Annotated in this window: 57 protein-coding genes, 1 tRNA gene and 1 pseudogene (2 of these 59 only partly in view); 32 read left to right on the top strand and 27 right to left on the bottom strand. The window is 59.1% G+C overall.

The annotated features are described in order from the left end of the window. The 3 genes in view from BLT54_RS14115 to BLT54_RS14105 are tightly spaced (at most 26 nt apart) and all read left to right on the top strand, a layout consistent with a single transcriptional unit that may run on beyond the window. Positions 1-62, top strand: the 3' end of a protein-coding gene (locus tag BLT54_RS14115; protein ID WP_074645947.1) for an ArsR/SmtB family transcription factor. It extends 229 nt beyond the left edge of the window; 62 of the gene's 291 nt are visible here — the last part of the coding sequence; the start codon falls outside the window, past its left edge; its stop codon occupies positions 60-62. Continuing rightward, positions 59-1,120 (top strand): permease, encoded by a 1,062-nt coding sequence (locus BLT54_RS14110; RefSeq protein ID WP_074645946.1) that lies wholly within the window; start codon positions 59-61, stop codon positions 1,118-1,120. The genes BLT54_RS14115 and BLT54_RS14110 overlap by 4 nt, the downstream gene beginning before the upstream one ends. A 26-nt stretch (positions 1,121-1,146) precedes the next feature. Continuing rightward, positions 1,147-1,383 carry a thioredoxin family protein gene (locus BLT54_RS14105; RefSeq protein WP_074645945.1) on the top strand — a complete coding sequence of 79 codons (237 nt, stop codon included), beginning with the start codon at positions 1,147-1,149 and terminating at the stop codon, positions 1,381-1,383. Between the two features lie 39 nt (positions 1,384-1,422). On the opposite strand, the gene BLT54_RS14100 is transcribed toward BLT54_RS14105, so the two are convergent. Continuing rightward, positions 1,423-2,070: a response regulator transcription factor gene (locus BLT54_RS14100; protein WP_074645944.1), complete on the bottom strand. Its 648-nt coding sequence runs from the start codon at positions 2,068-2,070 to the stop codon at positions 1,423-1,425. After that, positions 2,067-3,491 carry a cache domain-containing protein gene (locus BLT54_RS14095; RefSeq protein ID WP_074645943.1) on the bottom strand — a complete coding sequence of 475 codons (1,425 nt, stop codon included), beginning with the start codon at positions 3,489-3,491 and terminating at the stop codon, positions 2,067-2,069. Before BLT54_RS14095 ends, BLT54_RS14100 begins: the two co-directional genes overlap by 4 nt. A gap of 357 nt (positions 3,492-3,848) precedes the next feature. Between BLT54_RS14095 and BLT54_RS14090 the strand changes: the two genes are divergently transcribed. The 4 genes from BLT54_RS14090 (at position 3,849) to BLT54_RS14070 (ending at position 9,170) form a co-directional block, all read left to right on the top strand. After that, on the top strand, positions 3,849-4,943 hold the full coding sequence (locus BLT54_RS14090) for a TRAP transporter substrate-binding protein (protein ID WP_074645942.1): 1,095 nt from the start codon (positions 3,849-3,851) through the stop codon (positions 4,941-4,943). Positions 4,944-5,101: 158 nt separating this feature from the next. Continuing rightward, positions 5,102-6,031, top strand: coding sequence for a TRAP transporter small permease subunit (locus tag BLT54_RS14085; protein ID WP_074645941.1), 930 nt, complete (start codon positions 5,102-5,104; stop codon positions 6,029-6,031). A gap of 204 nt (positions 6,032-6,235) precedes the next feature. Next, positions 6,236-8,590 (top strand): TRAP transporter large permease, encoded by a 2,355-nt coding sequence (locus BLT54_RS14075; protein ID WP_074645939.1) that lies wholly within the window; start codon positions 6,236-6,238, stop codon positions 8,588-8,590. 133 nt (positions 8,591-8,723) lie between these two features. Beyond that, on the top strand, positions 8,724-9,170 hold the full coding sequence (locus BLT54_RS14070) for a hypothetical protein (protein WP_074645938.1): 447 nt from the start codon (positions 8,724-8,726) through the stop codon (positions 9,168-9,170). A gap of 58 nt (positions 9,171-9,228) precedes the next feature. Here the strand turns inward: BLT54_RS14070 and BLT54_RS14065 are convergent, their stop codons facing one another. From BLT54_RS14065 to BLT54_RS14055, 3 genes are all read right to left on the bottom strand, one after another. Beyond that, on the bottom strand, positions 9,229-10,089 hold the full coding sequence (locus BLT54_RS14065; protein ID WP_074645937.1) for an arginyltransferase: 861 nt from the start codon (positions 10,087-10,089) through the stop codon (positions 9,229-9,231). Between the two features lie 192 nt (positions 10,090-10,281). Then, positions 10,282-10,740 carry an RDD family protein gene (locus BLT54_RS14060; RefSeq protein WP_074645936.1) on the bottom strand — a complete coding sequence of 153 codons (459 nt, stop codon included), beginning with the start codon at positions 10,738-10,740 and terminating at the stop codon, positions 10,282-10,284. A 102-nt stretch (positions 10,741-10,842) separates the two neighbouring features. Continuing rightward, complete coding sequence (locus BLT54_RS14055; RefSeq protein WP_074645935.1) at positions 10,843-11,352, bottom strand: DUF2852 domain-containing protein; 510 nt, start codon at positions 11,350-11,352, stop codon at positions 10,843-10,845. A gap of 272 nt (positions 11,353-11,624) precedes the next feature. Here BLT54_RS14055 and BLT54_RS14050 point away from each other — a divergent pair, with 272 nt between their 5' ends. From BLT54_RS14050 to BLT54_RS14040, 3 genes are all read left to right on the top strand, one after another. Then, the gene (locus BLT54_RS14050; protein WP_074645934.1) at positions 11,625-12,071 is read left to right on the top strand and encodes a GFA family protein; all 447 of its coding nucleotides are present in this window, start codon (positions 11,625-11,627) and stop codon (positions 12,069-12,071) included. A 229-nt stretch (positions 12,072-12,300) separates the two neighbouring features. Continuing rightward, positions 12,301-15,093, top strand: a complete 2,793-nt coding sequence (locus BLT54_RS14045) for a [protein-PII] uridylyltransferase family protein (RefSeq protein WP_074645933.1) — start codon at positions 12,301-12,303, stop codon at positions 15,091-15,093. 41 nt (positions 15,094-15,134) lie between these two features. Next, entirely contained in the window at positions 15,135-15,443 is a 309-nt protein-coding gene (locus BLT54_RS14040; protein ID WP_074645932.1) for a hypothetical protein, read from the top strand. 58 nt (positions 15,444-15,501) lie between these two features. Here BLT54_RS14040 and eda read toward each other — a convergent pair whose 3' ends face one another. After that, on the bottom strand, positions 15,502-16,143 hold the full coding sequence (gene eda / locus BLT54_RS14035) for a bifunctional 4-hydroxy-2-oxoglutarate aldolase/2-dehydro-3-deoxy-phosphogluconate aldolase (protein WP_074645931.1): 642 nt from the start codon (positions 16,141-16,143) through the stop codon (positions 15,502-15,504). Positions 16,144-16,358: 215 nt separating this feature from the next. Here eda and BLT54_RS14030 point away from each other — a divergent pair, with 215 nt between their 5' ends. Continuing rightward, complete coding sequence (locus BLT54_RS14030) at positions 16,359-17,483, top strand: NADH:flavin oxidoreductase (protein ID WP_074645930.1); 1,125 nt, start codon at positions 16,359-16,361, stop codon at positions 17,481-17,483. Between the two features lie 90 nt (positions 17,484-17,573). On the opposite strand, the gene edd is transcribed toward BLT54_RS14030, so the two are convergent. Next, positions 17,574-19,379 (bottom strand): phosphogluconate dehydratase, encoded by a 1,806-nt coding sequence (edd, locus tag BLT54_RS14025; RefSeq protein WP_074645929.1) that lies wholly within the window; start codon positions 19,377-19,379, stop codon positions 17,574-17,576. A gap of 359 nt (positions 19,380-19,738) precedes the next feature. Here edd and BLT54_RS14020 point away from each other — a divergent pair, with 359 nt between their 5' ends. The 4 genes from BLT54_RS14020 (at position 19,739) to BLT54_RS14005 (ending at position 22,513) form a co-directional block, all read left to right on the top strand. Beyond that, positions 19,739-19,918: an RSP_7527 family protein gene (locus BLT54_RS14020; RefSeq protein ID WP_074645928.1), complete on the top strand. Its 180-nt coding sequence runs from the start codon at positions 19,739-19,741 to the stop codon at positions 19,916-19,918. Between the two features lie 153 nt (positions 19,919-20,071). Continuing rightward, positions 20,072-20,689 (top strand): DUF6778 family protein, encoded by a 618-nt coding sequence (locus BLT54_RS14015; RefSeq protein ID WP_074645927.1) that lies wholly within the window; start codon positions 20,072-20,074, stop codon positions 20,687-20,689. A gap of 56 nt (positions 20,690-20,745) precedes the next feature. Further along, entirely contained in the window at positions 20,746-21,951 is a 1,206-nt protein-coding gene (locus BLT54_RS14010) for an RSP_2647 family RNA methyltransferase (RefSeq protein ID WP_074645926.1), read from the top strand. Positions 21,952-21,973: 22 nt separating this feature from the next. After that, positions 21,974-22,513, top strand: a complete 540-nt coding sequence (locus BLT54_RS14005; RefSeq protein ID WP_074645925.1) for an RSP_2648 family PIN domain-containing protein — start codon at positions 21,974-21,976, stop codon at positions 22,511-22,513. Between the two features lie 29 nt (positions 22,514-22,542). On the opposite strand, the gene BLT54_RS14000 is transcribed toward BLT54_RS14005, so the two are convergent. The 5 genes from BLT54_RS14000 to BLT54_RS13980 all read right to left on the bottom strand — a co-directional run bounded on the left by BLT54_RS14000 (position 22,543) and on the right by BLT54_RS13980 (position 26,724). Then, positions 22,543-23,226 carry a M48 family metallopeptidase gene (locus BLT54_RS14000; RefSeq protein WP_074645924.1) on the bottom strand — a complete coding sequence of 228 codons (684 nt, stop codon included), beginning with the start codon at positions 23,224-23,226 and terminating at the stop codon, positions 22,543-22,545. Between the two features lie 38 nt (positions 23,227-23,264). Beyond that, positions 23,265-24,449, bottom strand: a complete 1,185-nt coding sequence (locus tag BLT54_RS13995) for a vWA domain-containing protein (RefSeq protein ID WP_074645923.1) — start codon at positions 24,447-24,449, stop codon at positions 23,265-23,267. Positions 24,450-24,462: 13 nt separating this feature from the next. Continuing rightward, positions 24,463-24,627, bottom strand: coding sequence for an apolipoprotein acyltransferase (locus tag BLT54_RS13990; RefSeq protein ID WP_074646043.1), 165 nt, complete (start codon positions 24,625-24,627; stop codon positions 24,463-24,465). A gap of 79 nt (positions 24,628-24,706) precedes the next feature. Then, a complete protein-coding gene (locus BLT54_RS13985) occupies positions 24,707-26,122 on the bottom strand; it encodes a DUF2927 domain-containing protein (protein ID WP_083351822.1) in 1,416 nt (471 codons plus the stop codon). 158 nt (positions 26,123-26,280) lie between these two features. Continuing rightward, positions 26,281-26,724, bottom strand: a complete 444-nt coding sequence (locus BLT54_RS13980) for a GNAT family N-acetyltransferase (protein WP_074645922.1) — start codon at positions 26,722-26,724, stop codon at positions 26,281-26,283. Positions 26,725-26,965: 241 nt separating this feature from the next. Between BLT54_RS13980 and BLT54_RS13975 the strand changes: the two genes are divergently transcribed. After that, positions 26,966-27,277, top strand: a complete 312-nt coding sequence (locus BLT54_RS13975) for a DUF2934 domain-containing protein (RefSeq protein ID WP_074645921.1) — start codon at positions 26,966-26,968, stop codon at positions 27,275-27,277. 29 nt (positions 27,278-27,306) lie between these two features. Here the strand turns inward: BLT54_RS13975 and BLT54_RS13970 are convergent, their stop codons facing one another. Then, complete coding sequence (locus BLT54_RS13970) at positions 27,307-28,152, bottom strand: AAA family ATPase (RefSeq protein ID WP_074645920.1); 846 nt, start codon at positions 28,150-28,152, stop codon at positions 27,307-27,309. 195 nt (positions 28,153-28,347) lie between these two features. Here BLT54_RS13970 and dksA point away from each other — a divergent pair, with 195 nt between their 5' ends. After that, positions 28,348-28,770 (top strand): RNA polymerase-binding protein DksA, encoded by a 423-nt coding sequence (gene dksA, locus BLT54_RS13965; RefSeq protein WP_009571650.1) that lies wholly within the window; start codon positions 28,348-28,350, stop codon positions 28,768-28,770. Positions 28,771-28,952: 182 nt separating this feature from the next. After that, a complete protein-coding gene (locus BLT54_RS13960) occupies positions 28,953-30,128 on the top strand; it encodes an FAD-dependent oxidoreductase (RefSeq protein WP_074645919.1) in 1,176 nt (391 codons plus the stop codon). Positions 30,129-30,173: 45 nt separating this feature from the next. On the opposite strand, the gene tpiA is transcribed toward BLT54_RS13960, so the two are convergent. Then, positions 30,174-30,920 carry a triose-phosphate isomerase gene (gene tpiA, locus BLT54_RS13955; RefSeq protein WP_074645918.1) on the bottom strand — a complete coding sequence of 249 codons (747 nt, stop codon included), beginning with the start codon at positions 30,918-30,920 and terminating at the stop codon, positions 30,174-30,176. Between the two features lie 275 nt (positions 30,921-31,195). Between tpiA and rpiB the strand changes: the two genes are divergently transcribed. Then, a complete protein-coding gene (gene rpiB / locus BLT54_RS13950) occupies positions 31,196-31,645 on the top strand; it encodes a ribose 5-phosphate isomerase B (RefSeq protein ID WP_074646041.1) in 450 nt (149 codons plus the stop codon). A gap of 21 nt (positions 31,646-31,666) precedes the next feature. On the opposite strand, the gene BLT54_RS13945 is transcribed toward rpiB, so the two are convergent. From BLT54_RS13945 to BLT54_RS13920, 6 genes are read right to left on the bottom strand one after another with little or no spacing between them, the layout of a single operon-like run. Beyond that, positions 31,667-31,978 carry a TfoX/Sxy family protein gene (locus tag BLT54_RS13945; RefSeq protein ID WP_074645917.1) on the bottom strand — a complete coding sequence of 104 codons (312 nt, stop codon included), beginning with the start codon at positions 31,976-31,978 and terminating at the stop codon, positions 31,667-31,669. After that, entirely contained in the window at positions 31,975-32,361 is a 387-nt protein-coding gene (locus BLT54_RS13940; protein ID WP_074645916.1) for a TfoX/Sxy family protein, read from the bottom strand. The genes BLT54_RS13945 and BLT54_RS13940 overlap by 4 nt, the downstream gene beginning before the upstream one ends. Then, a complete protein-coding gene (locus BLT54_RS13935; RefSeq protein WP_074645915.1) occupies positions 32,361-32,726 on the bottom strand; it encodes a HesB/IscA family protein in 366 nt (121 codons plus the stop codon). The genes BLT54_RS13940 and BLT54_RS13935 overlap by 1 nt, the downstream gene beginning before the upstream one ends. A gap of 24 nt (positions 32,727-32,750) precedes the next feature. Further along, positions 32,751-33,467 carry a DUF3307 domain-containing protein gene (locus tag BLT54_RS13930; RefSeq protein ID WP_074645914.1) on the bottom strand — a complete coding sequence of 239 codons (717 nt, stop codon included), beginning with the start codon at positions 33,465-33,467 and terminating at the stop codon, positions 32,751-32,753. After that, a complete protein-coding gene (locus BLT54_RS13925) occupies positions 33,460-34,134 on the bottom strand; it encodes a MarR family transcriptional regulator (RefSeq protein WP_143026822.1) in 675 nt (224 codons plus the stop codon). Before BLT54_RS13925 ends, BLT54_RS13930 begins: the two co-directional genes overlap by 8 nt. A gap of 11 nt (positions 34,135-34,145) precedes the next feature. Then, positions 34,146-35,000, bottom strand: a complete 855-nt coding sequence (locus BLT54_RS13920) for a LysR family transcriptional regulator (RefSeq protein WP_074645912.1) — start codon at positions 34,998-35,000, stop codon at positions 34,146-34,148. A gap of 97 nt (positions 35,001-35,097) precedes the next feature. Here BLT54_RS13920 and BLT54_RS13915 point away from each other — a divergent pair, with 97 nt between their 5' ends. Beyond that, entirely contained in the window at positions 35,098-35,286 is a 189-nt protein-coding gene (locus tag BLT54_RS13915; protein WP_143026821.1) for a hypothetical protein, read from the top strand. A gap of 63 nt (positions 35,287-35,349) precedes the next feature. Here the strand turns inward: BLT54_RS13915 and BLT54_RS13910 are convergent, their stop codons facing one another. From BLT54_RS13910 to rimK, 3 genes are all read right to left on the bottom strand, one after another. Then, positions 35,350-35,712, bottom strand: a complete 363-nt coding sequence (locus BLT54_RS13910; protein WP_074645910.1) for an SUF system Fe-S cluster assembly protein — start codon at positions 35,710-35,712, stop codon at positions 35,350-35,352. Between the two features lie 65 nt (positions 35,713-35,777). Next, on the bottom strand, positions 35,778-37,298 hold the full coding sequence (locus BLT54_RS13905) for a pyruvate kinase (RefSeq protein WP_074645909.1): 1,521 nt from the start codon (positions 37,296-37,298) through the stop codon (positions 35,778-35,780). Positions 37,299-37,470: 172 nt separating this feature from the next. Then, complete coding sequence (gene rimK, locus BLT54_RS13900) at positions 37,471-38,865, bottom strand: 30S ribosomal protein S6--L-glutamate ligase (RefSeq protein ID WP_074646040.1); 1,395 nt, start codon at positions 38,863-38,865, stop codon at positions 37,471-37,473. A gap of 468 nt (positions 38,866-39,333) precedes the next feature. Here rimK and BLT54_RS13890 point away from each other — a divergent pair, with 468 nt between their 5' ends. From BLT54_RS13890 to lon, 3 genes are all read left to right on the top strand, one after another. Next, positions 39,334-40,695, top strand: coding sequence for a uracil-xanthine permease family protein (locus BLT54_RS13890; RefSeq protein WP_074645907.1), 1,362 nt, complete (start codon positions 39,334-39,336; stop codon positions 40,693-40,695). A 176-nt stretch (positions 40,696-40,871) separates the two neighbouring features. Next, a complete protein-coding gene (gene tgt, locus BLT54_RS13885; protein WP_074645906.1) occupies positions 40,872-42,017 on the top strand; it encodes a tRNA guanosine(34) transglycosylase Tgt in 1,146 nt (381 codons plus the stop codon). Positions 42,018-42,345: 328 nt separating this feature from the next. Then, complete coding sequence (gene lon, locus BLT54_RS13880; protein WP_074645905.1) at positions 42,346-44,751, top strand: endopeptidase La; 2,406 nt, start codon at positions 42,346-42,348, stop codon at positions 44,749-44,751. 221 nt (positions 44,752-44,972) lie between these two features. On the opposite strand, the gene BLT54_RS22805 is transcribed toward lon, so the two are convergent. Continuing rightward, positions 44,973-45,152, bottom strand: coding sequence for a hypothetical protein (locus BLT54_RS22805; protein ID WP_074645904.1), 180 nt, complete (start codon positions 45,150-45,152; stop codon positions 44,973-44,975). Here BLT54_RS22805 and BLT54_RS22800 point away from each other — a divergent pair. From BLT54_RS22800 to BLT54_RS13845, 5 genes are all read left to right on the top strand, one after another. Then, complete coding sequence (locus BLT54_RS22800; RefSeq protein WP_281241892.1) at positions 45,103-45,489, top strand: HU family DNA-binding protein; 387 nt, start codon at positions 45,103-45,105, stop codon at positions 45,487-45,489. The two genes, BLT54_RS22805 and BLT54_RS22800, sit on opposite strands and share 50 nt — an antisense overlap. A gap of 74 nt (positions 45,490-45,563) precedes the next feature. Continuing rightward, positions 45,564-45,638, top strand: a tRNA-Val gene (locus tag BLT54_RS13865). Positions 45,639-45,945: 307 nt separating this feature from the next. Then, positions 45,946-46,608, top strand: coding sequence for a histidine phosphatase family protein (locus tag BLT54_RS13855; RefSeq protein WP_074645901.1), 663 nt, complete (start codon positions 45,946-45,948; stop codon positions 46,606-46,608). 42 nt (positions 46,609-46,650) lie between these two features. Beyond that, positions 46,651-46,875: an RND transporter gene (locus BLT54_RS13850; protein WP_074645900.1), complete on the top strand. Its 225-nt coding sequence runs from the start codon at positions 46,651-46,653 to the stop codon at positions 46,873-46,875. A gap of 139 nt (positions 46,876-47,014) precedes the next feature. Then, the gene (locus tag BLT54_RS13845; RefSeq protein WP_074645899.1) at positions 47,015-48,550 is read left to right on the top strand and encodes an alkaline phosphatase D family protein; all 1,536 of its coding nucleotides are present in this window, start codon (positions 47,015-47,017) and stop codon (positions 48,548-48,550) included. Between the two features lie 96 nt (positions 48,551-48,646). Here BLT54_RS13845 and BLT54_RS13840 read toward each other — a convergent pair whose 3' ends face one another. After that, positions 48,647-50,032, bottom strand: a complete 1,386-nt coding sequence (locus tag BLT54_RS13840; protein WP_074645898.1) for a dipeptidase — start codon at positions 50,030-50,032, stop codon at positions 48,647-48,649. Between the two features lie 263 nt (positions 50,033-50,295). On the opposite strand from BLT54_RS13840, the gene hemA reads away from it, so the two are divergent. The 4 genes and pseudogenes from hemA (at position 50,296) to ispG (ending at position 54,088) form a co-directional block, all read left to right on the top strand. Continuing rightward, a complete protein-coding gene (gene hemA / locus BLT54_RS13835) occupies positions 50,296-51,525 on the top strand; it encodes a 5-aminolevulinate synthase (RefSeq protein WP_074645897.1) in 1,230 nt (409 codons plus the stop codon). 106 nt (positions 51,526-51,631) lie between these two features. Next, positions 51,632-51,883 (top strand): annotated as a pseudogene (locus BLT54_RS23095) (helix-turn-helix domain-containing protein); the annotation flags it as partial. A 63-nt stretch (positions 51,884-51,946) separates the two neighbouring features. Next, positions 51,947-52,843, top strand: coding sequence for a DUF4115 domain-containing protein (locus tag BLT54_RS13830; protein WP_425429336.1), 897 nt, complete (start codon positions 51,947-51,949; stop codon positions 52,841-52,843). A gap of 117 nt (positions 52,844-52,960) precedes the next feature. Continuing rightward, positions 52,961-54,088 carry a flavodoxin-dependent (E)-4-hydroxy-3-methylbut-2-enyl-diphosphate synthase gene (gene ispG / locus BLT54_RS13825; protein WP_074645895.1) on the top strand — a complete coding sequence of 376 codons (1,128 nt, stop codon included), beginning with the start codon at positions 52,961-52,963 and terminating at the stop codon, positions 54,086-54,088. Between the two features lie 116 nt (positions 54,089-54,204). Here the strand turns inward: ispG and BLT54_RS13820 are convergent, their stop codons facing one another. Together BLT54_RS13820 and BLT54_RS13815 are read right to left on the bottom strand one after the other, a co-directional pair. After that, on the bottom strand, positions 54,205-54,966 hold the full coding sequence (locus tag BLT54_RS13820; protein ID WP_074645894.1) for a DsbA family protein: 762 nt from the start codon (positions 54,964-54,966) through the stop codon (positions 54,205-54,207). A gap of 4 nt (positions 54,967-54,970) precedes the next feature. Further along, positions 54,971-54,990: the 3' portion of a M48 family metalloprotease gene (locus BLT54_RS13815; protein ID WP_074645893.1), read on the bottom strand. Its footprint extends 1,327 nt past the window's final position; 20 of the gene's 1,347 nt are visible here — the last part of the coding sequence; its start codon lies beyond the right edge, outside the window — the gene reads right to left on this strand; the stop codon is at positions 54,971-54,973.

Below are 54,990 nucleotides of genomic sequence, written 5' to 3'. Positions count from 1 at the left end.
TCAGGGCGGTTCTGGATGCGGTGTGCCATGCCGCGCAGAGCGCGCAAAGGAGCGTCGCATGAGCACAGATTTCACACACCCGTCGCACCCGTCACGCCCGGATTGGCTGTGGCATTTGGGTGTTGTCGCCGCGCTCGCGCTGTGGTGGATGCTCTATCATCAACTCGCGCCCCTGGCCGAGTGGATCACCGGCCTGTTGCCGGTGGAACGCCACAGCCACACCGGCGAAGCCATCGCGTTTTTCCTTTATGATGTGCCGAAAGTGATGATGCTTTTGACGCTCATCGTCTTTGTCATGGGGGTGGTGCGCAGCTTTTTCTCGCCAGAGAAAACCCGCGCGCTGCTGTCCGGCAAACGCGAGGGCGTGGGCAATATCTTTTCGGCGGGCCTTGGCATTTTGACGCCGTTTTGCTCCTGCTCTGCCGTGCCACTGTTCATCGGCTTTGTGTCCGCAGGCGTGCCCTTGGGCGTCACCTTTTCCTTTTTGATCGCCGCGCCGATGGTCAATGAGGTGGCGCTTGTGCTGCTGTTTGGCTTGGTCGGTTGGCAAGTGGCGGCGACCTATCTGGCCTTTGGGCTGCTCATCGCCATCATCGCCGGGTTTGTCATCGGAAAATTGCACCTCGAAGGCTGGTTGCAGGACTGGGTGCGCGACATTCATTCCGGCGCGTCCGCCCCGACCCAGATCGAGGGCGACGGCATGACGATGATCGAACGCTACCGGGCGGGGATAGAAGCCGTGCGGGAAATTTTTGGCAAGGTCTGGCTGTGGATTCTGTTGGGCATCGCGATGGGCGCGCTGATCCATGGCTATGTGCCCGAGGATTTCATGGTGAAAATCATGGGCGCCGAGGCGTGGTGGTCTGTGCCTGCCGCCGTGCTGATGGGCATTCCGATGTATACGAATGCCGCCGGGGTGATCCCGATCGTCGAGGCTTTGTTGGGCAAAGGTGCAGCCCTTGGCACCGTGCTGGCCTTTATGATGAGCGTCATCGCGCTCTCATTGCCTGAAATGATCATTCTCAAACAGGTGCTGACCTATCGCCTCATCGCCGTCTTTATTGGCATCGTCGGCAGCGGCATTTTGGCCGTGGGGTTCCTGTTCAATCTGATCTTCTGAGCTGATCTTTTGAAAGGAGACATCTGATGACATCCGTAAAAGTCTATGGTCCCGGCTGCAAACGCTGTGAAACCACTGTTGATGTGGTCCGCGATGCGGCGGCCAAACTGGGTCTTGAGGTCGAGGTCGAGAAAGTCACCGACCCGAAATCCATCGCCATGGCCGGGGTCATGTCGACGCCGGGGATCGCGATTGACGGCACGCTGGTCCATGCGGGCGGATTGCCGGATAAGACCAAACTTGAGGGCTGGCTGTCGGCCTGAGGTTCGGCCGCGCTCTAAACCAGCCTCTAAAACCGGCCTCTAAAACCGACCTGTGCCCTGCAACACACCATGCTCCATCGCGTAGCGTGTCAGCCCCGCGGTGGAGGAAATGCCCAGTTTGCGTTTGATGTTCTTGCGGTGGGTTTCGACCGTGCGCACGGAAATGTCGAGGGCTATGGCCACGTCTTTGTTGGATTTTCCCTGGGCCAGTTCCAACAGGATGGTTTGTTCGCGGTCGGTCAACGGTTCGCGCCCGTCGCGGATTTTGGTGGGTTTGATGGCCGCCTGCGCCCCGGTGCAAAGGTATTTCTCACCATTCATCACCGTATCAATCGCCTCTTTGACGTCTTCCGTCGGCACGTCTTTTAGAACATATCCCATCGCGCCATGTGACAGCGCCGCGCCGATATATTCGGGGCCATCATGCATGGTGAGGATCAGGATGCGGGTCTCTGGACGACGTTCCAACAACAGTTCGGTCGCCGTCAGCCCCCCCATGCAGGGCATGTTGAGATCAAGCAAAATCACATCGGGAGCCAAGTTCATCACCTGATCCACCGCCTCCTGGCCATTGCACAGGGTGCCCACAACATCGAGATCGTCAAAGGTCTCCAAAAGGGCGCGGATGCCTTCGGCCACCATTGGATGGTCGTCGACAATCAAGACGCGGGTCGGTGTTTCACTCATCGGGCACTTCCTACTGGGGCTGGGGGACGACTTGATCCTGCGGGCGTCAGGATATGCTTGAGCGGCACGGTGGCGTCAATGGCGGTGCCGGGCGAGAGGCTGTAGATGGTCAGCGTGCCGCCAAGCTGTTCCATCCGCTCGGCCATATTGCGCAGGCCCAGCCCGCGTCCGGCTTTGGCCCGCTCCGCCATGTCAAAGCCGCGCCCGTCATCGGAGATCAACAAGGTCGCCCCGGTGCGATGCCCGGCCAGTTTGATCGTGACCTCGGTGGCCTCGGCATGGCGTTCGATATTGGTCAGCGCCTCTTGGGCAATGCGGAACAGGGCGATGCGGGCCTCTTCGTCCAGGCGGTTGCGAAACACCACGGTTTCCAATTCGGTTTTGATGCCGGTGCGGGTTTGGAACTCTTCTGTCAGGGCCTTGAGCGCCGGCCCAAGCCCCAGATCATCCAACACGCCGGGGCGCAGATCGCGCGAGATGCGGCGCACTTCGGTGATCGCTCCGCCCAGCATCTCGACGCCGCGATCCAAACTGACGGGGGCGTTCGGGTCGTCCTTGGCCAATTGCCGTCGCGCCAATTCCAACGCATAGCGCACGCCAACCAAAATCTGGCTGATCCCGTCATGCAATTCGCGCGCCACGCGGCCGCGCTCTTCTTCTTGCGTGTCGAAAATGCGCTGGGTCAGTTCTTTGAGTTTGGCATCGGCCAAACGGCGTTCGCGGATGGTGATCGTGACGCCGGACATAAACACCAAAAGCGTGGCGGCCATGGTGATTGCGCCGATATAGACAAAGGTGCGGCGGATGCGCGCCTCGACCTGGGCGCGCGCGGCGGCGACCGACGTCAGCACATCGTCGATGAACACGCCGGTGCCAATCGCCCATTGCCAGTCCTGTAGCCCGACCACGTAGCTGATCATCTGTGCCTCTTTTCCGGTCGAAGGTTTTTGCCAAAGATAGCTGTGATACCCACCGCCTTGTCGCGCCAGGGTGATGAGCTCATCGACCACGGGCGTGCCGATGCTGTCGGCCAATCCGCTCCAGTTTTGGGTGATCAACCGCGTGTCGCGCGGAGCAACAAGATTGGTGCCATCATAGTCATAGACAAAGAAATAGCCGTCGATGCCATAGGTCATGGCCGACAGAATTTGCGTGACTTTGAGCTTGGCCTCTTCGTCATCGGGCGGTGCGGGATTGTATTCTGCGGTGATGGCCGCGCGGGCCAATTGCAGGTAGTTTTGCAATTCCTGCCGCTTGGCCGAAATCAGTTGCGCCTCCAGTTCGGAAATCTCGTGATCCGCCATGTTGCGCGATTGATCCGCCACCAAAACGGCAATCGCCGACACCGCCATCAACAACGGCAGGGTCGCCAGCAAAAACAATTTGCGCGCATAGGTGAGTTCGGGGATCAGGCGGGGCATTGAGAAGGGGGTCCTAAAAGGGGCTAAGAGGGCCAAGGGGCGGTCATGCAACGAATCAAAGGATAGCGGGGCGAGGGGGCAGGTCAATCATCTGGCTGTCTTCTGGTTTGGTCGCACGAAAATTGCGCTGAACTGGTGATGACGCGTCATAAAAAGACCTTAGCTGCGTAGAGTTGGGTATTCAAACGCATGAGTGACGGCGTTAACGTCGCCCAACAAGCTCGGTTCGGTTTCGGCCGGATCTGGGGCGCGAGGGGGGTAAACGGGGGAGTTTCGCGGTCAGCCGCGAATGCCGATCCTGATGCTGTCTGAAGGCCCTTACCATTCGCCATAGACTATTTTGGGAGGAAACCATCTATGGATCGTCGTTCTTTTTTGAAAACTTCTGCTCTTGGGGGCGCATCCGCCGCCGCAGCCACAACACTGGCCGCGCCGATGTACGCGCAGGGCAAACGCACGCTGACCATGGTCACCACATGGCCGCGCGGTCTTGCCGGTGTGTGGGACACTGTGGAGCGCATTGCGGCCTCTGTCACGGCGCTGACCGATGGCGCGGTGACGATCGAACCGAAAGCCGCGGGCGAGCTCGTGGGCGGTCTCGAAGTGTTTGACGCCGTGACCGCAGGTCAGGCCGATATGTACCACGGTGCCGATTACTATTTCACCGGCCAACACCCGGCCTGGGCCTATTTCACCACCGTGCCCTTCGGCATGACCGCACCGGAAATGATGGTGTGGTATTACGGCATGGGCGGTATGGATTTGCACAGCAAGCTGGGCGAAATCTTTGGTCTTAAACCCTTTATCGCCGGTCAAACCGGTGCGCAGGGTGGCGGTTGGTTCCGCAAGGAAATCAAATCCGCCTCTGATTTTCAGGGTTTGAAATTCCGTATGCCGGGCCTTGGTGGTCAGGCTCTGTCCGAACTTGGTGCCTCTGTTCAGGTGCTTCCGGGCGGCGAGATTTACCAAGCACTGTCCTCTGGTGCGCTGGACGGCACCGAGTGGATCGGCCCGTGGTCGGATGAGAAACTCGGCTTGCAAGAGGTCTGTGATTTCTACTACCCCGCTGGTTTCCACGAGCCGGGTGCGGCGCTGTCCGTTGTCACCAACCTCGAAGTGTTCGAGAGCCTGACCCCGTCGCAGCAAAAAGCCATCGAAATCGCCTGTGGTGAAGGCCATCAGCACAACTACGCGCTGTTCATGGCCAACAATGGCCCGGCGCTTCAACGTCTGATTTCTGCGGGCGTTCAGGTCAAAGAATTCTCCGACGATGTCTGGGATGCCTATGGGGCCGCCTCCAAAACCGTTCTCGATGGCTATATGAGTGATGAGCTTTTTGCCGAAGTCCGCACCTCCGCTGAGGCCGCAATGGCCTCCACGTCTGGCTGGTCCGGTCGCTCTGACAGCGCCTACACCGCCCAGCGTGACCGCGTTTTGGCAAACCTCAAGTAAGTCATCGCACTGTGAAAAAAACGAAAATGCGCGCGGTATTCGCGCGCATTTTGCGGCTTGAGACATTGCCGCTGAGGCGTGGCAGGTATAAGGCACCGCCCAGACGCATTTAGAAAAGAGCGGATCGCATCAGCCGGTCCGAAGAGGGGACAGCAACCATGGAAGAGCAGGCCAGCACATCTTTCTTTGGCGCGGTGTTCGACGGGCTTTTGGCCCTTGTCGTCAATCTCGGCCTTGGATTTTGGCACATCATTCAGGCCGTGACCCATCCGGGCGCATGGCTGGATTGGTCGAATAAAGAAAGCCTGTTGCGCTTTGTTTATTTTGGTGGGTCCAAAGAATTTCTGTTTGTTTTCTTGGACATTATCATCGTTATCAGCCTTATCGGTTTTTTCTACCGTCCGTTTATGTGGGGGCTGGTGCGCGGGCTTGAGAAAATCACCAACACCGTTGGCCGCGTCGCCGCATGGGCTGGTCTTTTGATGGTGCTGCAACAGATCATGGTGGTTTTCCTTCAGTCGATCTTTAGGCTGGGCGAAATCACCATCGCGCCTTTTGGTGCGGGCTTCACCCAATCGGTCGGCTGGTTTTCCGAAAGCCTGAAATTTGAAAACGCCCTCGTCGTCGCGCTTTGCGTGTCCTACGCTTTTGTACAGGGCAGCCATGTGCGCGTCGATCTGGTCTATGCCGGGGTGTCGCATCGGGCGAAACGGGTGATCGACATGTTCGGCTCGCTGTTTTTCATGCTGCCGGTGGCGTTTTTGACATGGATGTACGCATGGTTCTTTCTCTGGCGGCACCTGATCACCCCGAAAGTGTCGGCCTCTGACAAGCTTGAGTTGATGCTGCGCAAAGCGCGGATCGTGAAATGGAATGTCGAAACCGTGTCGTTTTCGGCCAACGGGTTTAACGGCTATTTCCTGTTTAAAATCCTGATGCTGTGCTTCATCGGCCTCGTGATCCTTCAGGCGCTGGCGTTTTTCTACCGTTCCTATCTCGAATTTCTTGAGGGCGAAGAGTCGGCTGGCAAATATCTTGACCGGGACACGCTTGGCGCGGGCGAAGAAGCCTTTGAGGGCACGCACTAATATGGAGCATTTTCAGGACAAGTGGGCACCGGTTTTCCGGTTCGAAAATGTGACCAGCACAATGGAGCATTTTCAGGACAAGTGGGCACCGGTTTTCCGGTTCGAAAATGTGACCAGCACAATGGAGCATTTTCAGGACAAGTGGGCACCGGTTTTCCGGTTCGAAAATGTGACCAGCACAAAAGACTAAGAGGGATCAAAGACATGTTTTTCGGACTTGATGGCGTAGAAATTGGCCTCATCATCGTGTTCCTCTGTCTGTTCAGTGGAATTCTCACAGGCTTCCCGGTGGCCTTTGCCATTGGCGGCGCGGGGTTGTTGTCCTTTGGCATCATTGCCGCGTTGGACAGTGCCGGGATCTTGGTGCACCAGGCGCTTGATACCAATGCGCAGGCCTATCGTGATCTGGTCAATTCCGGGGTGAATCCGGTCACCATTTCGCATTTCAGATATCCAGATTTGCCCACCTATATGCAGCCCTTGTTTGAGGGCGGTTGGGAACAGGCGATTGATCGCAACCTGTCCTTTATCGTCAATCGGATGAACGAACGCGTCTTTGCGGGGGCTTCGATCGAAACGCTGTTGGCGGTTTTGATGTTCGTAATGATGGGGATCGTTCTGGAACGGTCTAAAATTGCCAACGATCTGTTGACCACCATGGCGCGGGTCTTTGGCCCGATCCCCGGTGGTTTGGCAGTGTCCGTGGTCATCGTCGGTGCCTTTTTGGCTGCTTCGACCGGCATCGTGGGTGCGACCGTGGTGACCATGGGGCTTTTGTCACTGCCGACCATGTTGCGGCACAATTATTCGCCAGAGCTTGCCACCGGCGTCATCGCCGCCTCGGGCACGTTGGGTCAGATCATTCCGCCCTCCATCGTGATCGTTTTGCTCGGCACATTGGCGGGCGATCTTTATTCCGCCGCCCAAGAGGCGCGGGCACAGGCCGTGGGCTGTAGCGATGCTTTGACCTATCTGGGCAAACCGGCGGTGGTGTCTGTCGGCACCTTGTTCCAGGCGGCAATGTTGCCGGGGATTTTCCTAGCCTTCCTCTATGCGCTTTACGCCTTTGGCTATGCGTTGTTGAACCCGCACAAAGCCCCGCCCGTGCATCTGTCGCACACCAGCCATGACACCATCACCCGCCGCGAAGGCCTGTTGTGGTTCCTGGCGATCCCGGTGATTTTGATCGGCGGCGCGATTGTCTTTGGTCAGGTCGGGATTGCGGGCAATCAATCGGTGTTGGTCAAGGAATACACCGATGCGGGGGCGCGCGCCTCACTGCGCACCAATGTGTCGCAGCAATGTGAAGTGGCGATGATCGAACTGCATGGCGAGGATGCGTGGAACACCGCCCTGTCGGAACAGGCCGCGATTGAGGCCGCTGGCGGGGCCGTGGAAAGCGTTCAGCGCAGCCCGGAAGAGATCGACCGGCTGATCGCCGTGGCGGTGGACACCGCGCCGAAACTCGGCAATGGCCTGTTGACCGTGATGGTGCTTTTGAGCGTTGTTTTGGCCTTTGGTCGCGGTGTGGCACCGTCGTCTGATCCGCGTCCTTTGCTGATCGGGGCTGCCGGGATCGCGGGCATCTTGGCGATGGATGCGCTGTTTGTCAGCCCGCTGACCAGTTCCGGCACCGCCGCGTTCTATTACCTGATCCCGGCGCTTTTGATGGTCTATGGTCTCAAAGAGGCGGCGATTCGGTTGGGTAAAAACGAACTGTTTCGTGTGGTTTTCCCGCCGCTTGTGTTGATCGTTGCCGTGCTTGGCTCGATCTTGGGCGGTGTGACCAACCCGACACCTGCCGCAGGTCTTGGGGCCGGGGGCGCGATCCTTTTGGCGGCTTACCGCAAATTGGCCGATCATCATAAATCTGGCAAAATCATTTTGGGCGCGGCGTTTTCCGTCGTCATCATGATCCTGATCGGGTCGAATTTCGACCTGCGTCTGGGCCGGGGCGATGTGCCGTTTGAAGATTGGGCGGCTTATGTCGTGGCTCTCGTGGCCTTCTATTACGCGATGTTCGGCATTCTCTATGCCTGCTGGGTGTTGTGGGGTGATGGCACTTTGGGGGTCGTGGTGCGTGAAACCGCCAAGGTCACGTCGATGGTCTTCACCATTCTGATCGGCTCGCAGCTTTTGAACCTCGTGGTGATCTCGTTTGGCGGAGAACATTACATCCAAAGTTTCCTGCGCTCGTTTGACAATGAATTCACCGTCTTCCTTTTGGTCATGCTGGTGCTGTTCATCTTGGGCTTTGTGTTGGATTTCCTTGAGATCATCTACATTGTCGTGCCTATCGTCGGCCCGGTGATCTACGGCGGCACGATGGACCCGAAATGGGTGACGATCATGATTGCGGTCAACCTTCAGACCTCCTTCCTCACACCGCCCTTTGGCTTTGCCCTGTTCTATCTGCGGGGCGTGGCGCCGCCCTCCGTGACCACGGGGCATATCTACCGAGGGATCATCCCCTTTGTGCTCATTCAGGTTCTGGGGCTTGGCATCCTGTGGATGTTCCCCGACATCGTCACGATTGTGCCGAACCTGTTGTCGAAATAGAGCCTTTTGACTGGCCTGTGATACAACCAAAAGCCCCGCCACTGAGCGGGGCTTTTCTTTTCCGGAAAATAAGGTTTGTGGGATTTGAAATTATCCGATAAAAATACTCGGGTAATGAATCGAAGGACCACCCATGTCATATTCTCCCCACGATCCCTTTGGTCTTGATCCCGCCCGAGAGGCCGAGGGTGCCGAACCGGTTGGCCGCATGGACCAGCTCGACGCCCAGGGTCGAATGGTCGTGGCGCTGATGCGTGGCGCGCAGATTGCGGGCAAGGACAGCGACATTTCCAAGGTCTATGGCCAGATGATGATGGTGTTTGAACGCCACGCGCGCCGGCCTTTGATGCGGCACCACCCGGACTGTGCCTGTCTGGGTGCGGATGAGGCGGTGATGGCGCGATTTGTCCGCCTTGCGGCGCGGGGCGCGCGCGAGGATGCGGCTTTGATGGCGATGCTGTTGATCCGGGCCGACATCGCGTCTTTGGCGGTGTCCTTGGCCGAACAATTGGGGCTTTTGATTCAAGTGGCTGCTCGCGTTGACGCCCATGCGATGCGTCCGCACGGCACCTATCACTAAAGCGTCATGGCTTTAACCTGAGACCAGGAAAGGCGTGACGCTTTAACGGGATACGGCTTTAATACTCCGACCGAGGCGCGCGCGACGGGTGGGGCACAGTATGGGTGTCCGGCAAGTCGATCTTGGCCACCTGTTGCGCGATCGGTTCGGATTCAATCGGATGGGCCTCAGCGGAAAAATCGTCCGGGTCTATCATGTCGACCCATTGGCCACCCTGATAGACCTCCAGCGCCGAAAACCGCGCCTTATAGCCCATTTTGGGCGATCCGGGCACCCAATAGCCCAAATAGACATAAGGCAGGCCAGCCTCGCGGGCGATCTCGATATGATCCAGAATGACATAGGTGCCAAGACTGTCCTTGACCAAATCGGGTTTGTAAAACGAATAGACCATAGAGAGGCCGTCATCCAACAGATCGGTCAAACAGGTCGCCGCCAATTCGCGCGGCGTGCCCCCCCGTGAGGTGATGTAATATTCGATGACGCGGGTGCGGATCGGGGTTTCTTCGATCATCGCGGCGAATTCAAACACATCCATATCGGCCATGCCGCCGTCGGCGTGCCGGGTCTCAAGATAGTCGCGAAACAGCTCATATTGCGCCTCGGTCGCCCAAGGCGAGGTTGCGGCGCGTTTGAGGTAATTGTTTTTGTTGATCGCGCGGCGTTGCGATTTCGATGGTTTGAAATCGGCCACCCGGATGCGGGCAGACATACAGGCGCTGCAATCGGCACAGGTTGGACGGTACAACACGTTTTGTGACCGCCGGAACCCTTGTTTCGACAGGCTGTTGTTAAGCTGATCGGAGCTCTCGCCCTGCAAGGAGGTGAACAGCTTTCGTTCCATCCGGCCCTCAAGATAGGGGCAGGGCTGTGGAGCCGTCACATAAAACTGCGGCGCGAGGGGGAGGGTATGACGCATAAAGTCGACTTAGGATGATTTCACAAAGGGCGCGTTAACGGCACGCAGAGGGAAGGTAGCAAGTCCTGACCCACGCGCCAAGCCCCCCGATCACATCGCAGTAAATTCATCTGCGAGTTTCGTCCCAAAAACGCAGAAAAAAGGCGCATCTGCGCCCTTTTCCGTTATTTTTAGGAAGTTTGAAAACGGATCTCAATATGCAGAGGGCCGATTGATTGCCGCCGACCCTAAAATCAGGTCGCTGAGCCCCTGTTTGCGCCCGGTTGTCAGCATCAAGACAACTGAGATCACCTGCGGCAGGCCCATCGTACACCAGACGGTGAACAGCCCCGTATGCAACAGCGCCATGCCAAGATCAAAACGCTCGCCCTTTGAGGTGCGAAACTCGATCCCCATCAGGCGCATCCCCAGCGTGGCGGAGCCATTTGTCAGGGTGACGACCCGATAGGCAAACCCGACCACCGCCACCAGAAAGGGGAAAAAGAAAATTCCGGTGAAGGCGGTAAACGGTACGATCATTGCCGCGATCAAGGTGGTGACGATCAGGTCCACAACAAAGGCAAGCGCACGTTTGGTGGGGACGGCGTCGTAAAACCCCGGCTGGCGTTCCGGGTCGGGAAGGCCCCAAAGGGCGGTATCATCGTGGAACATGGTCTCACTCACATCTCTGTGTCAGGTCAGTTTGACGGGTTTCAGGGCTTGGACGGGATGGGCAAACTCAGGGTCGAGTCTGCCCGATCTCGGGTGTGTGGCTCAAGCGTCTTCTTTGTCGGCGCTTTCGTCATGATCTTTGGCGTCATGATCTTTGGCGTCATGATCCTTGGTACGTGCCTCAGATGCCTTTTTCACGCGGTCCTCCATGAACTGGTCAAACTCGGCCTTGTCCTTTGCGGCGCGCAGGCGCTCAAGGAAGGATTCGAATTGATCCTGTTCCTCTTCCAGACGCATCAACGTTTCGGTCTTATACGCGTCAAAGGCGCTGTTGCCAGACGGGCGAGCGGCGGCGCGGGCGGCACGGAAGGTTTCGCCATGGGAGCCACAGCGATGAGTGCGGTGATGAGAGCGATTTTTACAAGCGAACATTTTTTTACCCCAGATCATGTAAAAGAGAAGTGCAAGGCCAACCGGCCAGACGAAGACGAAGCCAAGGACCATTGCGGCGATCCAGGCCCCTTTGCCCTTATCGTCAAGCCAGCCTTCGGCGCGACGGAACCAGCCCATAGGGCGATCCTGAGCGGTGTAGGTGGAGGTGACGTCGGTCATTGATGAACCCTTTCGGAAGGTTGTGATGTTTGATGTGAATGTCTTTCACATTACCAAAATGGGTTCGGCGGGTTTCTGGTGCAAGGGTTTATGTGAATGTTTTTTACATTAATTTGAAAATGCAATTATAAATAATGGCTTAGGTGTTTTTTTATGGGAAACAGTTTCTATTGCCCCCAATGTGAGGCTGTGTTTGACTGCCGATATAGGATGAGATGTCCTCCAAATTTGAACTAGGGTATTAAACAAGGGTATTAAATGTGGCTGTAGATATGAAACTGCCCCAAATCGGCTCATGCCGATGCGGTGAGGTGGTGATTGAGGTGGCAAAGGCCCCGATCATGACCGCGGCCTGTCATTGTCGCGGCTGTCAGAAGATGAGCGCCAGCGCCTTTTCCTTGACCGCGATGGTGCCCGCCGAAGGCTTCCGCGTCGTCAGTGGCGACGTGGTAAAGGGCGGCATTCAGGGGCCTGAGTTGGATCACTATGTCTGCCCTTTCTGCAAGACTTGGATGTTCACTCGCATCACCGGCTTTGACGCGGTGGTCAATGTGCGGCCGACCCTGTTTGAGGTCGCCGAATGGACCGTTCCGTTCATCGAAACGATGACCTCGGCCCGGTTGCCTTGGGTGCGTATCCCGGTCCAACACAGTTTTGAGGGGATGCCTGATCCGGCGCAATTCCCGGCGCTGCTTGCGGCCTATGCGACGCGCGTTTGACGCCGCAACGTGTGAACACCGCCATCCGCGCTCCTGCGACTGTCGCCAAATCTGCCGGTGCGATCGCAAAATATGGATTGAGCGGCCCGCGTCCTTAAGTGCCGTTTCGACACGGGTGAGGCTTTTGATCATCGGTGGCACCAACTGATTTCCCGCACCAAACCGTGTCGATTTGGGTTGCGCAAGACGTGCAATCGGCCATGCTCGGGGCAAGATTTCAGGAGGAACCATGTCCGACATCAGCGCCGTTTCCCGTCGCATCACGCGCTTGCCGCGCGCCTATGATCCCGAGCGTGGCGCCGAGGCGGCCGAGGCGGTTGCGGGGCTGACCAAAGACGAAATCGCCCTTGTTCAGGGTGCCGCAGGCTCTGCGCCCTATCTGCATGGTCTGGTGTTGACCGAGGCGGCGTGGCTGATGCCCGCCTTTGACGACCCGATGCGCGCGCTGTCCGATGAAATTTCCCGGATTGAGGCCTTGCCCTTTGACCAAATCGATCCCGGCCTGCGCCAAGCCAAACGGCGCATCGCGCTTTTGGCCGCGCTTTGTGATCTGGGCGGGGTTTGGGCGCTCAGCGACGTCACCGGGTCGCTGTCTTTGCTGGCGGATCGGGCCTGTCATGTGGCGATGCGGGCGCATGTGGCGCGCGAAATCAAGCGCGGTAAAATCCCCGGCCAGACCGAAGACGACATTGAAAGCTGTGGCGGTATGGTGGCGCTGGCCATGGGCAAACATGGTGCGGCGGAGTTGAATTATTCGTCGGATATTGACCTGATTTGCCTGTTTGACGAAAGCCGGTTTGAGGGCGTGGACCAGATGGAAGCGCGCGCAGGCTTTATCCGCGCCACCCGTCGTGCCATGGCCTCGCTGTCCGATTTGACCGGGGACGGCTATGTGTTTCGCACCGATCTGCGCCTGCGCCCGGACCCCTCGGTGACACCGGTGTGTTTTTCGATGGACGCCGCCGAGCGCTATTACGAAAGCGTTGGGCGGACCTGGGAACGCGCCGCCTATATCAAAGCCCGCGCTTGCGCCGGCGACATTGCGGCGGGGGAGCGGTTTTTGAATCAGCTCACCCCCTTCGTGTGGCGCAAGCACCTTGATTTCAACGCCATCCGCGAGACCCATGACATGCGGTTGAAAATTCGCGCCCATAAGGGGCTTGGCGGGGCGCTGAAACTCGAAGGGCACAATATGAAATTGGGTCTTGGCGGTATTCGCGAGATCGAATTTTTCGCCCAGACCCGGCAATTGATCGCGGGGGGGCGTGACCCGGAGCTGCGCGCGCGTGGCACCGTGCCCGCCTTGGCGAAACTGGCCGAAAAGGGCTGGGTCGAGGCGGAGGTGGCCGAGACGCTCAGCCGTGATTATGAGGCGCACCGCGAGGTCGAACACCGCCTGCAAATGCTGCGCGATGCCCAGACCCACAGCCTGCCCAACACGCCCGAGGAATTCGACCGTTTGGCCGCCTTGATGGGCCGGACGACGGAGGCGATGCGCACCGATCTGCGTGAACGCTGCCTGCGGGTGCATGGGTTGACCGAGGAGTTTTTTGCCCCCGGAGAGACCGCTCCCGCGCCGGATTTGCCGCCCGAACAGGAGGAAATCACCAAGCGCTGGTCAACCTATCCTTGCCTGCGCACGTTGCGGGCACAACAGATTTTTGATCGGCTCAAACCCGATCTTTTGGCGCGGATTCAACGGCTTGATCGTCCGACGGAGGCGCTCAGCCACCTTGACGGTTTCCTGGCCGGTCTGCCCGCGGGGGTGCAACTTTTTGCCTTGTTCGAGGCCAATCCGCAGTTGATTGACCTGATCCTCGACATCGTCTCCACCGCGCCGCATTTGGCGCGCTACCTGTCGCGAAACGCGGGCGTTCTGGACGCGGTCATCGGCGGGTCGTTTTTTGCGCCTTGGCCGGGGCGCGCGGGGATCACGGCGGAACTGTGCGACGTGTTGGAACGCGCCGGGGATTATGAGCGCCAACTTGATACCTGCCGTCGCTGGGCCAAGGAATGGCATTTCCGCGTCGGTGTGCATCAGTTGCGCGATTTGATCACCGCCGATGAGGCCGGGGCACAATATTGCGATCTTGCGGTGGCCTGTGTGGCCGCGCTTTATCCGCGCGTTGTAGCCGAATTTTCCGGCAAATATGGCCCGCCACCGGGCAAGGGCGCGATGGTTTTGGGCATGGGCTCTCTGGGCGCGGGGCGGCTGACGGCGGCCTCTGATCTGGACATGATCGTGATCTATGACGCGGGAGGTGTTGAGGCCTCGGATGGCCCACGCGCCTTGCCCGCGCGCACCTATTACGCGCGTCTGACCCAAGCCCTGATCACCGCGATGACCGCCCAAACCGCCGAAGGGCGGCTGTATGAGGTCGATATGCGTCTCAGGCCTTCGGGCAAACAGGGGCCTGTGGCAACCTCCTATGAAAGCTTTGAAAACTATCAGAAAAACGAGGCATGGGTTTGGGAACATCTGGCGCTGACACGGGGCACGGCGATTGCCGGGGATCAGGCTTTGGTCACTGCCGTTGAGGCGTTTCGCACCGAGATCATCACCGCGCCGAAAGACGAATCCCGCATCCGGCAAGAGACTCAGCAGATGCGCGTGCGCTTGGCCGAGGCCAAACCCGGCTCGCTTTGGGACCCCAAAAACGGTCCCGGTCGGATGATGGATATTGAACTGAGTGCGGAAGCCGCCGCATTGATCGCAGGCGCCGGCTGTCAGGATGTCTATGCGCAATTGCGGGCCGGGTTGGAGTGTGGCTGGCTCACCGAGGCGGAACATGCGTTGCTTTGTGAGACCTATCGGTTGATGTGGCGGCTGCAATCGGCGGCCCGGCTTTTGACCGGCGAAAAACTCGACCCGGAGGCCGTGGGCGAGGGTGGCCGGGCGTTTTTGCTGCGTTCAAACGGGGCGGTGAGCATGGCGGCGCTGTCCGAAGAGGTGGCCGTGCGGGCGCGGGCGGCGGCGCTGATCTTGGATCAGGTGCTTGCGCGCCCGGCCTGTGAGGGATAGCACATCGGGTAACATCAAAGTCGGGGCAACAGGAGACACTCATGGCCTATTCGGACCAAGACTCGACCCCAGAGGTGACGGTGGACGCCGCGCTTGATCCCGGCGGGCTGATCCGGGAATCCTACCGGATTGACGGGCTCAGCATGTCCGAGGCGCGCTCCATTTTCCTCGATTGGGCGATCAAACTCGCGCCCGAACTTCAGCCCCAAATCGCCATTCGCCGCTTGTTGGCGCTCTATGCGCCATATGGCGGGCCGTCGCATCCGATGACGGTTGTGTTGCAAGAGGGTCTGGGCGAATTGGCCGAGGCACCGCATCGCCGGGGCGGATCACGGGCGCGTCGCCCTTAAGACAAAAGGGCCAGAGCGTTGACTCTGACCTGATTGTTTTGATCCGTTCGCTAATGGCTTAGCGGGGCAGGGCCGCCGCCTCGCGCGCCAGCTCTTCGATGGCTTTCCAATCGCCTTTATTGACCAAATCCGTCGGTGCCACCCAAGAGCCGCCGACACACATCGTGTTGGACAAGCTCAGGTATTCATGGGCATTTTTCAACGAAATGCCGCCAGTTGGACAGAATTTCATCTGTGGCAAAGGCGCGCCGATGGCCTTGAGCGCGGGGGCACCGCCATTGGCCTCAGCCGGGAAAAATTTCGCCACCGTGTAGCCGCGTTCCAACAGGCGCATCACGTCGGAGGCGGTGGAGGTTCCCGCCAAAAGCGGCAGATCGGCGGCCTCGCAGGCATCGAGTAACCGATCGGTCGCGCCCGGAGAGACGCCGAATGTCGCGCCCGCCGTAATCGCCGCAGTGACATCGGCGGGGGTCAAAAGCGTGCCGGCACCGACCACGCCGCCTTCGACCTTGGCCATTTCGCGGATCACATCGAGGGCGACAGGCGTGCGCAGCGTGACTTCGAGCGCGGGCAATCCGCCCGCCACCAAAGCCTCTGCCAAGGGGCGGGCATGGGCCAGGTCATGGACGACAAGCACGGGCACCACGGGGGCGAGGGCACAAATTTCGGCGGCTTTCAGGCTTGCCTCTTGCGGGGTCATGGGCGCGTCCTTTCGGGTCTGGAGGGTTGTCACCCTGTTAGCGCTAAAAGCGTCGGAAATAAAGTCAAACTTGATGGGCGCACGGCTTTGCGCGCGCTTTGAGGCAGAGGGCCGGGATGAGCGTTTTTGTCCAATGCCCTGCGCGCCCCTTGCTTGGTGTTTGCGCCAACATATGTGAGGCGGGACAGATTTACATATAGTTCCCGGAGACCACGATGACGACAGATTCCCTGGCGAGACCTGACACGCTTTTCCGCCCGTTTTCTTACAAATCCCTCAGCCTCAAAAACCGTATCGTCATGGCGCCGATGACGCGCGGCATGGCCCCCGAAGGCATCCCCGGTGCCGCCAACGCGGATTATTACGCCAAACGCGCCGCGCATGAGGTGGGGCTGATCCTGTCCGAGGGCACGGTGATCGACCGCCCGGCCTCGCGCAACTTGCCGGGGATTCCGTTTTTCCATGGCGATGCGGCTTTGGCGGGCTGGAAAGGCGTGATTGACGCGGTGCACGCGCAGGGCGGTAAAATGGGGCCGCAGCTTTGGCACACCGGATCGACGCGCGCGGGCGCATGGGAACCCGAGGCCCCGGTAGAGAGCCCCTCTGGCTTGGTCGGCCCCGGTGATCTGCGCGGCGTGGCGATGTCTGAGGCCGATATCGAAGCCACAATCGCGGCCTTTGCCAAATCCGCCAAAGCGGCCAAGGATCTGGGCTTTGATGTTGCCGAATTGCACGGCGCGCATGGCTATTTGATCGACCAATTCTTTTGGTCCGGCACCAATCTGCGCACGGATGCATGGGGCGGCGAGACGATCGAGGCGCGCTCGCGCTTTGCGGTTGAGGTGGTCAAGGCGGTGCGGGCCGCTGTGGGGCCTGATTTCCCGATCATCCTGCGGCTGAGCCAATGGAAGCAACAGGATTACACCGCCAAATTGGCCTCCGATCCGGCAGAAATGGAACGCTGGTTGCAGCCTCTGGTCGATGCGGGCGTTGACATCCTGCATTGTTCGCAGCGCCGGTTCTGGGAGCCTGAATTCCCGGAGATCGACGGCGAAGAGGGGCTGAATTTTGCCGGTTGGGCAAAGAAAATCACCGGGGTTCCGACGATCTCTGTCGGCTCCGTTGGCCTGTCGAGCGACTTCGGCGGGGCCTTCGCCGGGCAGGGCTCGGAGGTCACGCCGCTTGATAAGCTGGTGCGCCGGATGGAGACAGACGAGTTTGATCTGATCGCCGTGGGTCGTGCGCTTTTGGGCGATGCCCAGTGGGTCGAAAAGGTCAAAGCCGGGGCCATGGACCGGTTGCAAAACTTTGATGCAGCCGCTTTGGCGGAATTGGTCTGAAGATCGAAGGAGATAAGCCCCCCGGATGACATTTTGCATTCGGGGGGATACGTTTTAGAGCGCATTGTTCACGATTGAATCTGCAACGCTTTAGTAAAGCGAACAGGCGCCTTCGGTTGCGGGACCGGCATTTTGGCGGAAGGTTTCAAACAACTCGCGGCCCATGCCAACCGTGTTGGCCGAAAGGTCAGCGGTGATCAGATCGCGGGCGTCAAAGCCCTCTTCGAGCACCTCCAAAACGCCATGGGTGGCATCGACCCGCACCAAATCCCCATCGCGCAATTTGGCGATGGGACCGCCACAGGCGGCCTCTGGCGAGACATGGATACAGGCGGGGACTTTGCCCGACGCACCCGACATCCGGCCATCGGTCACGAGCGCCACTTTCAGTCCACGATCTTGCAATACGGCCAAGGTCGGCGTCAGCGAATGCAGTTCCGGCATGCCATTGGCGCGCGGGCCTTGGAAACGGACGACCACCACGGTGTCTTGCGTGAATTCGCCATTTTGAAACGCGGTTTTGACGTCATGCTGTTCGTGGAAAATCCGCACTTTCGCTTCGACCACATGATGTTCGGGTTTGACGGCGGAGACTTTCATCACCCCGCGCCCGATGTTGCCTTTCAGCTCTTTCAACCCGCCGACGGGCAGGAACGGGTTCGACGCCGGGCGGATGATTTTGTCGTTGAGGCTCTCCTCTGGACCATCTTCAAAGGTCAAAACGCCGTCGCGCAATTTCGGCTCTTTGGTGTAGAGCGACAGCCCGTCTCCGACGATGGTTTTCACATCCTCATGCAGCAATCCGGCCTCCAAAAGTTCACCGATCATATAGCCAAGCCCGCCCGCCGCATGGAAATGATTCACATCGGCCAGACCGTTGGGATAGACCTTGGCGAGCAAAGGCGTGGCATCCGAGATGTCAGAGAAATCTTGCAGGTCCAAAATGATCCCGGCGGCGCGTGCCATGGCGGGCAGGTGCAACACAAGGTTGGTCGAGCCGCCCGTGGCCATCAGGCCGACGATGCCGTTCACAAACACTTTCTCGTCCAGGATATGGCCAACCGGGCGGTAGTCATTGCCCAAAGCGGTGATTTCCATCGCGCGTTTCGCCGCTTGTGTCGTTAACGCATCGCGCAACTCGGTGCCCGGATTGACAAAGGACGCGCCCGGAAGGTGCAGGCCCATGATCTCCATCAGCATCTGGTTGGTGTTGGCGGTGCCGTAAAAGGTACAGGTGCCTTGGCCGTGATAGGCCTTCATTTCGCTGTCCATCAATTCGCGGCGGGTGATCTCGCCGGTGGCAAATTTCTGACGGACTTTCGATTTCTCATCATTGGTGATGCCCGAGGTCATCGGTCCGGCGGGCACAAACACGGTTGGCACATGGCCAAAAGCGGCGGCGGCCATGATCAGGCCGGGGACAATTTTATCGCAGACGCCCATATAAAGCGCCGCGTCGAAACAGTTGTGCGACATGGCGATGGAGGCCGACAGCGCGATGGTGTCGCGCGAGAACAGCGACAATTCCATGCCCGGCTGACCTTGGGTGACGCCATCACACATGGCGGGCACGCCGCCCGCGACTTGGGCTGTGCCGCCTGCGGCGCGTGCGGCTGCACGGACCAGATCGGGGTAATGTTCATAGGGTTTATGCGCCGAGAGCATGTCATTATAGGCGGTCACGATGCCAAGGTTGGGCGCACGTCCATCGGCCAGGGTGTCTTTGTCTTCCGCCATCGCGGCATAGGCATGGGCCTGATTGCCGCAGGACAGATGCGCACGCACCGGGCCTTGCTCTGCCGCTTGCGCGAGGCGGGCAAGATAGGCGGTGCGGGTTGGGCGGGACCGTTCGATGATACGGGCTGTAACGGCGGCGATTTGATCATTCAGGGGCATGGCATGGCCTTTTGAGTGCGTGTCTTTGGATGCGTGTCTTTGTGTGGCTCGGGCGCATTTGTGCCGCGCGCGCCCCGTGTTGGGGGGCGGCCATAGGCCCGTTAGCGCTAACCTAAACTGTATTGGCGCTCCTGTCCATCACATGCGGGAGCATGCGGCAATGCGGCGCTTTTGTTTGGTCCCAACCTGCCAGAGATAAGGGATGCGTGCAAAGGCTTTGCGACTGACGCATGGCGGGTCTTCGGGATTGTCTCTCGTCATGTCAGATGTGATGACCTAATTTCAAACGCAACGGGAGGATCAACACATTGGTCCGGTGGTCGATCAGATCGGCACCAGAATTTGAAAAGGATGATCCTATGAACACTCACACAGACACGCGCAGCGTTGCTTATATCGACACATTCGCCATCGAGCAGCAGGCCCATCAAATGCGCGCTGAGGCCGCACGCGAGATGGTTCTGGCGTTTGGCAAATGGCTGCGCCGCCGTTTTGCTGCGTCGCATGCCTCCAAGTCGCATGCCTCCAAATTGGCCTGACGCCCAGACCGCGGATGCCCTCAGGGGCGCAGAGCGGTAAGTGACCAAAACACCTATGAAATCCCGGAAATGCTCCGGGATTTTCTTATTTCTGCCTCAATCTTTATGGAAATTAACCATGAATGAAGAGGGGACATCCCCCGGAGGCCGAACATGAAAAAGCTCATCAAACTCGCCGCAGCCCTGACACTCGCAGCCGCCACCAGCGCCTGCACAACGGACACAATCTCCCGCGCCGTGCCGTTGAGCGCGCCGCTTGGAGCCACGTTACCGACCGCCGATGCGGTTTTGGTCGCGCCGGATTTTCGCGTCACACAGGTCCATGTCGTCGTGCCCGACACGTTGACCGTGTCTGAAGACAATGGCATCAAACCGCGCGCTGACATCGTGTGGCGCGAAGATCCCTATGGCGATCGCTACGCGCAGGTCAAAGCGGTGATGGAAGCGGGCTTGATGCAGGGCGCGAAAACGCTTTCGGGTCAAAAAGCGGTGACTCTGGATGTTCAATTGGTCCGGTTTCATGCGCAAACCGAACGGGTGCGCTATTCCAATCTGCCCAGCAAACATGAGATCGAATTCCTGTTGACGGTGCGCGATGCCAACACCGGTGCGGTGATTGTGCCCGCGCATATGGTCAACGCCACGCTTGATGCGCTGGGGGGAAACGCCGCCATTGTGGCCGACCGTGCCGGCATCACCCAAAAATCGCGGATTGATGCCCATCTGGCGCAAGTGATCCAAGCGGAACTGGGCAAACCGATGACGCTCTGATCCTTCGGCACTGATCCCTCTTGTCCTGAGGGCCAGAACCCAGATATGAGGGCTCTATGACAGAGCCCTCATTTTCCATTCCGACCATTCGCCTCAAACCCAAAGCCAACGCCCGGGCCATTCGCCACGGTGCTCCTTGGGTCTATGACAATGAATTGGTCGTCGATCGCCGCACCAAATCCATCCTGCCCGGCACCATCGCCCGGCTGGAAGACGCAGAACGCCATTTTCTGGCCCTCGTCGCCGTCAATCCCAATTCACGCATTTTCGGCCGGGTCTTGGCCCGCGAAGAAGATGAGCAGATTGACGAGGCGTGGTTTGTGGCCAAATTCACCGCAGCACTGAAGCACCGCGCGCATATGTTCGATGCGCCGTTTTATCGGCTGGTCCATGCCGAGGCCGATGGCCTTCCGGGCGTGGTGATTGATCGGTTCGGGGACACCTGTGTCGTGCAACCCAACGCCGCCTGGGCCGATGTGCGCATCGACATGCTCACCGCCGCTTTGCGCCAAGTGACCGGCGTCTCCACTGTGGTGATGAACGGCACGGGCCGCGCGCGCGGGCTTGAGGGCTTGGAAGAAAAGACCGAAATCCTCACGGGCGCGGTGGATGGCCCGATCCCGGTTCAGATGAACGGGGCCACCTATATGGCCGACATCATGGGCGGGCAAAAAACCGGGCTGTTCTACGATCAACGCCAGAACCACGTTTTTGCTGGGCGTCTTGGCAAGGGTCAAAAGGTTTTGGACGTCTTCTCGCATGTCGGTGGCTTTGCCTTGGCCACACTCGCGGGGGGTGCGGCTTCGGCGCTGTCCGTTGACAGCTCTGCGCCGGCACTTGAACTGGCGGAACAGGGCGCGGCGGCGATGGGGGCGACAGATCGCTTTGCCACCCGCAAGGGCGACGCGTTCGACACCATGGCCGCGCTGTTGGAAGAGGGCGAAACATTTGACGTGGTGATCTGTGATCCGCCCGCCTTTGCGCCGTCGAAAAACGCCATTGAAAAAGGGATGCGCGCCTATGAACGGGTGGCGCGGATGGCGGCCCCCTTGGTGCGCGAAGGCGGCTATTTGGGCCTGTGCTCTTGCTCCCATGCCGCCGATCTTGAGACCTTCCGCAACGCCTGTAACCGTGGCATTGGTCGCGCCGCACGTTCGGCGCAATTGATCCATACGGGCTTTGCCGGCGCCGATCATCCGCTCATGCCGCAGCTCGCCGAGAGCGGTTATTTGAAAGCCCTGTTCTACCGCATGATGCCGTAAGATCGGCGGGGAAGACCTTGATATGAAAGTGCTTTTGGATGCCTGTGTCTTGTACCCCACCGTCATGCGGGAGGTGCTTTTGACCGTGGCGTCCAAGGGGCTTTTCACACCGCTATGGTCGGATCGTATTTTGGAAGAATGGGCCCGCGCCGCGCGTAAAATCGGCCCCACAGGCGAGGCGCAGGCGCGCGGCGAAGTCGCTTTGGTCAAAGCTGCCTTTCCCAACGCGTCGGTCAAGCGCCACGAAGGGCTTGAGGCGCGGCTTCATCTCAAAGACGAAAATGACATCCATGTTTTGGCCGCGGCGATTGCCGGCAATGCCGATGCGATCATCACTCTGAACGCGCAGGATTTTCCACGGCATATCTTGGCCGAAGAGGGCCTCGAACGCTGGGACCCGGACAGTTTTTTGTGGCGGCTCTGGTCGGATTATCCCGATGAGGTCGCAAGCGCGGTTGAAACCGTGCGCCAAGAGGCGGAGCGCCTGTCCGGTCAGCCATGGGAGCTGCGCAAGCTGATGAAAAAGGCGCGGATGCCGCGTTTGGGCAAGGCGTTAGGCTGAGTATTTGAATCACGGTAAAGAGGGGCGGCTTAACGCGCCCATTTCGCCTCATTGGCCTCGATCGCTTTGATCCGTTCTTCGACCTTAGGGTGGCTCATGAACCACGCGGGCGTCTTGGCCCCACGCGCGCCGGTCAGGCGGTTGAGCTTATCGAACAGCGATTTTTGCGGCCCCGTGCCGATCCCGGCTTTCACCAGTAGGGCGGAGGCATAGGCGTCCGCCTCATATTCATCCGAGCGCGACAGTTTGGCCGCCAACATTTGCGTGAGCCAAGTGGCGATATAGGGGCCGATGCCGGGGATGAAACGCGAAAAGATCATCGCCATGGCGCTGCGCAGCGCATTTTGCCCCGAAAAATCAATCATCCGCCGTTTGGAATGGCCCAAGGCGACATGGCCCAACTCATGCGCAATGACGGAAGCCATTTCCTCAGATGTGATCTCTCCCGCGCGGAATTTGTTGTAAAACCCACGGGTGATATAGACCTTGCCGTCAGGGGCGGCGAGGCCGTTGACCGGGTCGATTTCATAGAGATAGACCCGCACACGCGGCAGATCGAGCGCCTTGGCCAAGCGCATGAACACCCGCGCCAGTTCCGGGTCGGCCAACTCATTGGACTGCGCTTCCAACTGACGCACAGTGCGCCAAGCCGACAGGCGGTACATGACAAGGCCCATGATCAGGGCGAGAAGGATGGGTGTAAATCTCAACATGATGTGAATATGGGGGCAGGGCGCGCGTTGGCCAAGCCCTATCGTCCCAAAAGCTTCATGCCGCGCTCCAACCCCGCAAGGGTCATCGGCACCATGCGGTGGTCGAAAATCTCATCCATCATGCCGATGGAATGGGTGTAGCCCCAATGCGCCTCGGGCACCGGGTTGAGCCAAATGTGATCGGGCCAAGTGTCGCGTGCCCGTGTCAGCCAGACCTCGCCCGCCTCTTGGTTCCAATGCTCATTGGCACCGCCCGGCATGGCGATTTCATAAGGGGACATCGAGGCATCGCCGACAAAAATCACTTTGTAATCTTTGCCATAGGTGTTCATCACTTCGCGCGTTGGTACGGTCTCGCCCCAGCGGCGGGCATTGTCGCGCCAGACGCCTTCGTAGAGGCAATTGTGAAAATAGTAATATTCGAGATGTTTGAACTCGGCGCGGGCGGCGGAAAACAACTCCTCAACCACCCGAATGTGATCGTCCATCGAGCCACCGACATCGAAAAACATCAGCACTTTGACGGCATTGCGCCGCTCGGGCCGGGTTTGCACGTCAAGATAGCCATGTTCGGCGGTGGAGCGGATGGTGCCGTCGAGATCAAGCTCCTCATGTGCGCCATCGCGGGCCCATTTGCGCAGCCGTTTCATCGCCACTTTGATGTTGCGCGTGCCCAGTTCCACCGTGTCGTCAAGATTGCGAAATTCGCGTTTGTCCCAGACTTTGGTGGCGCGGCGATGGCGGGATTTATCCTGACCGATGCGCACGCCTTCGGGGTTATAACCATAGGCACCAAAGGGCGAGGTGCCGCCGGTGCCGATCCATTTGTTGCCACCTTGGTGGCGGCCTTTTTGCTCTTCAAGACGCTGTTTGAGCGTCTCCATCAGCTTTTCAAACCCGCCCAAGGCTTCGATCTCGGCCATTTCTTCGGCGCTGAGATGTTTTTCCATCTCACGCCGCAGCCAGTCTTCGGGCAGATCGACAGCGTTTAAGATGTCGTCTGAGGAAATGCTTTCAAGACCCTGAAAGGATTTGGAAAAGGCGCGATCAAAACGGTCGAGGTGGCGTTCGTCTTTGACCATGGTGACGCGGGCGAGATAGTAAAACCCGTCAATGTCATAGAGGGTCAGGCCGCGATCCATGCCCTCTAAAAAGCTCAGATATTCACGCAAAGAGACCGGAATGCCCTCCGCGCGCAAACTCTGAAAAAACGGCAGGAACATCGCGTCCGCCCCCTTAGATCAGCCGCTCGATGATCACGGTCAACAGCAGGCCGACCATAGTACCGACCATACAATACACCGCTGCATATTGCAGCTTATCCAGCCGGTTGCCGTCCCGTTTTTTGGCGATCCGCCAGCCATAAAAGCCGCCGATCAGCGCCAGAAGGATTACGATCATCTTTTTGCTCCCTTGCGCGGGCTCTTTGCGCCAAAGCTGTGCCAAAACACAGCGCTCAAACCGACCAAGCCGCGTGCCGTTATGGGGCGAGGGCGGCAATTTCGGCGACGCGGGCCCGAACCATTGCATCTGAGCCAAAGCCATATCGTGCCCAGCCCAGACTGTCGAGGCGCAGCGCGCGCGCATCACCGCTGCGGCCCATGGCGTCCAGTGCCTCGGCTTCGGTTAACATCAACGAGGCCAAGAGGGCGGCGTTTTCGGCCTCGGTCGCGGCAGGAATGGCGCGGGCGGCGATTTCATAGGCGGCTTGGTCTTGGCCTTCGGCGAGGGCCAGCGCGGAAAGTTGCATTGCCACATGGGCGGCATGAAACCGGGTTTCAGGATGCGCGCCGTAAATATGCGCCGACTGCGTCAAGGCGCTATGGGCCAAGGCCCGGTCGGAACTCAACGCCAAACGCCCCAAAAGAAACCATGAAAACCCGGCGCGTGCGTCGTCCCAGCCTTGCGCGCGCGCGATGGCCACGGCGGCTTCGGCGGCGGCTTTGCGCGCCGGGATCGGCCCCGCGCTCATGGCGGTGGTCACATGATCTGTCCATGCGCGCGGGGTTGGGCTTTGGACGGGGGTCTGGACGCTTTCGCCCGCCGGATGCAGCCGTTTCAAAATCGCGGGCAGACGGGCGGCCACCTCGGCGCGGGTCATGCCCGACTGTAACTCGGGCGCATAGGTGACTTTGAGCATCAACATGTCAAACGGGGTCAAAACCGAATGGATATTGTCGTCGTTATAGACCGAATCCGCGAGGCGGTAGAGATCGTTGAGGGGGCCAAGAGCCTGTGCCAATTCTTCGTGCAGGCAATCGCGGATTTCTTGCGGGGCGACATCATCGGGGATGAAAATCGCCAAGCGGGTGCGGATGTCGACTTTGGTCCAACTCAGATTTGGCCGCCGCGCGCGTTTGAATTCGCTCCAGTCCGAGACATTGGGCGCGACGATACAGGCGGTGTTGGGCGCGCGGCGGGCCAATTCGCCGTGGGGCAGGGTTTCGATGGTGATCGAGGCGGGGCTGCCCGCCGAGACGCGGGTGATTTTGACCCCGGCCTCTTGGTCCAAGCGGCGCAGAAGCGCGGCCAGATCAGGACCCAGCGAGATCGGCGGGCGTGCGCCGGTGACGCGCAGGGTGATCGGGCCTTCAAACCGGGTCATTTGCGCGAGCGGTGTGCCGTTTTCCAAGGCAAAGCTGAGGTCAAGGAAATCGCGCGCCAGCGAGGCATTGGAGCGCGTGGTGTGACGCGGCGCTGTGCCGGAAAACACTTTCATCGGTGGCAGGTCCAGCACCATCGCGGGCGCGCGCGTCGAGGGCGGGTGTTGCGGCAGGGCCGTGGCGCAGGCGGCCAAAAGCGATAGGCTTAGGAGGCCAAAAGCGGGGCGAAAGACACGGGGCTTTGTCGATGCTATGCGCGCGGGGACAGGCGCCGTGCGGGGATCGGTTTTCATATCTGTCAAACCTTATGCCTTTACGCATTACAACCTGAGTATCAGGACAATCTAAGTATCAGGGATCAAACCAAGCAACTGTGGCGCGCGCGTCTTCAATTCGAGGAGAATTTACGGCACTGCGCGCCAAAAGCAAATCAAAGCCCGCGCCGGGGTCTCTAGCTGCGCGTATATTTGATGAACGGCGTGAGGGTGGCGATCCGGTCATAAAGCTGGCGCGCCGTGGCGTTGAACGCCTGCGTCATCCAATAGACATTGGGGGTGCCATGGGCATCGGCCAGCGCATAAACGCCTTCGATCAGCGCCCGCCCGGCGCCGGTGCCGCGCGCCGCCTCAGAGACAAACAGGTCTTGGAGATAGCACACATCTTCGATCCGCCAATTGTGGGCGTGGAAAATATAATGAACCAACCCAATGAGTTGCCCGTCAAGTTCCGCCACCAAAGCGCCACGTTCCACGGCATGCGGGTCGGTCAGGCGCGCGAATGTGGCATCATAAATCTCTTGCGGCAGTGTGGTTTCATAAAAGGTCAGGTAATCGCGCCAAAGCGCCGCCCAAGGGGCGCGATCCTCATGGGTCAGCGGGCGAATGGTCAGGGACATGGGGCACTCCTTGTGGGGTCTCGCTGCAAGCTGTGATCTTTTGTGCGACCCGAAGCAAGTCCCGTGTGTGCGTTTTTGAACTGCCTGAAAACCATGCGCCCTGTGCGGCTTCGGTGCATTTGCGCGGCGGTTTTCGCCCAAAGGGGGTGCAAACCGCGGGTTCTGTCACGAAATCTTAACCACGGGTGCTTAGTCCCGATGCTACACTGGCATCACCCCTCACAACCCATCAGATTTACATATGACACAACAGACCCAAACCGACGATCACATCCGCGATGCGGCGTATTTCCTTTGGCTCAAAGACGGGCAACCCGAGGGCCGCGATCAAGAACATTGGCATGCGGCACAGGCGGAGCTGATGCCAGCGGCCGTCACTGAGGCGCCAAAGCCGAAGGCCCCGCGCAAAAAGGCGGCTGCGAAACCGCGCGCCGCCAAAGCGGCAGCCGCGACCAAGGCAGAGGCCGCGGCCAAACCCGCCGCCCCCGCCGCCGCTCCCGCCGCCAAGCCGAAAAAGCCCCGCGCGCCCAAAGCCGCAGCCAAGGCGGAGTAAGGCAAAAGGCGGAGTGAGGCAAAAGGCGGTTAACGCCGCCCGCCACTGCGCGCCATAAAGGCCAGGCGCTCAAACAGCGCCACGTCTTGTTCATTCTTCAAAAGTGCGCCGTGCAATTTCGGCAGCGCATCCTTGCCGTCGCGCGCCAAATCTTCGGGCGAAAGATCCTCGGCCAGCAACAGTTTCAGCCAATCCAAAACCTCGGAGGTCGATGGTTTTTTCTTCAACCCCGGCGTGTCGCGGATCTCGTAAAACTGGCTCAGCGCGGTGCTCAAAAGCCGCTCTTTGATGCCGGGAAAATGCACGTCTACAATGGCGCGCATCGTGTCCATGTCGGGAAAGCGGATGTAATGGAAAAAACAGCGGCGCAAAAACGCGTCGGGCAATTCCTTTTCGTTGTTTGAGGTGATGATCACCACCGGGCGCTGTTTCGCGCTGACCGTCTCGCCGGTTTCATAGACGTGAAACGCCATTTTATCGAGCTCTTGCAACAGGTCGTTGGGGAATTCGATATCGGCCTTGTCGACCTCATCAATCAACAACACGACCTTTTTGTCGGCCTCAAACGCCTGCCAAAGTTTGCCCTTTTTGATGTAATGGCGCACGTCTTCGACGCGCGGGTCGCCAAGCTGGCTGTCGCGCAGGCGCGACACCGCATCGTATTCGTAAAGGCCTTGTTGGGCACGGGTGGTGGATTTGATGTTCCACTCGATCATCTCAAGCCCCAAGGCGTTGGCGATTTGGCGGGCCAGTTCGGTTTTGCCCGTGCCCGGTTCGCCTTTGACCAGTAACGGCCGCTCTAAAGCGATGGCGGCATTCACGGCGACGGTGAGGTCTGTGGGGGCAATATAGCTGTCGGTGGAGGAGAATTTCATCGGTTTTATGCGCTCTCGGACAAGGGATAGGCCGGATCATAACAAGGCTTGGGAAAGGTGCAATGCGACAGAGATTGTGACGTGACATCCCTGAACAAACGCGGTAAACGAGCCGCAATTGGAGGGTGCCGGATGGCTGACGACACTACATCATTGGCCATAGGCGCGCTCACTGACACGACAAAGGTGACAAAGATGAAGGCCGAAGCTTTCCTGCCTGATGACTACCGCCCCGCTGAGGGCGAACCTTTCATGAATGAGCGTCAGCTCGAATATTTCCGCCGCAAACTTTTGGCGTGGAAAGCCGATCTATTGGACGAAAGCCGCCACACCATCGAAGGGTTGCAGGACGGCACGCGTAATATTCCCGACATCACCGACCGGGCCTCTGAGGAAACCGACCGCGCGCTTGAACTGCGCACACGGGACCGTCAACGCAAGCTGGTGCTCAAGATCGAACAGGCGTTGCGCCGGATTGATGAGGGCGAATATGGCTATTGCGAAGTGACGGGCGAGCCGATTTCGCTCAAACGTCTCGATGCGCGTCCGATTGCGACCATGACCTTGGAAGCGCAAGAACGCCACGAGCGCCGCGAAAAAGTACATCGTGACGATTGATCGCTCAGGCGATGTGACGATTGATTGATCACGCAGTCGTGGATCGCTCAGGTGGTTAGGCCGTTCCCCTCTCTCGCGGCATTATGCGCGCGTGACAGACTGTGCACAGATATGGCAAACACCGGGGGACATCTCCCGGTGTTTTCTTTTGCGACAGCGGGACCAGAGATAAGGAACGTTCCATGTTGATTGGTCAGGATATCGCCGTCCTCGGCGCGGGTGTGGCGGGGCTTGCGCTTGCGCGGGCTTTGGCGCTGCGCGGGGCCAAGGTCACGGTCTATGAACGCGCCGCCCAGATCACCGAAGTCGGCGCCGGGTTGCAAATCACCCCGAACGGCGCGCGGGTTTTGACCGCTTTGGGGTTGGATGCGACCGCGGTCGCGATGCGTTCTGAGGGCGTGCGTTTGATGGATGGCTATATGGGGCGCGAGGTCTTGCATCTTGATGTCAAAACAGCCCGTCCGAATGACGACTTCCTGTTGATGCACCGCGCCGATTTGATCTCTTTGCTCGAACAGGGCGCGCGCGATCTGGCGGTCGACATCCGCCTGTCGCATAGCGTTCAGGCCATTCATGGCGATGCGGGTGGGGTGAGCCTTGTGTTCGCCGAGGGGGCAGAGGCGGGGAAACAAGAGGCGCGTCATGACGTGGTGCTTGGGGCGGATGGGGTCAACTCCGTGCTGCGCCCGATGCTCAATGGTCCGGCCAAACCGTTTTTCACCGGCCAAACCGCGTGGCGCGCCACGGTTCCGGCGACGGGCGGCGAGGCCCCTTTGGCGATGGTCCATATGGCGGCGGGGCGACATGTGGTCAGCTACCCGTTGCGCGACGGGGCGTTGATCAACATCGTGGCCGTCGAAGAGCGCCCGGAGTGGCATGAGGAGGGGTGGAACCACCCCGGCGACCCGGCGGAGATGATGAGCCATTTCGCCAATTTTTGCCCCGGTGTGAGGGGGCTTTTGGGCCGGGTGACTGAGGTCGCGCGCTGGGGCCTGTTTCGGCATCCGGTGGCGCTGCGTTGGCATTCGGACCGCACGGCTTTGCTGGGCGATGCCGCCCATCCAACCCTGCCATTTTTGGCGCAGGGCGCGAATATGGCCTTGGAGGATGCTTGGGTCTTGGCCGATTGTTTGGCGAAACTGCCGCTTGATCAGGCGCTTGCGGCCTATCAATCCTTGCGTCGGGCGCGGGTGGTTCGGGTGATCGAGGCGGCCAATGCCAATGCAAAAAACTACCATTTGAGCGGCGCGAAACGCTTTGTCGGCCATGCCGCTTTGCGCTTTGCCGGTCAAATCGCACCGCGCCAGGCGGTGGAAAGATTTGCCTGGCTCTATGATCATGATGTGACCGCGCTCTAAAGGCGGGGGGACGCCGCGCTTTTGGATGAGCGCGGCGTTTCTATGTCAGGCCGCTTCGAGCGCCGTGATGATTCCGGCAAAATCCGCCGCTTTCAGCGAAGCTCCACCGACCAGCGCGCCATCGACATTTGAGGTCGCGAAAATTTCGGCGGCGTTGCCCGGTTTGACCGAACCACCATAGAGCAATGGCACATCGTTGGCCGTGTCGCCATAGCGCGCGGTCAATGTGGCGCGGATGTCGTCATGGACCTCTGCGATCTGTTCAAGCGTCGGGATTTTGCCGGTGCCGATGGCCCAAACCGGCTCATAGGCGACCACGAGTTTGGACAGGTCCACCGCGTCGGGCAGCGACGCCGAGAGTTGGTGGCGGATGATTTCCAATGTCTCGCCCGCCTCGCGTTGGGCCAAGGTTTCGCCAACGCAGACCACGGGTTTGAGCCCCGCCATCACCGCCGCCATGGTTTTTTCACAGACCACAGCGTCGGTCTCGCCATGATCGGCGCGCCGCTCGGAGTGACCCAAAATGACGTAATCCGCGCCTGCATCGGCCAGCATTTCCGCTGAAATGTCACCCGTGTGCGCGCCGGAGGTTTTCATATGGCAATCCTGCCCGCCGACGTCGATTTTGGTGTGAGCCAATGCGTCGGCCATGCGCGCCACCAAGGTCGCGGGCGGGCACAACAGAATGTCGACCTTCGGGGCCGGGAACATCTCGGCCAGAGCCTGCGCCTCTTTGAGGCTGGTGTTGAGCCCGTTCATTTTCCAATTGCCTGCGGCCAGTTTGCGTCCCATGCGTGCTCTCCTTCTCCATGTTGGCCGCATCATTGCAGCCTCTTGGGGCTAGTCAAGCGACTGTGGGCGCTAACGTCTCTGATGTGGCGCAAATCGGGGGGAATGTGCCGCACAGAGCGGCGTTTTGGGGCGGAGGCGGGGGATCTGCGACATTTGGGCCGGGCTTTGGCGGCAAAGGGGAGGTTGCGCGGTCTTGAATTGTGGTGAAATTGACGCCACAAGCGACAACAGAGACACGCCGCGCAACGGCTTTGACACAACGGGACCAAATCGCCATGACCGCCAACACCCGCATCGTTCTTTCCAGTGATCACGCCGCCATTGCGTTGCGCCAAGCGATCGCCACGCATGTCGCCTCTCTTGGGTGGGAGGTGGTCGATATCGGCCCGACGACACCCGAAAGCACGCATTATCCGATGCATGGCGAGGCCGCCGCGCGGCGTGTGGCCTCCGGCGACTGTCGGTTTGGCATCATCGTGTGCGGCACGGGGCAGGGCATCATGATGGCGGCCAACAAGGTCAAAGGCATCCGGTGTGGCGTTTGTTCCGATGAGTTTTCCGCCCGCATGATCCGTCAGCACAACAACGCCAACATGCTGGCGCTTGGCGCGCGTGTGATTGGGGAGGGTCTTGCGCTCAGCGTTGTTGAGGCCTTTTTGACCGCTGAATTTGAGGGCGGTCGTCACGGCACGCGGGTCGATATGATCGACGCTTTGGAACAGTAACGCGGCGAGCACGGGCCGGGTCTAAAGCGCGGCCAAGGCCCGCTGCGCCCAATCGCTTGCAAGCGCTGGATCATCAAGTGCGGTCTCGGGCAGGGTCCAGTAATGCATCCCACGCCCATCGCCCATTTCGAATTTCTCCGCCCCCTCTGAGGCGAGGGCGGCGGCGAAATCGCCCTTGGCCTTGAGGTAAATCCGGCCCTCGGATGAGAGGATCGCGAAAATCTGACCGTCCGAATAGATCGACAGCCCGCCCATCATTTTGCGATGACTGATCGGACCCACCGCCTCAAACAACTCGTGAACAAAGGCGATGTCTTCGTCGGACACGCTCATGACGCGGCCTTTTTCGCGGCTTTTCGGGCCTTTTGACGGCGTTTGTCTTGGGCGGCTTTGAGGGCGGGGGGATAGGACAGTCGCGCCCAGTGCACGGCCTCTTCTGGATCGTCCAGAGCACTGTCGGGCAGGGACATGAGGGAGGGCACCACCGTGGTGCCGCCGGATTTCTGATAAGAAAACGGGTGCGACCCGGCGGCTGCGAACGCCGCCTCTGTGCTGGTGTCGGATTTCATCCAAATCGTCCCACCCAACAGGCAGGCAAACATCACATCCCCGTCGAGATAAAGCGCCGTACCGCCAAACATACGTCCCGTTGTGACGGGGGACAACTCCGCGAAAAGATCGCGCGCGTGCTCAATCTCCTCTGGCGTGGCGGCCATCAGGTGCCCTGCGTCAGGCTTTCGTCGAATTTGATCGACTCGCCACAGCCACAGGCGTCCACCACGTTTGGATTGCGGAATTTGAAACCGGATTCCAAAAGCGAGACCTCGTAATCAATCTCGGTGCCAAACAGGAACATCTGTGCCATCGGGGCAATCATCACCCGCGCGCCGTCCTGTTCAACGACCTCGTCCATCGCATTGAGGTCGGACACATAGTCCATGGTGTATTCCATCCCGGCACAGCCCCCCTTTTTGATGCCGATGCGCAGGCCTTTGGAGCCATCTTTCTCCATCAACCGCGCGATCTGTTTGGTTGCGGCTGGCGTGAGGGTGACAGCTTGTTTTCCGGGAATGCCGAACATGAGAAGGTCTCCTTTGACCTCAATCTAGGGTGTTTGGCCCGTGATTCCAAGGTCTGGTAGCTGTGCACCAAGGAACATCACCGCGAGCGTCACCGCAAGGGCCCAGCCAAAGGAGGCCAATGTGCCGATGATCACCCATTCCGCTTTTTTGCCATCTTGTGTTGCTTCAAAGCGCAACACCGATTTTGCCGCGACCAAAAACCCGATGCCGCCCGCCATATCGCCGATCAACAACAGGTAAATCAGCCCGCGTTCCAACAGCCCAATCCAAAACCCGCCCTTATCAAGGCTCTCCTCAATCGGATTGTCGCCAAAGCCCGCCATCAATTTGCCCACAGCAAACCCGCCCGCGCGGGTGACATAAATCAATCCGGCGGCATAAAGCATGAGTTTGGGCAACCAAGAGAGATCGCCATAGACTCCGCTGGCATAGATATCCGGCGCGGCTTTGGCGAAGATTGCAAGGGTGAGCAGATGCAACGCTTGGTCCGCGATATGCGGCAGGAATTTATCGGAGAAGGCTTTGACCTTGATCGCATCAATCGCGACATGGATCAGCGCGAGGGCGTAAATCGCCGGGGAGGCGACGTGGCCGGTCGTGGCCATGGCGGTGAGCAGCACGATGAGAAAATGCAGAAACAACGTCTCGGGTTTGGATTTGGTGTCGACCATGGCGGCGGACTGAAACACGTAGTCGGCAAGAACATGGGCGAGAAAGAGGGCGGCGAGGGTTTCAGGCATAGACTGTTTCCTCTTCCAGTGTATGCAGCACTTCGAGCAGGAGGTGATAGGCGGCCGCGTCCAAGGTTTTTCCGACGGATTGTCGTGACACGCCGAAAAGGTCGGCGACCTGTTTTTGTGTCGGTGGGGTGAGGCTGCGCAGAAATGGGAGAATGGTTTTGGCCTGTGTTTCTGTCCAACTGCTTGAAATATGGTCGATCATGAGGGCCACGGCTTGAAGTGGTCCGCCGTTTGCGTAGGACATCCGGATGGGGTCTTTCATCTGGTCAAGGCATTGGCCTGACAATACAAAAGTTGCGTCTGAAGTTGTTTCTATGGCTTCAGGCAAGGTTCCTGATCCGGTTGAAATAGCCAGCCGTGTGTCAATGGCGGGTGAGATGCTGCGCAGGTGTGCCCGTATGACAAGCGCCATTCTAAACGCTTCGTTTGGGGCTTCAGACGCAATTTGCCAACCGTCACCGCGATGCTTTGACATTTTCGCAGGCGCCCCCCATCCGCTGATATCGGCAAATGCGTCAGCGAGCGCGCGCAGAGCCGCATCAAATTGATCCGGCGAAAGGGTTGTGCTTTTGGCGATGTCGCCTGTCAGGACTGTGAGAGTCATATGGGCTTTTAAAAGAAGGGCGTTTTGCAACCTATATCGGTTTCTATTTGAAAAAGAAACCATTTTTGTATGCGCTACGCCGCAAACCGTTCCGGGGCCGTCAACAGCTCCGCCAACCCCTCCAACGCGGCGCGCACGGGAGGGTCATGGCGGGCGTCATGGTGGCAGACCAGCCATTCGTCATGGGTCAGCGCGGCGATCTCTGGCGAGACCTGCATGAGGCCCGCGACATCGCGCCCGGCAAAGGTTGGCAGGATCACGCGGCCGATGCCTGCAGCCGCCATGTCGGCGGCGGAGCGGGCGTCTGAGGCGGTGGCGATGATCTCGTTGGAGTGCGTGCTGCGTAGCCAACGTTCCGACGGCGTGGTCGGCATATCGTGGTGCAGGGTGACATAGCCCGCCACCTCTGGCCCGACCGCATATTCGGCATAGGTGATTGGTGAAAGTTTGCGTCCGGCGAGCCAGCTTTGCTCTGGGCGGCGGTTGCGGATGCCGATGTCGGCCTCGCGCCGGGCAATGTCGACGTTGGAGTTTGAGGCCATCAGGGCCGGACGCCACGCGCACTCCGGCGTCCATATTCGCGACAGGTGACGGGCGACATAGCGCGTGGTCCAGCCGCCTGCGGTGATGCGGACCTCGGGGGCGGTCTCTTTGAGTTGAAAGCGGCAGAGGCGCGTGGCGGCTTCGCGTAGCGCTTCGGCCTCTTGCAACAACGCACGGCCCTGTGAGGTCAATGTGTAGCCGCGGGGGCCGCGTTCGAACAGGCGCTTGCCAAGGGTACGTTCCAGTTCCCCCATGCGGCGGGACAGCGTCGGCTGGGAGGTGCCTGTGGCCTTTTCGGCCCCCGACAATCCGCCCGCATCCGCCACGGCGAGAAACAGGTAATAATCGTCCAGCTTTGGCGTGCCGCGACCAAGGGCGTCTTTCATTTTTGAAACCTGAATTGCCAATATGTTGGGTATTTGGGTGATGTCTCTGCCGTTACAGTCGCTTCAATCCTTTAAAATTGCAACTGTGGAGATGCCGATGTGGCCGTTCTTTCCGATCAATCTGCCGCGCGTCAATGCGCAGGCCCCAACGGGCTATCGGGCTGAGAAAGCGCTGCGTGAGGCAGAGCTGCGGCGGCTGCGGGCGCAGGACCGGCGGTGGCGGCTTTGGCTTTGGCGTTGGCTTTGGCCGTGGGCCAAAAGACGCCCCCCAAAGGATTTGCCATAAAAAATGGCCCGCCGCCGCAGCACAGGCCATTTTGGGTCTTAAATCTGGGTCAAATCTCGGCGTTTACATGAAGCCAAGCTCAAGACGCGCCTCGTCGGACATCATTTCCATGCCCCACGGCGGGTTCCATGTCAGTTCGACATCGACATGTTTCACCCCGGCCAACGGTTCGATCGCATCGGCCAACCAACCCGGCATTTCGCCGGCAACCGGACAGCCCGGCGCGGTCAGGGTCATCAAAATGAGAACTTCATTTTCGTCATTGATCTCAATCGTATAGACGAGGCCAAGGTCATAAATGTTAACCGGAATTTCCGGGTCATAGACCGTGCGACAGGCCTCAACCACAGCATCATGCAGCGGGTGATCCGTGCTCGACGGTTTGATCAGCGGTGTGCCCTCGATGGGATTTGCCTCTTCGCTCATCTGCGCGTTCTCCTATATCCGAGTGAACATATAGGGAATAGGTGGGCGGGCGTCCAGAGGGGGTCTTACACCGAAATATTTCCACGCCACGAGCGCAGCGGTCCAAGGCGGGCGGATTTTTTCGACATATGCCGATCCATCCGGCCCAAAACCCGCGACAAAAACCGGATCGTGTCACAGACATACGGCCCCTTGTTGAGCATCACGCAATCGGCACGTTGGGCCATGGCGGCGTCGGTGGTTTCGGCGCGGGTGGCGAGGCCTTCTTTCATCAGGCCCTCAAGCACCTGCGTGGCCCAGACCACGGGGGTGTGCGCCGCCTCACAGAGCCAAAGCAGCTCTTCTTGCATCTCCGACATGCGCTCCAGCCCGATCTCCACCGCCAAATCGCCGCGTGCGATCATCACGGCGGTCTCACACAACGCACCCGATTGGACGATCAGCCGGGGCAGGTTGCGGATCGCTTGGCTGGTCTCAATCTTCAACACCACGCCGGGACGGTGGCCGCCTTCGGGCAGGCGTTTGTCGACTTCGGCGATCAAAAGCCGGATGTCTTCGGGCGTCTGCACAAAGGAATAGCCGATCAAATCGGCGCGCCCGACGACGAAATCAAGCGCTGTGCGGTCGTCCTCGGTCAGGGCTGGGATGTCGATCTCAACCGCAGGCAGGTTAAAGCCTTTCTCGGGTTTGAGTTTGACCCCTTCAGGCCCGGCGCGGGTGACTTTCAATTTCGCGCCTTTTGAGGTGATTTCAACCACTTCCGCGCCGATTTTGCCGTCATCAATGAACACGGCCATGCCGGGGGTCAGCCGGTCGATCAATTCGGGGTGGCTCAGCGAGAGGGCGGCGTGTTTGGCCTTGGCTTTCGGGGCCTCGCGCAGAATATCAAGCCGATCATCGACACAGACCCGCGCTTTGTTGGGGCCTGCGACAGCGCCAGTGCGCAGTTTCGGCCCGGCCAAATCCATCAGGATCGGGACATAGCGCCCGATCTCAACGCCCGCTGCGCGGATGTTGGTGATCATCGCGGCCCAGAGCTCGGGGCCATCATGGGCGCAATTGATCCGCATGGCGTCCGCGCCCGTCCGGATCATGTCACGGGTCAGACCGGGATCAGTGGCGGCCTCTGTCGGGACCGTCACCAAGATGCGTGAACGCGGCGCACCGGAGGCCCCGGTGCCAAAGGCGGTGTCGCGGCGCGCGGCGAGCCGGGCGGGGCCACGGGTCAGGCGTGAGGGATCGGGAAAGGCGGCGGGCACTCCGGTCAGGCCACTGAGCGCGGCTTCGACCGCATCAAGAGACGCGCGCACATGCGGTTCGCAGCGGCCCAGGGTCGACAGGCCCAAGGCGGCCAAATCCGGTTGCACGGCGGACAGATCGGTGTGGCGGAAGGCCAGATAGGTCGCGAGGTTTTGCGCCGAGGGGCGAAAGGCCTCGCGCATATCGAGATCGGCCCAATCGCTCCAGATCGTGTCTGTCTCGGTGGCGATGTGATCGCGCAGGGTGCGGACCCGCGTCAAAAGATCGGCCGGATTGGGTGCAAGCGGGCAGGAGGGGGCGCAGAGTGAGGAAGAGGGGGCGGACATGGGGCACCTATCTGTGACAGTTGCGGCCAGTGTTCGCCGGTCTTGGTAACGGCGCTATGGCACAGATCAAAGAATGGCCTGTTTTAAAAAAGAAACACCGTCCGGGCGTGGGGCACGGGCGGTGCGAGGGATCAGTGCGGGGGATTTCTGTGGGGGATTTCTGTGGCTGAGATCAGGTTTTACTGCGGCTTTTGCGGGCGGGCGTGGGGCGGACCCGTTTTTCGATCATGTCATAAAGCACTCCAGCCAAATTTTTGCCGGTGGTGGTCTCCGCGCCTTCAAAGCCCGGCGAGGAATTGACCTCCAACACTTTCGGCCCATCTTCGGCACGCAACAGATCGACGCCCGCCATACGAAGGCCAAAGGCCTTGGCGGATTTCAACGCGACGTCGCGTTCGGCTTTGCTTATGCGCACGGTCGAGGCGGTGCCGCCCAGGTGCAGGTTGGAGCGGAAATCGCCGCCCGAAGACGAGCGTTTGATCGAGGCCACGACTTTGCCGTCGATGACGACACAGCGGATGTCTTCGCCCGCAGCTTCTTTGACGAAATGCTGGACCAAAAAGTTGGCTTTGAGGCCGCGAAACGCCGAAATCACCGATTGCGCCGCCTTTTTGGTTTCGGCCAGGACCACGCCGCGGCCTTGGGTGCTTTCCAACAGTTTGACAATGAGCGGCGCCTGGCCCGCCAGGGCGATCAGGTTGTCGGTGTCTTTGGGCGAGGAGGCGAAAGCGGTGGTCGGCATCCCGATCTGGTGGCGTGAGAGCACCTGATGGGCCTGAAGTTTGTCGCGCGATTTGGATATGCCTTCGGAACCATTGACGCAAAACGTGCCGATGGTTTCAAATTGCCGGATCACGGCGGTGCCATAAGAGGTGATAGACGCGCCGATGCGCGGGATCACGGCGTCATAGCGCGGCAGGCGCTCGCCATCGTAATAAATCTCCGGGGCCATGGCATTGATCACCATGTAACAGCGCGCGGTGTCGATGACCTCAACCACATGGCCGCGTTTTTCGCCCTCATCCACCAACCGTTGGGTCGAGTAATTGTCCGGTTCGCGTGACAGGACCGCAATGCGCAGCGCGCGCGATGGCAAGGTGTCGCGGATCGCGGTGGTGAAATAGGCACTGTCGTCCAAAACCGGTTGGCAAAAGCTCTCGGTCGGTTGAACGATCATATCTTCAGAAATCGCCTGACGGCCCAAAAGCATCCGGTAGGCCATATTGGTGCGGTTGGTCAGAGTGATTTCAATCGGCCAGCGGCGATCACCCATCTGGATTTCGGATGAGATGACATAGCGCAGCTCGGTTTCGCCATTGGACGAGGTGACTTCGCGGCGATCCACCACATCGGCGGAACAAGAGATCACGATGTCCTCGCGCGCCGGAATGGGGTGGATGTTAAAGCGCACTTTCGGGGCATCCGCCTTGCCAAAGGGTTCGATGTCAAAGGCATGCAGCGCCGAGGTGCGCGCGCCTGTATCCACCTTGGCCTTGAGCGCGGGCAAGCCGAGATCCGGCAGTGCAGTCCATTCTTCCCAGCCCAAAGCGAAAGGAGCTTTATCCATCATTGTCGTCTTTCATTTACTGGGGGAGGTCCCGTCGCGGCCACGTTCAATTCCCCGTGTGCCGCGTTACACGCGCCCAATGTCATCCTTCTGTGTGTATGACAAGAGGGTTTGTGAATTTTGTGACAGGGGTGGTGAAAGGCCGCGCAGGGGGGCGTGACAGGGGCGCGTGACGTAGCGAATGACCGTGACGCGTGACCGTGACGCGTGACCGTGGCGCGTGACTGTGGCGAAGGGCAAAGGGGCCTTGGCAACGCCCGGCCAGGAGGCGCGCGGCGCGATGGCTGAAGAAAGGGGCATTCCTGTGCGGGTATGCATCAAAACTGCCGTTTTCTTAAGCGAGGAAAAAACGCGGGCGAGGGAGATCGGGCCAGGCACAGGTAACGCTTTTGTTACAGGCGATGGGGACGCAGATTTGCGGAAGGGAAGACCAAAAACTGAAAAACGACCGAAAAGGGGACCACCGCGATGAGTAAAGAAACCTTTATGCCGCTAGTCTACGGGCTAGAGGATGTGCCGCCGCCGTCAAAAGCCGCCTTGGCCGCTGTGCAACATGTCTTGGCCTCCATCGTCGGCATCGCCACGCCGTCCCTGATCATCGGCGGCGCTTTGGGGTTGGGCGAACAGGTGCCGTACCTGATTGCGATGGCGTTTTTTGTCTCTGGCGTGGCCACGTTTATTCAATGCAAACGCATCGGCCCGGTGGGATCGGGGCTTTTGTCGCTGCAAGGCACGTCCTTTGCCTTTCTAGGCGCAGTGTTGGCCGCGGGCTTTGCGGTCAAAAGCCAAGGCGGGACGCCGGATGATATTTTGGCGATGATCTTTGGCCTCTGCCTTGTCGGCTCTTTGGTCGAGATCATCCTGTCGCAGTTTCTGGACAAGCTCAAACGCATCATCACGCCCACGGTGACCGGGGTTGTAATCACCGTCATCGGGCTGTCGTTGATCAAATCGGGCTTTACCGATTTCGCCGGTGGCGCGCGGGCGGGCGAAGACCTTGGCAAGCCGCTCTATCTGTTGCTTGGCACATTGGTGGTGGCGGTGATTTTGGTGATGACCTTTATCGGCAAACCGACCCTGCGGATTTCGGCCATCATGATCGGCCTCATCGTCGGCACCATCGTGGCCAGTTTCTTTGGCATGGTGAATTTCGGTGCGCTGAGTTCCGCCAAACTCTTTGCCCTGCCGATCCCGTTCAAATACGGCATTGATTTCGACATCGGACTGTTTATCCCCATCGCCTTTCTCTATCTGGTGACGGCGATTGAGACCTCGGGTGATTTGACCGCCAACTCGGTGATCTCCGGTCAGCCGGTCGAAGGCGATCTGTATATGAAGCGCATCAAAGGCGGGGTGTTGGGCGATGGCGTCAACTCCGCCATTGCGGCCGTGTTCAACACCTTCCCCAACACCACGTTTTCGCAAAACAACGGCGTGATCCAAATGACCGGCGTCGCCTCGCGGCATGTGGGGATGTATATGGGCGGGTTCTTGGTGCTGCTTGGCCTGTTCCCCATCATCGGCACGTTCTTTTTGATCATCCCGAAACCCGTTTTGGGTGGGGCCACGTTGGTGTTGTTCTCGACCATCGCTGTTGCGGGCATTCGCATCCTGTCCTCGGTCGAGATGACCCTGCGCCGGGTCTATATCATGGCGGTGTCCTTTGGCTTGGCACTTGGCGTCACCTTGGTGCCCGATGCCACGCAACACCTGCCGAATATCCTCAAACAGGTCTTTGCCGCACCGATCACATTGGCCGGCATGTCCGCGATCATCCTGTCTTTGGCCATTCCAGAAGACGCCAAAGCCACGGTTGAAGCGGCGGAGTGACGTGCGCTGATCCAAGTGAGGCCCGTCCCCCCCGTGTGTGTGGGGCGGGCTTTTTCATGTGGCCACATGCGCCATAAGGGGGACCATAAGGGGGAAAGGTGCCTCAGCGACGCTCCAAGCGACCCTCAAAGCGAGCCTCTGGCCCTGACGCGCCTTTGCGGGTAAATCCCTCCCTCATGACCCAAGATGCTCACACCCCGCGATTCTCATTTTCTCTCAACGCCACCGATGGGCGCGCCCGCACCGGGGTGATCTCCACCCCGCGTGGCGACATTCGCACGCCTGCGTTCATGCCCGTGGGCACGGCGGCCACCGTCAAGGCGATGATGCCCGAAAGCGTGCGCGCCACCGGGGCCGACATCCTGTTGGGGAATACCTATCATTTGATGCTGCGCCCCACCGCCGAACGGATTGCGCGGCTGGGGGGCTTGCATCAGTTCATGAATTGGGAACGGCCGATTTTAACCGACTCTGGTGGGTTTCAGGTGATGAGCCTCTCCGATCTGCGCAAGCTGACCGAAAAGGGCGTGACCTTTCGCTCGCATATTGATGGCTCCAAACATGAGTTGACGCCGGAACGCTCGATGGAGATCCAAAAGCTGTTGGGCTCTGACATTGTGATGTGTTTCGACGAATGCCCGGCGCTGCCCGCCGATCGCGACCGGATCGCGCAATCAATGCGCCTGTCGATGCGCTGGGCGGAACGGTCTCGTGAGGCCTTTGGCGATCGTCCGGGGCACGCGCTGTTTGGCATTCAACAGGGCGGATTGGAGCGAGATTTTCGCGAAGAAAGTGCCGAGGCGCTCAAGAAAATTGGCTTTGATGGCTATGCGCTGGGTGGTCTGGCCGTGGGCGAGGGGCAGGAGGCGATGTTCGGTTGCCTCGATTTCGCCCCCGACATGTTGCCCACCGATAAGCCACGCTATTTGATGGGGGTTGGCAAGCCGGATGACATCGTGGGCGCGGTCAAACGCGGCATCGACATGATGGATTGCGTCTTGCCCTCGCGCTCTGGCCGCACGGGTCAGGCATGGACCCGGCGCGGGCAGGTGAACATCAAGAACGCGCGTCACGCCGATGATCCGCGGCCCTTGGACGAACACTGCTCCTGCCCGGCCTGTTCCCACTATTCGCGGGCCTATTTGCACCACGTCTTTCGCGCGCAGGAAATGATTTCCGGGATGCTTTTGACCTGGCACAACCTGCATTATTTCCAGGAAATCATGCAAGGCATGCGCGACGCGATTGCGGGCGGAACATTTGCGGCTTGGGAAGCGGAGTTCCACGCCAAGCGCGCGATGGGTGACATTGATCCGCTGTAAGATAGGCGGGCACATCCGCGCGGCCTGCAAATAACACGCGGCCTACGAATAAGGTGGAAGATAAGGCAAACAGACCTTTCTTTTATTTTCTAATGGCTTTGGACGTGAAGTTGATCAAGCCGGGTCGTGTCAGGCGCCGTGACACAGACTTCAACGCAAATCCACTCTTGCAGGGCCGCCCGTTGAAAGGCAGACTGCGATGCAACATGCAACCTGTCTTGCTTGAAATCTGCGGGCGGCCACCCCAGATGTAGTCACTAAGACAGGAAAGAGCGCAAAGCTGCCGCAAAGCCGGGGCTTGGTTCTTTTGCCAATAAAAGGAATGAACATGCACGAGCAACTCCAATCCTACCCCGTTCTTCCGCTGCGCGACATCGTGGTTTTTCCGCATATGGTTGTGCCGCTGTTTGTTGGCCGTGAGAAATCGGTCAAGGCGCTGGAAGAGGTGATGAACCAGGACAAGCAGATCCTGCTTGCCGCCCAAATGGACCCGTCGGTCGATGACCCGGATATTGATGGCATTTTCCGCGTCGGCGTCTTGGCCAATGTGTTGCAGCTTTTGAAACTGCCCGATGGTACGGTCAAGGTGTTGGTCGAGGGCGAGTCCCGCGTCCGGCTGAGCGCATTCACCCAAAATGACAGCTATTTCGAAGCTCAGGTCATCCCGCTCGAAGAGAGCGCGGGCGATCCCGCCGCGATCACCGCGTTGTTGCGTTCGGTGCGCGAAGAGTTTGAACATTACGCCAAGGTGAAAAAGAACATCCCGGAGGAGGCGCTGGCCGCCGTGTCCGAGACCCGTGAACCCGCGAAACTGGCCGACTTGGTGGCCGGGCATCTGGGGGTGGAAGTGGACCAAAAGCAAAAGCTTTTGGAAACGCTGGCCATTGATGACCGCCTGGAGGCGGTTTACGGCCTGATGCAGGGCGAAATGTCGGTGTTGCAGGTCGAGAAAAAGATCAAAACCCGCGTCAAATCCCAGATGGAGCGCACCCAGCGCGAATATTACCTGAATGAGCAAATGAAGGCTATTCAGAAGGAATTGGGTGACGGCGAAGACGGGGCCAATGAGATTGCGGAGCTGGAGGCGAAAGTCGCCGAGACCAAGCTGTCGAAAGAGGCCAAGGACAAGGTCGATGCCGAGATCAAAAAGCTCAAAAACATGAGCCCGATGTCGGCAGAAGCCACCGTGGTGCGCAACTATCTGGATTGGATGCTCTCAATCCCATGGGGCGTGAAATCGCGGGTCAAAAAGGACCTGAGCCGGGCCGAGGACATCCTCGATCAGGATCACTACGGTTTGGAAAAAGTCAAAGAACGCATTGTCGAATATCTCGCGGTGCAACAGCGCAGCCAAAAACTCAAAGGCCCGATCATGTGCCTTGTGGGGCCTCCGGGCGTCGGCAAAACAAGCTTGGGTAAATCGGTTGCCAAGGCCACGGGGCGCGAATTTATTCGCATCTCTTTGGGCGGCGTGCGCGATGAATCCGAGATCCGCGGTCACCGCCGGACTTACATTGGCTCGATGCCGGGTAAGATCATCCAAGCGTTGAAAAAAGCCAAAACCACCAATCCGCTCATTCTGCTCGATGAGATCGACAAGATGGGTCAGGATTTCCGTGGGGACCCGGCAAGCGCCATGCTCGAAGTGCTCGATCCGGAACAAAACTCCACCTTCGTGGATCACTATATGGAGGTCGAATATGACCTCTCCAACGTGATGTTCCTGACCACATCGAACAGCTACAACATGCCGGGGCCGCTTATGGACCGGATGGAGATCATCCCGCTTTCGGGCTACACCGAGGACGAAAAAGCCGAGATCGCCAAACAGCATTTGATCCCGAAACAGATCAAAAATCACGGCCTCAAAGCCAAGGAATTCTCTGTCACGGATGGCGCGATCATGGATGTGATCCGTTATTACACCCGCGAGGCGGGGGTGCGGAACCTTGAGCGCGAATTGGCCAAGATCGCTCGTAAAGCGGTGACCAAAATCGTGCGCAAAGAGGTCGAGGCGGTGCATGTCACCTCCGAGACGCTTGAGGAGTTCCTGGGCGTACGCAAAGTGCGCTACGGCTTGGCGGAGAAGGAGGATCAGGTCGGTGTTGTGACCGGGCTGGCCTATACTTCGGTCGGCGGTGATCTGTTGCAGATCGAGGCGCTCAAACTGCCCGGCAAGGGGCGGATGAAAACCACGGGTAAGCTCGGCGATGTGATGAAAGAAAGCATCGACGCGGCCAGTTCCTATGTCCGCTCCATCGCGCCCTCTCTTGGGGTCAAGCCGCCACTGTTTGACACGATGGACATCCACGTCCACGTGCCCGATGGGGCGACGCCGAAAGACGGACCAAGCGCCGGTCTTGCGATGGTCACGACCATCGTGTCGGTGCTGACGCAGATTCCGGTGCGCAAAGACATTGCCATGACCGGCGAAGTCAGCCTGCGCGGCAATGCGACGGCGATTGGCGGGCTGAAAGAGAAACTTTTGGCGGCGCTGCGCGGCGGGATCAAAACCGTTCTCATCCCTGAAGAGAACGTCAAAGATCTGGCCGACATCCCGGACAACGTCAAAGAGGGGCTGGAAATCATTCCGGTCACCCATGTCTCTGAAGTGCTCAAATACGCGCTTGTGCGCCAGCCTGAGCCGGTGGAATGGGATGCGGAGGCCGATGAGGCGGCGCGTTTGGCCAAAATCACCTCGACGGGTGAGGGGCAGGGCGCAACCGCGCATTGATCTCGTCTCGAAAACAATCATAGTGAAAAACCGGCCTGAGGGCCGGTTTTTTATGGCTGATATGCCACCAAGACTCTGTGGTTCACCCCGAGATTGCCAGAGTTTTGAGCAATCATGCTGTCCGATCGCGTCGTACCCCATGAGATAAACCATTCGTTCATTTCCCATTTGCGCCAAGGGGGGCTGTGGCGTTAAGGTTTCCGTGAGCGAAACAAAGAGGTTCAAATGGCAACCCGAAAATCCTCGACCAGCAGCCGCAAGACACCGACCGCTGTCAGGAAAACCACATCAAAATCCACATCCCCCCGTCGCAGCACCAAAGCGGCAACCACGCCAAAATCGGAGTCTCCTGTGACAACAATTTCCAATCCAGAGCCGCTTAAAACCGTCCCCAGCAGCACAGATGCCGCCCCGGTTGATGCGCCTGAAGCAAGTGTAGTGACCACGATGAAAAAGAAAGAAATGATCGCCAAAGTGGCTGAGGCCTCTGGTGTGAAACGCTCTGATGCCAAAAAAGTGCTCGAAGCGGTGTTGGCAGAGCTGGGCGATGCGCTTCAGCGTGGCGACGAATTGAACCTGCCGCCGCTCGGCAAGGTTTCGGTCAACCGCCAACGCGAAGGCTCGGGCGCACATATCGTCATCGCCAAGCTGCGCCGCCCGAAAGCAATGATGACAGACGCCGAGACGGGCGATGTCTCAGGCGAGGAAGCGACAGAAACCGAAGCCGCAGAAAGCTAAAGCCTCGCGCTTTAAAAATCTGCATTTCGCCTCTTGCATCAAGGGGGCCGTGGCGCTAAACACCGCGCCACGGCGGGTGATTAGCTCAGTGGTAGAGCGCTTCGTTCACATCGAAGATGTCAGGAGTTCAAATCTCTTATCACCCACCATTTTTCCTTCCGATGATCGTCCGATAAGGCCTTGGATGTGCGCTTTGGCATATCACTTGTCCTGACGGTTTGTTTGTGTCTGGCGCTGGTGCGGCTGATGCTTTTGGGGGTGATCTGGGTGACGCGGAGGTGCTCGCCGGCACGCGCTGTCGTTTATGTCTCCCCCCAGGAACTGGCGCGGCTTATCCTCCGCTGGGCGTTTTGGTCGGGGCTTTTTGCCGGATTGCTTTGGCTCAGCGTGGTTTTGCCGCAGGGCTGAGACGAAATCTAACTTGTCAGACCCGGTTCGGCACAGTACTCCGATTCCATGACTCAATCTGTGACCTATCCCACGCTTTATCTTTTGCGCCACGGCCAGACCGAATGGAATGTCGAAGGCCGTCTTCAGGGCCGTCTTGACAGTGCGCTGACTGAGACAGGCATGGCGCAGGCCCATGCGCAGCGGGCGATTTTGGCACCGATTTTGGCCGCGCATCCGGGGATCGCGATCCACGCAAGCCCTTTGGGCCGAGCGTGGCGCACCGCATCTGTCGTTGCCGAGGGGCGCGCAGTGCAGGCGGTGGACGGGCTCAAGGAAGTGTTCGCCGGCACATGGGAAGGCCGGTTGCGCGCCGAAGTCGTGGCGGAGCGGGGCTTTGGATCGGCGGAAGAAAAGGATATGTTCTCGCTGTTTTTAAGCGCCCCGAACGGCGAGGGGGGCGCGGCTTTGGAGGCCCGCTGTCGCGCCTATCTGGCCAGCCTCACCCAGCCCACCGTGATCATTTCGCATGGCGTGGTCTCGGCCTTTTTGCGCGGGATCATCTGTGGTCTGCCCTTGGACGAGATCGCCGCGCTGCCCCATGCTCAGGGCGTGGTGACGGTGCTCTCAGGCGGTCAGGCGCGGGTGCTTGATACGAAAGAGGCGGCTGAGGCCTATGTCGCCCATTCCCCTGAGATCCATTCCCCTGTGACCCATCCCCCTGCGGCATGACGCCCTCTGGTCTGCGCGCTTGCGATGGGGCAGGAGAGTATCATGAGCTTTTTTGACAAAATCCCGACCTCCACCTTTGTGATTGCCGCGCTGACGCTCGGGCTGGCGCCGTTTTTCCCGGAACCGCATGTGTGGGAAAAGATCAAAATGCTACTGGCGGGTGAGTTGCACCGGTCGATCGACATCTTTGATCTGGTGTTCCACGGTCTGCCTTGGGGGCTTTTGGCGCTGAAACTGGTGCGGGGCGACCGGGGACAGGCTGTCTAGTCGCTGCGTGTCACGAAACTGTCGGACAGATTTTACCATTCGGAAAATTGTCTGACACATTTCTCCGAGACAGTGCGTTTGAAGACGACGGGGATCAGCTCCGCGTCTCATAAACGCACATCCAATCCGGAGACCTCATATGTCGATCCGTATCACGCGCCGTCAGGCGCTTGCCGGGGGCGCTGCCCTTGCCGGCTCCCTTGCCATGCCCGGCCTGTCCCGCGCCGCCACACGTCCGTTGATCACCCATGGCGTTCAGTCCGGCGATGTCGCCCATGATGGTGCAATGATCTGGGCCCGCGCCGACCGCGAGTCCAAAATGATGGTGGAATGGTCCACGACGGACACGTTCGCCAATGCCACACGGGTTCAGCCGCTCTCCGTCGGCGATACCTCTGATTTCACCGGTAAAATGTTGCTCGAAGGTCTGCCGTCGGATCAGGATATTTTCTACCGCGTCGCCATGGCCGATCTGTCGGACACCAATTCCGTCTCCGAGGCCGTCACGGGCCATTTCCGCACCGCGCCGGGGTCCCTGCGCGATGTGTCCTTTGTGTGGTCGGGCGACACCGCCGGTCAGGGCTGGGGCATTGACGAAGAGCGCGGTGGCATGACCACCTATGCCACCATGCTGGGCCACCGCCCGGATTTCATGATCCACTCTGGTGACACGGTCTATGCCGATGGCCCGCTCTCGGCTGAGGTCGAGTTGAAAGACGGCACGATGTGGAAAAACGTCATGGTCGAAGAAAAGACCAAAGTGGCCGAGACGCTGAATGAGTTCCGCGCCGCGCATAAATACAACATGCTCGACACCAATGTGCGGGCGTTTAACGCCGAAGTTCCGATCCTGTATCAATGGGATGACCACGAAGTCACCAACAACTGGTATCCGAACGAGACCTTCGCCTCGGATGATCGTTACACCGAGAAATCCGCCGCCAAATTGTTTGCCCGCTCGGCGCAGGCGTTTTTTGAAATGTACCCGATCCGCGTCAATGCCGCAGAGCCCAAACGCGTCTATCGCAAGGTCTCCTATGGTCCGATGTTGGACGTGTTCTTTCTCGACATGCGCACCTACCGCGACGACAATGACGGCAACCGTCAGCCGACGCCAAAGGATTTTCTGGGTGCCGAACAGATTGCTTGGCTCAAGGGCGCTTTGTCGACCTCGAAAGCCACATGGAAAGTCATCGCTGCCGATATGCCCATCGGCATGATGGTGCGCGACGGCAAAGAGGCGTTTGAAAACATGGCCAATGGTGATGGTCCGGTCCTGGGGCGTGAATTCGACATCGCCGAAGTGCTGTCCTTCATCAAACACGCCAAGGTCAAAAACACCGTCTGGCTCACCGCCGATGTGCATTACACCGCAGCGCATCACTACAGCCCGGAGCGTGCCGAGTTTCAGGACTTTGAACCGTTCTGGGAATTTGTCTCCGGTCCGCTGCACGCGGGCACCTTTGGCCCGAGTGAGTATGACAACACCTTTGGCCCGAAAGTCGAATTCGCCAAAGCGCCGCCGGAAGGCGAGTTCAACCTGCCGCCCTCTGATGGCTATCAGTTCTTTGGCAAGGTCGATATTTCCGCCGCTGACCGGACCATGACAGTGTCGCTTTTGGATGCGGCTGACACGTTGTTGTGGTCGACCACGATCGAACCCGATCTGGCGTAACCCGCATAAAAGAAGCCCCGGAGAGCGCTCTCCGGGGCTTTTCTATAGACGCAAACTTCAGGCGCAAACTTCAGGCCCAAGACTTAGGCCCGAGATTTATGCTCTGGACACAGCGTCCAAAATCCGCGCCCAGGAGCGGATGCCTTTGTGGAAATTCTTGAGGCCGTATTTCTCATTTGGAGAGTGGATGCGGTCGTCATCATCGGCAAAGCCCACCAACATCGAATCCAGCCCCAAAATCGTGGTAAAATAGCCCGCAATCGGGATCGACCCGCCCATGCCGGCAAACACCGCCTCGCGATTCCATTCGTCGGACAGAGCCTGACGCGCCGCCTCGAATTCCGCACGCGCAGTGTTCATCACGGCAGCAGGGGACCCATCAAGGTCTTGGTTCCATGTGACTTTTGCGTCCACCGGCAGGCGGCTTTCGACATGGGCCCGCAGATTTTTGCGGATCGCGTCCGGGTCTTGGTCGCCAACCAGACGACAGGTGATTTTACAATGCGCCTCCGACGGGATCACGGTTTTGGTGCCCGGTCCCTGATAGCCGCCCCAAAGCCCGTTGATCTCCAAAGTGGGTCGCGCCCATTGTTGTTCCAAGGTCGAATAGGCGGCCTCGCCATGGGCTTTGGTCATGCCAATGCCGGACAGGTAATCCGCCTCGTCAAAGCCACAGCCCTGCCATTGGCGCAGGATGTCTTCGGGCACCTCATGCACGCCGTCGTAGAAATCTTTGATCGTCACGCGGCCCGCCTCATCATGGAATGTGCTGATGATTTTCGAGATCTCGCGCAGTGGGTTGAGCGCCGGGCCGCCGTAATGGCCCGAATGCAGATCCATCGTCGGACCCGTCAGGGTGAACTCGTCTTTGAGCATCCCGCGCAACTGGCTACAGATCGAGGGCACACCGGGGGCGACCATCGACGTGTCGCAGATCAGCGCCAGATCGGCGGCGAGCCTGTCTTTGTTGGCTTTCATGAAAGGGATCAGGGAGGGCGAGCCGCTTTCCTCTTCGCCCTCAAAGAAAAAGGTGATGGTGCAGGGCAGGGTGCCGTTTTCGGCAATCCAGGCGCGGCAGGCCTCGACAAAGGTCATCAACTGGCCCTTGTCGTCGGATGCGCCGCGGCCCCGGATCACTTTGCCCTGCGCGCGCTCTTCGACAAAGGGCGCAAACGGGTCGTGATCCCAGAGGGTGAGCGGGTCCACCGGCTGCACATCATAGTGACCGTAAAACAGCAAATGCGGCCCACCGGAGCCCATTTTGCCCATCACCATCGGGTGACCGGGCGTGGCGCAGACCTCGGCCTCCGCGCCCAATGAGGTCAATTCCGCTGCCAGCCACTCTGCCGCCGCTTGGCAATCGGCCTTGTTGGCCGGGTCGGTCGAAATCGACGGAATGCGTAAAAATGTCATCAAGCGATCAAGTGTGGCGTCAAGATCAGTGTCGATGCGTTCAAGCACCAGAGCGAGGCGAGAGTTCATTATGGGAAACCTTTTATCATGCTCGGGATATTTTGCCGCAGCTTACGCCTCTGAAAAATGGTGTCCAGAGGGGGCGGGCGGGTTGACATAGATCATTCTGAAAGGGAATTGATACGTCATAAGAAGGTGAAGCAGACAAGGCAGAGCAGAAGAGGCTCATAGGGGGCTGTTGCGGTATTATCTTGCGAAATGTGAATATGAGTCGCAATTTTCATTTGATGCCGCTAAAACAGGCGAACCTGAGACGCGCGAAAGGACGAACAGTGGACTATACGGCGAAGCTTGACGAAGCACTTCAACGGTTGCACGACGAAGGGCGTTACCGCACCTTTATCGATATTGAACGCAAGCGCGGGCAGTTTCCGCACGCCACATGGACCAAACCGGATGGCTCAGAGCAACCTGTAACTGTTTGGTGTGGCAACGATTATCTTGGCATGGGTCAACACCCGTCCGTTCTCGCGGCAATGAAAGAGGCGGTGGATGCAACGGGCGCGGGCTCTGGTGGCACGCGCAATATTTCCGGCACCACAGTCTATCACAAACGTCTTGAGGCGGAGATCGCCGACCTGCATCAAAAAGAGGCGGCTTTGGTGTTCTCCTCGGCTTATATTGCCAATGATGCCACGCTTTCGACCCTGCCGACGCTGTTCCCCGGTCTCATCATCTATTCCGACTCGCTCAATCACGCGTCGATGATTGAAGGCATTCGTCGCAATGGTGGCGCGAAACGCATTTTCCGTCACAACGATCTGGATCACCTGCGCGCACTTCTTGAGGCCGACGATCCCGAAACGCCGAAACTCATCGCCTTTGAATCGGTCTATTCGATGGATGGCGATTTTGGTCCGCTCAAAGAGCTGTGTGATCTGGCCGAAGAATTCAACGCGCTCACCTATCTCGACGAGGTGCACGCGGTTGGCATGTACGGTCCGCGCGGGGGCGGTGTGGCCGAACGCGACGGTCTTTTGGACCGGATCGACATTGTCAACGGCACCCTGGGCAAGGCCTTTGGCGTCTTTGGCGGCTATATCGCGGCTTCGGCCAAAATGTGTGACGCGGTGCGTTCTTATGCGCCGGGCTTTATCTTCACCACCTCGATCCCGCCCGCCGTGGCGGCAGGGGCGGCGACGTCGATCGCCTTCCTCAAAGGTGAGGGCGGTGTGAAGCTGCGCGAAGAGCATCAGACCCAAGCGAAAATCCTCAAGCTGCGGCTCAAAGGCCTTGGTCTGCCGATCACCGACAATGGCTCGCATATCGTGCCGTTGATTGTGGGAGATCCGAAACACACCAAACTCATGTCCGACATGATGCTTGAACAGTATGGCATTTACGTTCAGCCGGTGAATTTCCCGACCGTGCCGCGCGGCACAGAGCGGTTGCGCTTTACGCCCTCACCGGTTCACGGGCCGCGCGAAATGGATGCTTTGGTTCATGCTTTGGACGCGCTTTGGAGCCATTGTGCGCTGAATCGCGCCGAAATGGCGGGTTAATCAAGATATACGCTGGGCGGCCCCGTTGAGCATATGGTAACAGGTTATCAACTTTAGGCGACGAATCGACGCCTAAAGGGCGGGCAGGTTAATTTGGGGCGAATGCATGATCAGGCGGTGGACAAAGCCACACGTCGAGGAGCAGGAACATCCTCGCGGTTTTGACGATTACGAGCTTCAGCTCGGAGACGTCATGCGTGGAGAACGCGCCACCCTTGGCAAGTCGCTCTTGGATGTTCAGCGTGAGCTGAAGATCAAAGCAACCTATATTGCCGCCATTGAGAACTCTGACCCCTCTGTGTTTGAAACCCAGGGTTTCATCGCGGGGTATGTGCGCTCCTATGCCCGCTATCTGAATCTTGATCCCGATTGGGCTTTTGCACGGTTTTGCTCTGAAAGTGGCTTTACGGTTGCCCACGGCATGTCGCCCGAAGCCTCAACCAAGCGCAAACCGGCCAAGGCGGCGACGGCGCCTGTCAAGAAAGATCCATTCTCCGATCCCAACGCCAGCTTTGTCCCGCGCGGACAGGGGTTTATGGCCCGGATCGAACCCGGCGCGCTGGGGTCTACCGCTGTGTTGCTCGCGCTTTTGGGCGTGATCGGCTATGGTGGCTGGTCGGTGTTGCAAGAAATCCAAAAGGTCAAAATGGCCCCTGTTGATCAGGCTCCGGCCGTGATCGCCGAAGTGGCTCCGTTGGGGGGCGCGGGGTCTGAGACCCGTTTGGCGCAGATGGACGAGAGCGTCGGTCTTGCGACCCCCTCCGCCGAGGCGCTGGATCGGTTGTATCGTCCGCAGGCGCTGGATGTGCCGGTTCTGGTGCCGCGTGACGGGCCTATTGCTGCGCTTGATCCGCGCTCTGTTGGGGCTTTGGCGGGCGAAGGACTTGCCGCCGAGCGCGAAGAGCGCCTGAGCGCCATGTCGTCTGACATTGCCTTGGCGGCGCTTTCCGACACGGACGAGGGGGATGTGCGCGTGGTCGAAGAGGGCGCGCCCGAATTGGCCTTGGTCGCTGTGCGCCCGTCATGGGTGCGCGTCCAGGCCGCCGATGGTTCCGTTTTGTTCGAAAAAATTCTCGATGCCGGTGAACGTTACATCGTTCCGGCGATGGACAAAGCGCCGATCCTGCGCACGGGCAATGCCGGTGGTGTCTATTTCGACGTCAACGGTCAGGCCTATGGCCCGGTCGGCGCCTCTGGGTCTGTGGTGAAAAACATCGCCCTTTCGGTCGCGGACGTGTCGGACAGTTTTGCGCAGGTCGATCTGGCTGCCAATGACACCGTCGCCGAGGCCTTTCAGGTCGCCCAAAACGGCCAATAAACCGGCTTTCATCTGATCACTCTGCCGCTTCCGCCGCTTGTCACTTGCGGTGTGCCGCCTTATCTAAGGGGGGCTGAATTGACGTTCCCAAAACCGTCCCAAAAGAGGCCCGTTCCCATGTCGCACAATCCCATTCGCCCTTGGCGCAACATTGACCGACGCGTGAGCCGCAAGATTTGGGTGGGCAATGTGCCGGTGGGGGGCGACGCGCCGATCACCGTGCAGACCATGACCAACACGCTGACCACCGATGTCAAAGCGACCTTGGATCAGGTGGTGCGCGCCGCAGAGGCCGGGGCCGACATCGTGCGTGTCTCCGCCCCCGACCGCGACTCGGCTTTGGCGCTCAAAGAGATTTGCCGTGAAAGCCCGGTGCCGATCGTCGCCGACATCCATTTTCATTACAAACGCGCCATCGAGGCCGCCGAAGCCGGTGCCGCCTGCCTGCGGATCAATCCGGGCAATATTGGTGATGAAAAGCGGGTGCGTGAGGTGATCAAGGCTGCCAAGGATCACAATTGCTCGATCCGCATTGGCGTCAACGCCGGCTCTTTGGAAAAGCACCTGTTGGACAAATACGCCGAACCCTGTCCCGACGCGATGGTCGAGTCCGGCATGGATCACATCAAAATTCTGGAAGACAACGATTTTCACAATTTCAAAATCTCGGTCAAAGCCTCCGATGTCTTCCTCGCCGCCGCCGCCTATCAACAATTGGCCGAGGCCACCGATGCGCCGATCCATTTGGGCATCACCGAGGCGGGCGGGCTTATGTCCGGCACGATCAAATCGGCCATCGGGCTGGGTCAGCTTTTGTGGATGGGCATCGGCGACACGATCCGCGTCAGCCTCTCCGCCGATCCGGTCGAAGAGGTCAGGGTCGGCTATGAAATCCTCAAATCTCTCGGCCTGCGCCACCGCGGTGTGAACATCATTTCCTGCCCGTCCTGCGCGCGTCAGGGCTTTGACGTGATCAAAACCGTTGAGGCGCTGGAAAAGCGGTTGGAACATATCAAAACGCCGATGAGCCTGTCGATCATCGGCTGTGTGGTCAACGGTCCGGGTGAGGCGCTGATGACCGATGTCGGTTGGACCGGCGGCGGAGCCGGGCATGGCATGGTCTATCTCGGTGGGGCGCAGAGCCATAAAATGTCCAATGACAATATGGTTGACCATATCGTCGAACAGGTCGAAGCCAAAGCCGCCGAGATCGAGGCTCAGACTGCGTCCGAGGCCGCTGAATAAGCACCACAGCCGCTTCATTGCAGCTCAAATACTCAAATAAAAACCCCGCCATTGGCGGGGTTTTGTCATTTCTGCACGTAAGCCGATCGTGTCACCCACGCAGCTCCGCCACATGATTACCCACGCAGCTCCGCCACGATTTCAACCATCGCATCATAGGGCACATAGCCGCGCAGCATCTGGTCGCCCATCACAAAGGTCGGTGTGCCAGAGATTTGCAACTCCGCCGCCAGTTGGTGGTTTTTCGCGATCACCGTGGTGACCTCTTCGCTGTCCATCTTGGCGACAACCGCATCGGCGTCGATGCCAAGGTCGGTGGCCAAACGGCGCAGCGCGCCGACTGTGACATCGCCGCGCGCTTCCATCAGCGCGTCATGGAAGGTCAAATAAGCGTCATCTCCGGCCACCATTTTGGTCGCAACGGCAAAGCGCGACGCCAAAACGGAGGCCTCGCCCAAGATCGGGAACTCTTTGACGATCAATTTGATATTGCCATCTTTTTCCAAAAGCGCCTTCACATCTGGAAAGGCCTTTTTGCAATAGCCACAGCGATAATCGGTAAACTCGACCATCACGATATCGCCTTCGGGATTGCCGTAGACGCCATCAAATTCGGTGTTGTAAATCGCGTCCATATTGGCAGCGATCATGTCGGCATCGCTGGAGACCTGTGCCTCGGCCTGACGCGCTTGATAGACGTCCACCGCCTCCATCAACACTTCGGGATTGTCCAAAAGATAGGCGCGCACTTCGGCGCGAAACATCTCGCGCTCGGCATCGGACATGTCACCGATGTCAAAAGCAAAGGCGCCAAGCGCGGTGGAAGCGGTCAAAAGGGCCGCGGCACCGAGGCGGGCGCAGGCTTTGGCAAAAGGCATATCTCTATCTCCGTTTGAGAGCGG

It is taken from the genome of Celeribacter baekdonensis (assembly GCF_900102315.1).
GTDB lineage: Bacteria > Pseudomonadota > Alphaproteobacteria > Rhodobacterales > Rhodobacteraceae > Celeribacter > Celeribacter baekdonensis.
Note: the sequence above shows the minus strand (reverse complement) of the source record. Positions and strands in the feature narration are given on the sequence as shown.

Excerpts from the sequence above, each read along its gene's own strand:
- eda (WP_074645931.1), bottom strand. The coding sequence starts at position 16,143 with ATGACCCCGCAAGAGGCAAGCCTGAAAGCCGCCGAAATTTGTGCCCTC.
- dksA (WP_009571650.1), top strand. The coding sequence starts at position 28,348 with ATGAAGGCCGAAGCTTTCCTGCCTGATGACTACCGCCCCGCTGAGGGC.
- BLT54_RS14100 (WP_074645944.1), bottom strand. The coding sequence starts at position 2,070 with ATGAGTGAAACACCGACCCGCGTCTTGATTGTCGACGACCATCCAATG.
- BLT54_RS13905 (WP_074645909.1), bottom strand. The coding sequence starts at position 37,298 with ATGTCCGCCCCCTCTTCCTCACTCTGCGCCCCCTCCTGCCCGCTTGCA.
- BLT54_RS13890 (WP_074645907.1), top strand. The coding sequence starts at position 39,334 with ATGAGTAAAGAAACCTTTATGCCGCTAGTCTACGGGCTAGAGGATGTG.
- BLT54_RS13915 (WP_143026821.1), top strand. The coding sequence starts at position 35,098 with ATGTGGCCGTTCTTTCCGATCAATCTGCCGCGCGTCAATGCGCAGGCC.
- BLT54_RS13995 (WP_074645923.1), bottom strand. The coding sequence starts at position 24,449 with ATGTTCCTGCCGTTTTTTCAGAGTTTGCGCGCGGAGGGCATTCCGGTC.
- BLT54_RS14090 (WP_074645942.1), top strand. The coding sequence starts at position 3,849 with ATGGATCGTCGTTCTTTTTTGAAAACTTCTGCTCTTGGGGGCGCATCC.
- BLT54_RS14085 (WP_074645941.1), top strand. The coding sequence starts at position 5,102 with ATGGAAGAGCAGGCCAGCACATCTTTCTTTGGCGCGGTGTTCGACGGG.
- BLT54_RS13845 (WP_074645899.1), top strand. The coding sequence starts at position 47,015 with ATGTCGATCCGTATCACGCGCCGTCAGGCGCTTGCCGGGGGCGCTGCC.
- BLT54_RS13990 (WP_074646043.1), bottom strand. The coding sequence starts at position 24,627 with ATGATCGTAATCCTTCTGGCGCTGATCGGCGGCTTTTATGGCTGGCGG.
- BLT54_RS14005 (WP_074645925.1), top strand. The coding sequence starts at position 21,974 with ATGAAAGTGCTTTTGGATGCCTGTGTCTTGTACCCCACCGTCATGCGG.
- BLT54_RS13980 (WP_074645922.1), bottom strand. The coding sequence starts at position 26,724 with ATGTCCCTGACCATTCGCCCGCTGACCCATGAGGATCGCGCCCCTTGG.
- BLT54_RS14055 (WP_074645935.1), bottom strand. The coding sequence starts at position 11,352 with ATGACCGACGTCACCTCCACCTACACCGCTCAGGATCGCCCTATGGGC.
- BLT54_RS14110 (WP_074645946.1), top strand. The coding sequence starts at position 59 with ATGAGCACAGATTTCACACACCCGTCGCACCCGTCACGCCCGGATTGG.
- BLT54_RS14045 (WP_074645933.1), top strand. The coding sequence starts at position 12,301 with ATGTCCGACATCAGCGCCGTTTCCCGTCGCATCACGCGCTTGCCGCGC.
- BLT54_RS13985 (WP_083351822.1), bottom strand. The coding sequence starts at position 26,122 with ATGAAAACCGATCCCCGCACGGCGCCTGTCCCCGCGCGCATAGCATCG.
- lon (WP_074645905.1), top strand. The coding sequence starts at position 42,346 with ATGCACGAGCAACTCCAATCCTACCCCGTTCTTCCGCTGCGCGACATC.
- BLT54_RS13960 (WP_074645919.1), top strand. The coding sequence starts at position 28,953 with ATGTTGATTGGTCAGGATATCGCCGTCCTCGGCGCGGGTGTGGCGGGG.
- BLT54_RS14075 (WP_074645939.1), top strand. The coding sequence starts at position 6,236 with ATGTTTTTCGGACTTGATGGCGTAGAAATTGGCCTCATCATCGTGTTC.
- BLT54_RS13935 (WP_074645915.1), bottom strand. The coding sequence starts at position 32,726 with ATGTTCGGCATTCCCGGAAAACAAGCTGTCACCCTCACGCCAGCCGCA.
- tpiA (WP_074645918.1), bottom strand. The coding sequence starts at position 30,920 with ATGGGACGCAAACTGGCCGCAGGCAATTGGAAAATGAACGGGCTCAAC.
- BLT54_RS13945 (WP_074645917.1), bottom strand. The coding sequence starts at position 31,978 with ATGAGCGTGTCCGACGAAGACATCGCCTTTGTTCACGAGTTGTTTGAG.
- BLT54_RS14050 (WP_074645934.1), top strand. The coding sequence starts at position 11,625 with ATGAAACTGCCCCAAATCGGCTCATGCCGATGCGGTGAGGTGGTGATT.
- BLT54_RS13920 (WP_074645912.1), bottom strand. The coding sequence starts at position 35,000 with ATGAAAGACGCCCTTGGTCGCGGCACGCCAAAGCTGGACGATTATTAC.
- BLT54_RS13940 (WP_074645916.1), bottom strand. The coding sequence starts at position 32,361 with ATGGCCGCCACGCCAGAGGAGATTGAGCACGCGCGCGATCTTTTCGCG.
- BLT54_RS13975 (WP_074645921.1), top strand. The coding sequence starts at position 26,966 with ATGACACAACAGACCCAAACCGACGATCACATCCGCGATGCGGCGTAT.
- BLT54_RS14105 (WP_074645945.1), top strand. The coding sequence starts at position 1,147 with ATGACATCCGTAAAAGTCTATGGTCCCGGCTGCAAACGCTGTGAAACC.
- BLT54_RS14040 (WP_074645932.1), top strand. The coding sequence starts at position 15,135 with ATGGCCTATTCGGACCAAGACTCGACCCCAGAGGTGACGGTGGACGCC.
- BLT54_RS14095 (WP_074645943.1), bottom strand. The coding sequence starts at position 3,491 with ATGCCCCGCCTGATCCCCGAACTCACCTATGCGCGCAAATTGTTTTTG.
- BLT54_RS14070 (WP_074645938.1), top strand. The coding sequence starts at position 8,724 with ATGTCATATTCTCCCCACGATCCCTTTGGTCTTGATCCCGCCCGAGAG.
- BLT54_RS13930 (WP_074645914.1), bottom strand. The coding sequence starts at position 33,467 with ATGCCTGAAACCCTCGCCGCCCTCTTTCTCGCCCATGTTCTTGCCGAC.
- edd (WP_074645929.1), bottom strand. The coding sequence starts at position 19,379 with ATGCCCCTGAATGATCAAATCGCCGCCGTTACAGCCCGTATCATCGAA.
- BLT54_RS14010 (WP_074645926.1), top strand. The coding sequence starts at position 20,746 with ATGACAGAGCCCTCATTTTCCATTCCGACCATTCGCCTCAAACCCAAA.
- tgt (WP_074645906.1), top strand. The coding sequence starts at position 40,872 with ATGACCCAAGATGCTCACACCCCGCGATTCTCATTTTCTCTCAACGCC.
- BLT54_RS13850 (WP_074645900.1), top strand. The coding sequence starts at position 46,651 with ATGAGCTTTTTTGACAAAATCCCGACCTCCACCTTTGTGATTGCCGCG.
- BLT54_RS13840 (WP_074645898.1), bottom strand. The coding sequence starts at position 50,032 with ATGAACTCTCGCCTCGCTCTGGTGCTTGAACGCATCGACACTGATCTT.
- BLT54_RS14000 (WP_074645924.1), bottom strand. The coding sequence starts at position 23,226 with ATGTTGAGATTTACACCCATCCTTCTCGCCCTGATCATGGGCCTTGTC.
- ispG (WP_074645895.1), top strand. The coding sequence starts at position 52,961 with ATGTCGCACAATCCCATTCGCCCTTGGCGCAACATTGACCGACGCGTG.
- BLT54_RS13910 (WP_074645910.1), bottom strand. The coding sequence starts at position 35,712 with ATGAGCGAAGAGGCAAATCCCATCGAGGGCACACCGCTGATCAAACCG.
- BLT54_RS13970 (WP_074645920.1), bottom strand. The coding sequence starts at position 28,152 with ATGAAATTCTCCTCCACCGACAGCTATATTGCCCCCACAGACCTCACC.
- BLT54_RS14030 (WP_074645930.1), top strand. The coding sequence starts at position 16,359 with ATGACGACAGATTCCCTGGCGAGACCTGACACGCTTTTCCGCCCGTTT.
- rimK (WP_074646040.1), bottom strand. The coding sequence starts at position 38,865 with ATGGATAAAGCTCCTTTCGCTTTGGGCTGGGAAGAATGGACTGCACTG.
- BLT54_RS13830 (WP_425429336.1), top strand. The coding sequence starts at position 51,947 with ATGTCGCCCGAAGCCTCAACCAAGCGCAAACCGGCCAAGGCGGCGACG.
- BLT54_RS14015 (WP_074645927.1), top strand. The coding sequence starts at position 20,072 with ATGAAAAAGCTCATCAAACTCGCCGCAGCCCTGACACTCGCAGCCGCC.
- BLT54_RS13855 (WP_074645901.1), top strand. The coding sequence starts at position 45,946 with ATGACTCAATCTGTGACCTATCCCACGCTTTATCTTTTGCGCCACGGC.
- BLT54_RS13820 (WP_074645894.1), bottom strand. The coding sequence starts at position 54,966 with ATGCCTTTTGCCAAAGCCTGCGCCCGCCTCGGTGCCGCGGCCCTTTTG.
- BLT54_RS14065 (WP_074645937.1), bottom strand. The coding sequence starts at position 10,089 with ATGCGTCATACCCTCCCCCTCGCGCCGCAGTTTTATGTGACGGCTCCA.
- BLT54_RS14060 (WP_074645936.1), bottom strand. The coding sequence starts at position 10,740 with ATGTTCCACGATGATACCGCCCTTTGGGGCCTTCCCGACCCGGAACGC.
- BLT54_RS14020 (WP_074645928.1), top strand. The coding sequence starts at position 19,739 with ATGAACACTCACACAGACACGCGCAGCGTTGCTTATATCGACACATTC.
- BLT54_RS13925 (WP_143026822.1), bottom strand. The coding sequence starts at position 34,134 with ATGGTTTCTTTTTCAAATAGAAACCGATATAGGTTGCAAAACGCCCTT.
- rpiB (WP_074646041.1), top strand. The coding sequence starts at position 31,196 with ATGACCGCCAACACCCGCATCGTTCTTTCCAGTGATCACGCCGCCATT.